Consider the following 57671-nt stretch of genomic DNA (forward strand, 5'->3'; position numbering starts at 1 on the left):
GGTGCGGCGCCACGGCGTCTTCCGGGGCGGAGGGCTCGCGATCTGGCGGGTGCTCAGGTGCAACCCTTGGAACTACGGCGGTGTCGACGACGTTCCTCCCGTGTCGGGTTCACGGGGCAAGCGGCATCACCAGCACGCTCACTGACTCTCGACCTTCCCAGCACCTCGCCCCTTCACCGCACGCTCTGGAGCCGTCTCGATGGATTCCCTGTACGACCTGCTACTGCCGATCCAATGGGTTGTCGCCTGGATCATGTACGGGTGCCACTGGCTCCTGGAGACTCTGGGGATGTCCGCCACGGGCGGCGTGACCTGGGTCCTGTCGATCGTCGGGCTCACCCTCGTCATCCGCACAGCACTGATCCCCCTGTTCTTCAAGCAGATCCACGCCTCCCGAGGGATGCAGCTGCTCGCCCCGGACATGAAGAAGCTCCAGGACAAGTACGCGAACCGGAAGGACCCCGCGTCGCGCGAGGCGATGGCCCGCGAGATGCAGGAGCTCTACAAACAGCACAAGACGACGCCGTTCTCGTCCTGCATGCCGATCCTTCTGCAGACTCCGATCTTCTTCGCTCTCTTCCGCGTCCTCAACGGGCTGCCGGCGATCGCCAGCGGCAAGACGGGTGGCATCGGCCCGATCGATCAGCAGGTCGCGGCGCAGATCGAGTCGTCGCGCTTCTTCGGCGCGCCTCTCTCTGAGACGTTCCTCAACACGCACGTCAACGAGGTCAAGATCGTCACGGCGATCCTCATCGTCGTCATGTGCATCACGCAGTTCTTCACCCAGCGCCAGCTGACGATGAAGAACATGCCGCCGTCGGCCCTCGAGGGCCCGACCGCGGCGATGCAGAAGAACATGATGTACTTCCTGCCGGTGATCTTCGCGATCTCGGGCGTGAACTTCCCGATCGGTGTGCTCGTCTACTGGACGGTCTCGAACCTGTGGTCGATGGGCCAGCAGTTCTACACGATCCGCAAGATGCCGACGCCGGGTTCCGAGGCCGCCAAGCGCCTCGAGGCACGCAAGAAGGCGAAGGGCACGCTGCCTGCCGCAGCTGACGCGGCCAGCACGACCACTGCCGTGGACGAGAAGCCTGCTGGACAGCGGCAGCAGCCCGTGTCTAAGAAGCGCAAGAAGAAGAAGTGATCGTGACCTCGGCCTCGGCCCACACACCCACAGGAGCATGACGTGACCACGACGCGTAACGAGGAGCCTCGCTCGGCGACCCAGCGGCTCGAGGACGAGGGCGAGATCGCCGCGGACTACCTCGAGGAGCTTCTCGACATCGCCGACCTCGACGGCGAGATCGACATGGACATCGACCACGGTCGCGCGACTGTGGACATCGTCACCGAGAACGACGGTTCGCTCTCGCACCTCGCCGGAAAGGACGGTGAGGTGCTGGACGCGCTGCAGGAGCTGACCCGGCTCGCGGTGCAGGCCCGCACCGGAGAGCGGTCGCGTCTGATGCTCGACATCGGCGGGTACCGCGCGAAGCGCCGCGCTGAGCTGACGGTCGTCGCCGAGAAGGCGATCGAGACGGTCCGCTCCACCGGGGAGGCTCTCGCACTCGACCCGCTCAACGCGTTCGAGCGCAAGGTCGTGCACGACGTCGTGACCGCTGCCGGTCTCACGAGCGTCTCGTACGGGGTGGACCCGGAGCGCTATATCGAGATCCAGCCTGCGGGCTGAGTCACCGCACATACGGTCAGGAGCCGCCGCACACCGAGGGTGTTCGGCGGCTCTTGGCGTTCCGGAGCGTTCCTCGCGGACGGGCGAAGCGTGCAGCGCGGTTTCACGTGAAACACTCCCGTCGCGTTCTGCCCGCGCCCCGTGCAGGTCGGTGCCCCTGATAGCAATGTTCCTGCGGGTTCGACGTCTCTGGTCGAGGTGGCGGGTGCGGCTGGATATGTGTGTTGGTCTGCGGGACTGGAACCGCTGGACGGGAACCGACGGTGGTTAGACGGGCAAGAGCTACGTCGTGGCCAGAGGCCGGCGCCCGCAACTGTGGATGTGGCCCCGTCCCTCCGAGTGCGATCGGTCGTTGGTGTGGGCGAGTGCAGTTTGTAGGTGGCCGATGTCATCACCGCTGCCCCTCGGCCGCCGACGTGGTTTCACGTGAAACTGGGTTGGGCAGCGACCTGGTCCGACTCCCACCCACCGAGCTGAGGTCCCGCAGCGGGAGCCGGCGCCGATGGCCCGCACATGTCTGCGCCGGGGTTTTGAGCCCGCGGATGGCTCGGGCTCGCTACTCGGTCCGGTGTGGCTGGGTGGTCCACTACGTGTGTGCTTGATGGCACAGTCACTGTCTCGGAGTCGCGCAATCCTCCGGCAGGAGCGTAGAGGGCTAGGGGAGAGCTAGGCGGAGCGCGGGTTCAAGGGGCGCCGGTCTGGCTGGCGTTGGATTCCGCCGGGCGGCTTGCGTGCGCCGCCCCCCTGCGTCCCGGTCGAGAGCGCGGTGCGCCCACAGGGATCGCAAGCGCCGCGCCCGCGCCGAGCAGGTGTGAGCGCAGAGGGCGGTGGTGGATTCGCGATAGCCTTGGACGGTTGTCGGGTTAGCGATGGAGGAATGCACTGTGACCGAAGATCGAGGCCCGGACGGCGTCTCCGTTTCACGTGAAACGGAGGAGCCTGACGCGACGGCTCCGGCGACGGACGTCGTGGACGCAGACCTCGACCTCGCCATGGTACGGGAGTACTTCGGCAGTGCTTATGAGCCCGTCGAGGCCTTCCACGACATGCTCGTCGCACACGGTGAGGAGCGAGGACTCATCGGCCCTCGTGAGCTCGATCGGCTGTGGACCCGTCACCTTCTCAACTCCGCTGCGGTCGTGCCCTTCCTCCCGCCGTCGGGAATGATCGTGGACCTCGGCTCAGGCGCCGGTCTGCCGGGCATCGTGGTCGCGGCGATGCTGCCAGAGGCTCAGGTCGTCTTGGTCGAGCCCATGGAGCGGCGGTGCATCTGGCTTGCCGAGGTGATCGCGAAGCTCGGGCTCACCAATGTCGAGGTCCGGCGTGGTCGGGCCGAGGAGTTCCACGGGGCCTTCGAGGCGGACGCGGTCACGGCCCGTGCTGTTGCTGCGCTCGACAAGCTAGGTCGTTGGGCTTTCCCGCTGCTGCGCCGTGACGGCGTCCTGGTGGCTCTCAAGGGGCGGTCGGCAAGCGAGGAGATCGCCGCCGCGACCAAGGTCCTCAGGCGCTATGGCGCTACTGACGCCGAGGTGCTGGCGGCCGGTACGCTTCCGGGGGTGGCCACGACGACAGTCGTGCGCGCTACCCGTACCCGGTGAAGCGAGCTCCACGCGCGAGCGGTCCGTCCGCAAGGCGACGTACGACTAGGGCAGCACGACGCTGCGAAGAGAGGACACATCCGTGACGCTCGGTGCACCAGCTCCTGGGGACGGCGAGATCGACGCGGTTTCACGTGAAACCACGCACGAAGACGTCCGACGCGCAGCCCTGCTCGACGTCGTCCCGGACTTCTCGGAGGACACGCCCCTCGCTGCTCAGCTCGCACTTGACTCACGCCGGCGGATCGAGCTGCGCGGCCGGAAGTTCGCCAAGCCTGCATCCACCAAGATCATCACCATCGCCAACCAGAAGGGTGGGGTCGGCAAGACGACGACGACCGTCAACCTGGCCGCGAGCCTCGCCCAGTCGGGGCTCAACGTCCTGGTCATCGACAACGATCCGCAGGGCAACGCGTCCACCGCACTGGGAATCGATCATCGTTCAGGCACTCCCTCTGTCTACGAGGTGCTCGTCGACGAGATGCCGATGGCGCAGGTCGTGCAGGTCAGCCCGGAGATACCGACGCTGTGGTGTGTCCCCGCAACTCTCGACCTCTCAGGCGCAGAGATCGAGCTCGTCTCTCTTGTTTCACGTGAAACCCGGCTCCGTCGCGCCCTCGATGACTATCTCGCTCACCGCGACGCGACAGGGGAGCCGCGCCTCGACTATGTGCTGGTCGACTGCCCCCCGAGCCTCGGGCTGCTCACGGTCAACGCGTTCGTCACGGGGCGCGAGGTGCTCATCCCGATCCAGTGCGAGTACTACGCGCTGGAAGGCCTGAGCCAGCTCCTCAAGACGATCGAGATGATCCAGTCGCACCTGAACCGAGGGCTGCACGTCTCGACGATCCTGCTGACGATGTACGACGGACGGACGAACCTCGCCCAGCAGGTTGCCGCCGAGGTTCGCGAACACTTCCCGGCCCAGACGTTGCGGACCAGCATCCCGCGGTCGGTCCGTGTCTCCGAGGCCCCGAGCTACGGGCAGACCGTGATGACCTACGACCCCAACTCGACAGGCGCCCTCGCCTACCTCGAGGCAGCCCGAGAGATCACCGAGCGCGTCGCGGCTGCTGACCGCGCTGCCGAGCACCACCACCAGGAGAACGCATGAGCGAGAAGCGGCGAGGTCTCGGCCGAGGGCTGGGTGCCCTGATCCCCACGACGTCGGACGCCGAGCGCCCTGTCGACGTCTTCTTCGCGGGCGGTGCAGGAACCGGGGTGGCGAGCGACGTGCTCAGCCCTCGGTCGGCTGTCGACACCTCGGATGAAGACCCGGGTTCACACGCAGCTGCTCCTGAGGCCCTTGACGGGGCTCAGGGCGCCACGGACGCTCCCAGGGGGAGTGCTGCCCCGACACGGCCGGAACGCGGCCGTACGCGCCAGCGTGGGACCGGGGAGGAGCTCGTTCCCGTCCCCGGCGCGACCTTCGCCGAGATCCCGCTCGACTCCATCCGCCCGAACTCCCGCCAGCCGCGCACGGTGTTCGCGGAAGAAGAGCTCAACGAGCTCGTCGGATCGATCACCGAGATCGGCGTCCTCCAGCCCATCGTCGTGCGTCCTGACCCGTCCGGTACGAGCGAGTACGAGCTCATCATGGGCGAGCGGCGATGGCGTGCCTCTCGGGAGGCCGGCCTCACAACGATCCCGGCGATCGTCCGTGAGACCGAGGACACCGATCTCCTTCGTGACGCCCTCCTCGAGAATCTCCACCGCGCCGCGCTCAACCCCCTCGAAGAGGCTGCTGCATACCAGCAGCTCCTCGACGACTTCGGCTGCACCCACGAGGAGCTTGCGACCCGCATCTCGCGATCGCGCCCGCAGATCTCCAACACCCTGCGTTTGCTCAAGCTCCCAGCTCTCGTGCAGCGACGTGTGGCGGCCGGCGTGCTGTCCGCAGGACACGCGCGCGCTCTCCTGGGCCTCCAGGACGCTGCCGCGATCGAGCGCCTCGCTCAGCGCATCGTCGCCGAGGGTCTCTCGGTTCGAGCGACCGAGGAGGTCGTCGCACTGGGTGGCCTCGACGGCGAGGAGCGCAAGCCCCGCAAGCCCCGCCCGGGAACGCGATCGGCCGCGATCGACGAGCTCGCGTCGCGCCTCTCCGACAGGTTCGAGACTCGCGTCAAGGTCGACCTCGGCCGGTCCAAGGGCAAGATGACGATCGAGTTCGCCTCCGTCGAGGACCTCAACCGCATCCTCGACGTGCTGGCCCCTGACGACCCCGGTCTGCTGCGCAAGAGATGACCCTAGACAGCAAAGAGGCCCGGACACCATGCGGTGTCCGGGCCTCCTTCGTCTCGGGGGATCAGGCGAGGATCGACTCGATCTCCTGCACGAGAGCGGGCTTCGGGCGCCCGCCGACGACGGACTTCACGAGCTCGCCGCCCTGGTAGAAGTTCATCGTCGGGATCGACACGATGCCGTAGCGGGCCGTGATCTGCGGGTTGGCGTCCGTGTCGAGCTTCACGACCCGGATACGTCCTTCATAGACGTCCGAGAGCTCTTCGAGGATGGGACCGACCTGCCTGCATGGACCGCACCACTCCGCCCAGAAGTCCACCAGCACGGGCACGTCGGAGCCCAGGACCTCGGCGTCGAACGTCGCGTCGGTGACGGGAGTGGTAGGCATCAGACCTCCTGAGCGATGGTGAGGGCGGCGTCGTCGAGAGCAGCGAGGTAGTGCTGCGCGTCGAGAGCGGCAGAACAACCCGTGCCCGCGGCGGTGATCGCCTGACGGTACGTGTGGTCTACGGCGTCGCCGCACGCGAAGACACCAGGCAGGTTGGTGCGGGTGCTACGACCCTCCACCTTGATGTAGCCGGCGTCGTCCAGGTCGACCTGGCCGACGAGAAGCTCGGTGCGCGGCTCGTGACCGATCGCGACGAAGAGCGCCGTCGCGTCCAGAGTCGACTCCTCGCCCGTCACGGTGTCCCGGAGGACGACGGACTCCACGCGGTTCTCGCCCACGATGCCGACCACCTCAGAGTTCCAGGCGAACGAGATCTTCGGATCGTTCAACGCCCGGTCAGCCATGATCTTCGAAGCGCGCAGCTCGTCGCGGCGGTGGACCATCGTCACCTTCGAGCCGAAGCGCGTGAGGAACGTCGCCTCCTCGACCGCCGAGTCGCCGCCACCGACGACCGCGATGTGCTGGTCCTTGAAGAAGAACCCGTCGCACGTCGCACACCAGGACACACCCCTGCCCGAGAGGCGGTCCTCGTCGGGAAGGCCGAGCCGCCGGTAGGCCGAACCTGTCGCGAGGATCACCGCGCGAGCGCGGTACGTGTCGCCGTTGCCGGTCTCGATGACCTTGACCGGACCGGTCAGGTCGACCGACGTTGCATCGTCCCACTCGACCTTGGCGCCGAACTTCTCCGCCTGCTCCTGCATGTTGGACATGAGCTCAGGGCCCATGACCCCACCGGGGAACCCGGGGAAGTTCTCGACCTCGGTGGTGTTCATGAGCGCGCCGCCCGCAGTCACGGAACCCGCGAGCACGAGCGGGGCCAGGCCAGCACGGGCGGCGTACACGGCGGCCGTGTAGCCGGCAGGGCCGGATCCGATGATGACGACGTCCAGGACGTCTCCGGTCGACTCGAGGCTCACGCAGTTCTCCAGGTGGTGTCGTTGTGATGGTGCTGCACGGTGAACGCCTCCGCGCGCGGGTCTGTTCCCGGTCCGGGAAGGGTCAGGTCAGCGAGATCTCGCGCAGCTCGACGCGGTTCTCGCCGGAGGCGGTTGCTGGCAGCTCGGTGAACCAGAGCACGATCCACTCGGTCTCGACCGGCGCGCTCAGGGTGATCTCGAGCTCCTCCTGGAGAGGGCCGCTGTAGAGCGGCTCACCCTTGTCGGGGGTATCAGGATCCACTGCACGGATCTCGACCTTGCCGCCCGTGTTGTTGGTGCTCAGGTAGACCGAGGAGACGACGGACGCCTGCTCGAGCTTGACGGCGTAGCCGACGCCACGCTTGTTCATCCCGGCGAAGACGTTGGACTTGTAGGTCCGCGTGAACCAGAACGTGGTCGGGTCGAGGTCGATCGCGCGGTCGACGGCCTCCGGGTGCTCATTGTCGTCCCCGTCCGGGTCGAGCTGGCGTGCGGAGTCGATGATGGGGGCGACCGTGCTGGGCGTGTCGGTGGGACCGCCCGCTGCGCCGGGGGAGGGGACCGCGGCGGTCGGCAGCGGGCGCTCGCCGTCGGACTGACCGAACGGGTTGGGGAAGCCCCCGCGCAGCTGGGTGACAGCAGACGTCAGCCCGATGACCACGAGCACGAAGACGAGGGACAGGCTCAGTGCTGTCGGGTTGAACCGGAAGCGCTTGAGCTCCTGCGGGTTCCGCCGGACGTCCTCGAACGAGACAGGCGTGGTGTCGTGCGCAGACGGGGCGGACGTGCGGGGAGCCGCCGTGCGGGTCGACGCCGCAGCGCTGACGGGCTGCGCACCCCCGCCCTGCCCCGGGCGAGACGAGACCCGCACAGGAGCGGCTCCCGCTGCCGCGCCGGTCGGCGTGACAGAGGGGACGGGCGCCGCCGCACCGCCAGCAGCGGGAGCGCCCGACTGCGCGGCCGCCGCTACGGCGCCCGGCACCGCCCCGGCAGCACCGGGCGCGCTGGCAGCACCGGCCGTTCCAGCCGCAGCTGCGCCTGCGGCCGCGGCACCACGGACGCTCGTTCTCCGCACGGGGATCCGCGGGGGTGCAGGCGGTGCGGCGGGCGGCGGAGTGCCCGGAGGCCGTCCGCCGGTCGAGCCAGGCACTGCGCGCACGGACTGCCGCACCGGGGGCTTCGGGGGGGTGTCAGGCGTCATGTCGGTCGAGACCTTCGTGTCGGTCGGGTCGCCTTCGGCGGCGTCGGTGAGGCCGGTCGGGGCGAACAGCTGAGGTTCGGGGACGTCGATCGCGTCCCAGGGGGCGAGGTCGCGTGCAGCCTGCTCGGGGTCGCGGATGCCGCCCGTGCGGGTCGTGAGCGTGTCACGGACCAGGAGGACGAGGTGGGGGTCGGCACCGTCGAGCGAGTCGAGGTCGGCAAGCTCTGCCTCGGGGACGGGTGGCGGCGTCGTCCACCGGCCGGTGAGCATGTACGCGAGCAGACGGGCGAGCCCGACCGCGTCGGCGCGCGGACGGGTCAGCTCGCCCACGTGAGGAACGAGAGCCCCGTCGAGCCCGAGCCCCGTGAGGTGGACGTGGTTGTCCTTCACGCGCACAGCCTCGGGGCGGAGATGCCCGTGGTGGACGCCGCGGTGCTCGGCGACCGCGAGAGCAGACGCGAGCTCGCCGATGATCGAGCGGCCCTGCTCGGGTGTGAGGGGCCCTGCGGCGAGGATGGCGGTGAGCGGCTGCCCGACGTGCGTCTCCGTGACGACGTAGCCGAGGTCGCCCACGTCGCCCACGTCGAGGACGCGGGTGAGGCGCGGATCGGCGACGAGAGAGGCGCGGCGAGCCTCGTCGAGGGCTGCGGTGCGTCGCGGGCCCGACACGAGCGACACGTGCACGAGCCTGCCCAGAATCTGGTCCTCCGCGGTCCAGCACGCGAGCTCGGCGATGTCGGACGGCACGGGGTCCTGGAGCACGTAACGCTCAGCGAGGACATCCCCGCGGGTCAGGTCGGTCACCAGGCTCCCTCCGGTCGGCACGGTCGACGAAGCGCGACGGCGCAGAACGCCTGCTCCATGCTATGCGGGATGCACGGTTCGTCCGGGGACGACGACGGGTCACGTTGGGGAGGACCTGTGCACGTCCCCATGCTCAGGTCGGCAACCGCAGGGGCAGGCCCGCCGCGTCGGGGAGCTCAGCGCCGCCGCAGGACCCGGCGCACGATCTTGGCGAGCGCGTCGACCTCCGAAACCCGCATGAGCCGCAGGCCCACGTAGTACACGACCGCCATGGCCGCACCCACGACGCAGCAGGTGAGCACCGCCTGGAGCCACCCGCTCGAGGCGCCTCCGCCGACGGCGTCGCGCACCAGGATGCCGACGACGGCGGCGACCGCCGCGGCGACGACCGCTCGCACGTGCATGCGCACGATGCGTGCGCCGTCGACCCCCCCGAGCAGACGTCGCAGCGAGCGCGAGCGGGCGAGCACGCCCGCGACGTTCGACAGCGACATCGACACGCCGATGCCGACGACCCACCACTGCCCGGGCAGGAGCCACATCGAGGCGAACGAGCCACCCACGAGCACCAGCACGACCGGCACCTGGAGCATGAAGACCGTACGACCCTGCTCGTAGGCGTAGAACACCCACTTCATCAGGACCATCGCGCCGAACGGCACGAGTCCCAGCGCCATCGCGACGAGGACGCGCCCGACCGCGCTCACCGCACCGGGCGTCATCGACGGCACGAGCGCGCGCACGAGCGGTTCCGCGAGCACGATGAGCAGGGCCGACGCGATCACGGTGAACGTGCCGACCGTGCGGACGCCGTGCGAGAGGTCGCGGCGCACCAGGTCACGCCGGCCAGCCTGCGCCGACGCGCTGATGGACGTGAACATCGCGGTGAGGATCGAGACCGTCACGAGAGAGTGCGGCAAGAGGTAGATCATGAGCGCCTGCGAGTAGGCGCTGTTGCCGGCGACGTCGGCGACCGTCCGGGCAGCGTCGTCGGCCGACGCCGCGACACGTGTCGTGAGGAACACGCCGAGCTGGTCGAGGCACAGGCCCGCGAGCGTCCACAGCGCGACCTTCCCCGACGTCCGCAGGCCGAGGCCGCGCGGCCCCCACGCGAGGCGGAACCGGAAGCCCATCCGGGCGAGCGGCCACAGCAGCACGAGCGCTTGCGCGGCGACACCGATCGTCGCCGTCCCGGCGAGCAACCCGATCTGGGGGACCGTCCACGACGACGGGTCGGACAACGTGCTCGTCGGCGTGTGCCAGCCCCACAGTGCGATGAACGCGCCGAAGCCGACGATCGACACGACGTTGTTGAGGACGGGCGCCCACATGTACGGGCCGAACCTCTCACGGGCGTTGAGCACCTGCCCGAGGAGCGTGTACACCCCGTAGAAGAACAGCTGGGGCATGCACCAGAGCGTGAACGTCACACCGAGCGCTCGCTGCGCCGGGCTCCACGCCGACCCTGAGGCGAGCGCCACGATGACCGACGAACCAGCAGTGAGCAGCAGCGTGATCCCGAGCAGGAGGACGCCCGACAAGGTCAGCAGCCGGTTGACACGGTCCTCCGCGTCGGAGTGCCGGTAGGCCTTGACGATGAGCGGCACGAGGACGACGTTGAGCGCTCCGCCCGCGATGATCGCGAACGCCATGTTCGGAAGCTTGTTGGCGAGGTCGAAGGTGTTGGCTGCCATGCCGGTCGCCCCGACCGCGCCGACGAGGAGCCAGTTCCGCACGAACCCGAGGAGTCGCGAGACGGCGGTTCCGGCCGCCATGACCGCCGAGCTGCGTCCGAGGCTCTTGCCGCTGGACGCCGCGTCGTCGCTCATCGTTCCTCCGCCTCGTCCTGCTTCTCGTCGTCCGGGTCCGCGGGGCGGATCGGCTCCATGCGGTGCGCGGAGCGTCCGCGACGGACCGTGCGCACGATACCGCCGACGAGCAGGAGGACGAGGAGCCCGCCGATGATCGCCGTGCCGACGGTCTCCCAGCCCGCGCGCACACGCACGTTCATCTCGGACGGGGCCGCGACGACCGTGCCGTCGGCGGAGCGGATCTGCACGGCGACGCGCACGTCGCCCGACCCGATCGCGCGGACGGGGACCTGGACGTCGGCCGTCTCGCCCGGCTCGATGGTCGTCTCGCGCACGTCCTCGACGCTGAGGCGGCTCTCGCGGGACACGAGCGCGACCGTGACGGTCGCAGCCTGCGGGAGATCGTTGCGGACGGTGATCGGGATCGCGCCCGAGTCGTTGATGAGGTTGACGGTGCTGCCGGGCAGGACGGAGATGCCGCCGAGGAGCGTGTCCCCCTGCGCGATCGCGTCCTCGAGGAGGCGCCGCGCGAGGCCGCTGGTCTGTGCCGCGGCGACAGACGTCGCGGCCGCCAGGTCACGTGTGTACGTCGCGGTGAGCGCGTCCGGGTCGGGCACGACACCGGCGAGTGCCGTCACGGCGTCGAGCTGGTCGGCGGCGGTGCGCAGGAGGCGCGGGGACAGGCTTGCGCGCGCGACGCCGTCGGGCAGGTCCTGGCGTACCACCTCGTCCGCCTGCGCGCCCGCGAGCGTGGCGACAGGCTGCATGGTGACGAACGGCGCTGCAGCGAGGGAGGAGAGGAGGGCCGAGGTCCCTGCGACGTCGGGGTCCCAGTCGCGGCCGGCGGTGATGAGCACGTGCGCGGAGCGCCCCGGCTGCTCCTGCGCGATCACGGCGAGCTCGGCGAGCAGGAGCTGTCGGTTCGTCGGCGTGGCGGTGGCGAAGAGCCGGTTGAGCTCGTCGTCGGGGACGAGAGCGCGGACGGTCCCGGAACCGGTGGGCACGGAGACGACGCCGCTCGCCGTCGTGGGGCCGACGGGCTCGAGCCCGCCCTCGACGACGACGAGGCTGTCCCCCGCTGCTGCGGCGCCTGCGAGCGTCTGCTGGTTCGCGGAGCCCGGGACGGGCAGGGCCAGGTCGTCACGCCACCCGCGGACCCTCGCGTCGCTCGTCGCGGACGCGCCACGCTGGAACGGGAGGACGTCGGCGGCGGCGAGCGCGGCGACGTCGGGATCGAACGGGTCGAGCGCGAAGACCTCGCGTCCCGAGGCGCCCGTGAGGAGCGTGGACGCCCAGACGCCGGCCCCGCCGACGTCGGCGGCGGCCGCGTCCACGAGTGCGGGGTCGACGACCCACGAGACCTCGCGAGCTTCGGCCGTCGCGTCGAGCACGCGAGCGAGACGGCCCGACGACGGCGCGACCGCGGCGCTCATGCTCGCCGTCCACGCCTCGGGGTCCGTCGGCGTCGCGGCCGGCCCGGTGACAGGGACGAGGATGCTCAGCCGGGCCGCCTGGACCGCCCCCTCCGGGAACCACAGGAGGAAGCTGCGGGCCGACGCGATCGTGCCCGTGCTGCGGTCACCGAGCTCGGCGACGATCCCGCGAGGCCCCGACGCCTCGGGGTAGGGCAGGAGCCGGAGCTCCTCCGCCGGGACGGAGAGGGTGACGCTGCGCGACTCGCCGGGCGCGAGAGGCTCCTCGAGGGCGGTCGTCGTCAGGCTCGTCGCCGCGGGCAGCGCCAGCTCGTCCGCGAACCACTCCCGCAGCTGGGTGCGGGACTGCAGGCGGTAGCGCACGACGGAGAGCGACGCGGTCGGTTCCGCTATCGGCTCCGTGCCCGTGTTGCGCACGGTCACGCGGACGGTGACCGTGTCCGCGGGCGTGACCGTGAGGGGGGTGATGTCCTCGATCGTGACGGCGCTCGGTTCGACGACGACCGGCGACACCGTCGACGGCTCCGGGTCGGTCGTCGCCGAGGCGAGCGGGAGGGCCGTGAGCGACGTCGCGAGCGAGAGGGCGACCGCGCCGACCGCGGCGAGGCTGCGCGCGAGCGCGGCCCGGCCCCTGAGGACCGGACCGCGACCGACCATGGCGTCGCGAGCGTTCACCGCGGTCGCGGGTCCGCGGACGGGACGAAGGGGCCGTGCGGGCCGAACGTCGCGAGGACGTCGGACGCGAGCCGACGCTCGTTGGGGTACGAGAGCCTCGCGCCGAGGTCCTCGAGCGCGATCCAGGCGACGTCTTCCGCCTCGCCGTCGGGGTCGTCCTCGACGGTGAGGTCGCCGGAGACGGCCTCGAGCAGAAAATGGTGCACGGCCTTGTGGACGCGACGGCCGTCGCCTGAGAACCAGTAGTCGATGACGCCGAGCCGCGTGCGGACCGCACCCGTGATGCCGGTCTCCTCCGCGATCTCCCGGACGGCCGCCTCCTCGGGAGTCTCGTCGCCCTCGAGGTGACCCTTGGGGAGGCACCACTCGAGACGGCCAGCACGGTTGCGTCGGGCGATGACGGCGGCGTGCGCGACGCCGTCGATCATCGACACGACGAGGCCGCCGGCCGAGGTCTCCTCGACGACAGGGAGCTGTGACTGCGCCGTCGGGACGCTCTGACGTGCACGTTCGTCAGGGTCGATGCGCAGTGCGTGCCCGCCCGGCGGCGCGGGGACGCGGTGGCGTCCCTGCGGAGCGGCTGCGGGTTTCATCACACCACTGTAACGAAGCGCACCGCTCCCAGGCGGCCCGAACCGCCCAGGCGGCCCGGCGGTCTGGCAGGCTTGGACGCCGTGAGCCCTGAAAATCCGACCCCTGCCGCGGGTCAGCCCGACGATGCCGCGCTGACCGAGCTGCGCATGCGCGCTCTCGACATCATCACCGGGCTCGCGCCCGAGGTGCTCGAGCTCGGCGACGTGTTCGCCTCCGCGGGTCACGAGCTCGCGCTCGTGGGCGGACCGGTCCGCGACGCCTTCCTCGGCCGTGCGAGCGCGGACCTCGACTTCACGACGTCGGCGCGTCCTGACGAGACGATCGCGCTCTTGAGCGCGTGGGGCGACGCGCACTGGGACATCGGCAAGGAGTTCGGCACGATCGGCGCCAAGCGGTTCGCACGTGCGGGCCGGGGGAGCGGGGCGGAGATCGTCGTCGAGGTGACGACGTACCGTGCCGACGAGTACGACCCGACGTCGCGCAAGCCCGTCGTGACGTTCGGCGACACCCTCGAGGGCGACCTGTCCCGCCGCGACTTCACGGTCAATGCGATGGCGCTGCGCCTGCCGCAGCTCGAGTTCGTGGATCCGCACGACGGCCTCGTGGACCTCGCCGCCGGTGTGCTGCGCACGCCGATCGCGCCGGAGATGTCGTTCGACGACGACCCGCTGCGCATGATGCGCGCCGCCCGCTTCGCGGCACAGCTCGGCTTCGGCATCGAGCCGGCGACGCGTCAGGCGATCGTCGACATGGCGGAGCGGATGACGATCGTCTCCGCCGAGCGCGTGCGCGCCGAGCTCGACAAGCTCCTGCTGTCGGCGCGCCCGCGGGCGGGCCTCGAGGTGCTGACCGACACGCGCCTCGCGATGTACGTGCTCCCCGAGCTGCTCCTCATGAAGGAGACGGTCGACGAGCACGGGCGTCACAAGGACGTCTACCAGCACACCCTCACCGTGCTGGAGCAGGCGATCGACCTCGAGACGGGTCCGGACGGCCCGGTCCCTGGCCCTGACCTCGTGCTGCGTCTCGCGGCGGTGCTCCACGACTGCGGTAAGCCCGCCACGCGCCGCTTCGAGCCCGGTGGGGGCGTGAGCTTCCACCACCACGAGCTCGTGGGCGCGAAGCTCGCGCGCAAGCGCCTCAGGGAGCTGCGCTACGACAAGGACACGATCAAGGACGTCGCTCGCCTCGTCGAGCTGCACCTGCGGTTCCACGGGTACGGCGACGGTGGCTGGACGGACTCGGCGGTGCGCCGTTACGTGACGGACGCCGGACCGCTGCTCGAGCGCCTGCACCGGCTCACCCGCGCGGACTGCACGACCCGCAACCGCCGTCGTGCGCAGCGCCTCTCGGACACGTACGACTCGCTCGAGGCGCGCATCGCCGATCTGGCCGAGCGGGAGGAGATCGCGTCGATCCGCCCGGACCTCGACGGTCAGCAGATCATGGCGATCCTCGGTATCTCGCCGGGCCCGGTCGTCGGGCGCGCGTACAAGCACCTGCTCGAGCTGCGCATGGAGCGCGGCCCTGTCGACGAGGAGACGGCGAAGGCGGACCTCCTCGCCTGGTGGGCCGCGCAGGAGTGAGCTGCGCGCGGTCTACGGGTGGGATGCCGCAGCCGCGCGCGGGGCGCGTGCACCCCAGGCGTGGAACACGACCGCGGCGCCTACGTAGCCGCCCGTGAGCACGACGAAGAGCGCTCGGGACGCGCCCGAGTCAGGCAGTGCGAGGGCCGCCAGGGCTGCGGCGCCGAGGAGCGCCGAGTTGTACAGCACGTCGTAGAGCGCGAAAGCCCGGCCCAGGAACGCGTCCGCGGTGTCCCGCTGCACGACCGTGTCGACCGCGATCTTGGCGCCCTGCGACGACAGTCCCAGTGCTGCGCCCGCCACGAGCATCGTCCAGGTGGTCACCTCGAGCACGAGCAGACCCTGCGCGGCGGCGCCGAGCACGAGAGAGCCCGTGATCCACGAGTGCGTCCCGGAACGCGGCGACAGCACGGGCGTGAGCACGACGGCGAGGCCGAACCCTGCGGCCGTCGCGGCCGAGACCGCCGCGAACGCGGCGAGGCCTGCTTCGGCGTCGGCCGGGTCGGCGAGCAGGTTCCGGCTGATCAGGATCGCTGCGACGAGCGTCGTGCCGAACAGGAACCGGTGCACCGCCATGACGGCGAGCGCCTGACCGGGGGTCCCGCGTGCGACGAGGTAGCGTGCGCCGTCGGCCAGCGCCCAGGCGAGCCGGGCCACGGCCCGACGCAGCGGGGGAGCAGACGCCGCGTCGTCGGGCCCGAGCTGCCCTCGGCCGAGGCGCGAGGCAGCCCAGGCCGCGGTGGCCATGAGCGCTGCGGACACGACCACCGCGGCCGCGTCCTGCGCCCGGCCGGTCGGGACCACGAGCCCCAGGCCCAACCCGACGCCAGCCCCCACCCCGGCAGAGACCGCACCGAGCGTGGGGAGCAGGGAGTTGGCTGTGAGCAGCAGCGGCCCGTCGACGACGTGCGGCAGTCCCGCCGACAGCGCTGCGAGGAGGAACCGGTTGATCGACAGGTTGACCAGGGCGAGGAGGTAGACCGCGACGCCGAGGTCGTCGTCGGGCGGGGTCGTGACCATGAGCGCCACGATGACGAGTGCGACCGCTGCCCGCAGGACGTTGCCAACGAGCAGCACCTGGCGCCGCCGCCACCGGTCCAGGAACACGCCCGCCCACGGGCCGACGATCGTGAACGGCGCCAGGAGGACGGCGAACGCGACCGCGACCTGACCGGCAGAGCTCGCCCGTTCGGGGGAGAAGAAGAAGAGAGTGGCCAGGCCGATCTGGAACATGCCGTCCGCGCACTGGCTGAGCAGGCGCACCGTGAACAGCCGCCGGAACCCCGTGCGCCGCAGGAGGACACGGAGCTCAGCTGAGACGCTCACCACGCCACCCCGTTCCCGGTCCTCTGGCCACCACGAAGACAAGAAAGTGCGCTATCTGTCGCGTCGAGCAACAGATAGCGCACTATCTCGTCAGGTACGGGCGGGGATCAGCGCTCGTTGGTGCCCGCGATGAAGGCCTCGAGAGCCGCGCGGCCCTCCTGGTCCTCCATCTGCACGGGCGGCGACTTCATGAAGTACGTCGCGGCCGAGAGGATCGGGCCACCGACGCCACGGTCCTTGGCGATCTTCGCCGCGCGGAGCGCGTCGATGATGATGCCGGCCGAGTTGGGCGAGTCCCAGACCTCGAGCTTGTACTCGAGGTTCAGGGGAACCTCGCCGAACGCGCGACCCTCGAGGCGGACATAGGCCCACTTGCGGTCGTCGAGCCAGGCGACGTAGTCCGACGGACCGATGTGGACGTTGCGGTCCTCCTTCTTGCCCGCGAGGGGGCCGTCGTGGAGGTTCGACGTCACGGCCTGCGTCTTCGACAGCTTCTTGGACTCCAGGCGCTCACGCTCGAGCATGTTCTTGAAGTCCATGTTGCCGCCGACGTTCAGCTGGTACGTGCGGTCCAGGATGACGCCACGGTCCTCGAAGAGACGGGCGAGCACGCGGTGCGTGATCGTCGCGCCGACCTGCGACTTGATGTCGTCGCCGACGATCGGGACGCCAGCGTCCTCGAACTTCTTCGCCCACTCGGGGTCGGACGCGATGAAGACGGGGAGAGCGTTGACGAACGCGACGTTCGCGTCGATCGCGCACTGCGCGTAGTACTTGGCCGCGACCTCAGAGCCGACGGGCAGGTAGCAGATGAGGACGTCGACCTTCGCGTCCTTGAGCGCCTGGACGACGTCGACGGGCTCGGCCGTCGACTCCTCGATCGTCTCGGAGTAGTACTTGCCGAGACCGTCGTTCGTGACACCACGCTGGACGGTCACGCCGAGCGGCGGGACGTCAGCGATCTTGATGGTGTTGTTCTCGGACGCGAGGATCGCCTCGGACAGGTCGAAGCCGACCTTCTTCGCGTCGACGTCGAACGCCGCCACGAACTCGATGTCCGAGATGTGGTAGTCACCCAGCTGAACGTGCATGAGGCCGGGCACGGTCGAGTCAGCGGGGGTGTTGCGGTAGTAGTGCACACCCTGGACCAGCGACGCGGCACAGTTGCCGACGCCGACGATCCCGACGCGGATGGAGGTCATCCTCGCTCCTTGTAGTCAGTGCCGGGACGCTTCTCGTCCTCGGCGGTTGTTTCGTTGGTGGCGGCGACGGTGCGCGGTGCGCGCCCCGGGGCCGTCGAACCGGCACGGGCGCGGCCACGGCCACGCTCGGTGTCGATGAGCTCGTCGAGCCAGCGAACCTCGTGCTCGACCTGCTCGAGACCGTGCCGCTGAAGCTCGAGCGTGTACTCGTCGAGCCTCTCGCGGGTGCGAGCCGCACCCTCCCGGACGTTCTCGAGCCTCTCGGCGAGGCGGGTACGCCGCCCCTCGAGGATGCGCAGGCGAGTCTCGGCGTCGGTCTGCCCGAAGAAGGCGAACCGGACGTCGAAGCTCTCGTCCTCCCAGGCCGAGGGCCCGGACGACGAGAGGACGGTCTGGAGGCGTTCCTTGCCCTCCGCCGTGAGCTCGTACGCGATACGTGCCCGCTTGCCGGAGAGCGCGTGCGGCGGTGCGCCCGAACCCTCCGTGCCTGCGATCAGACCACGTGCCTGCATCGACTTCAGGCACGGGTACAGGGACCCGTACGACAGCGCCCGGAAGGAGCCGAGCAGGACGTTGAGCCGCTTGCGCAGCTCGTACCCGTGCATCGGTGCCTCGTTGAGGATGCCGAGGATGGCGGTCTCGAGGACCTCGGAACGTGCGCGCACGACCTGCCCCCATCCCGCTCATGTCTGATGTCGATGTATCGGATCGATACATCGACAGGCTAGGTCCGTGGACCCAGACATGCAAGCACCACGCACGCCGACCACACCGGGCAACTGTGAAGTTTCCGCACAGGCCTCGGGTCCGGGGAGCGAAAACACTGGGCTGAACCATGCTGGGTCCTCGGATGACGCCGATGAGCGGCATAGGGTTCAAGTCGTCGTTCAGTCAGCAGAAGGGTGTGTCGTGGGTTCAACCACGAAGCGCAGCACCGCGAAGGGCCGCACCACGGCCCGTCCGGGCAAGCGCAAGTTCGTCAACTATCCGCGTGCGGGCAAGGGGCCCGTGCGCCGCTGGCTGCCGTCCTGGCGCTTCCTCCTCGGCGGCTTCCTCTTCGCCGTCGCCGTCGTCGTCGGGGTCGTCGTGACCGCCTACGCGACGACGACCATCCCCGAGCCCGCGAGCATCGCGATCAGCCAGACGACGACCGTCTACTACTCCGACGGCAAGACCGTCATGGGCCGCTTCGTCGACGAGGCGAACCGTGAGCTCATCCCGGCCGAGGAGATCCCGCAGGTCGTGCGCGACGCGATCGTCGCCGCCGAGGACCGCTCCTTCTACGAGAACGCAGGCATCTCGGTGCCTGGCATGGCGCGCGCGTTCTGGACCAACCTGCGGCACGGCACGCGCCAGGGTGGCTCCACGATCACCCAGCAGTACGCCGAGCGCTACTACACGTCCGGGACCACCTCCGACTACGTGGGCAAGTTCAAGGAGGCGCTGCTCGCCGTCAAGCTCGCGCAGGAGGAGGACAAGGACGAGATCCTCGCGAACTACATCAACACCATCTACTTCGGCCGCGGCACGAACGGCATCCAGACCGCTGCACGCGCCTACTTCGGCGTCGACGCGAAGGACCTGACGCTCTCGCAGGCCGCGCTCATCGCTGGCATCATCCCGAGCCCCACCAAGTGGGACCCGCGCTTCGACCCGGACAAGGCGAAGGAGCGCTGGAACTACGTCCTCGACGGGATGGTGCTCCTCGGCACCCTCGACCCGACCGAGCGCACGACCCTCGAGTTCCCCGAGACCAAGGAGTTCAAGCAGAGCAACACGCTGTCGGGGCCCAAGGGCTACATCCTCGACGAGGTCCGCAAGGAGATCGTCAAGAAGACCCCCTTCACCACGGAGGAGCTCGATACCGCCGGGTTCAAGGTCGTCACGACGATCGACGTCGACGACCAGAAGGCCGTCCAGGCGACGATGAAGGACAAGGCGCTCTTCGAGGGTTCCTCGAAGAACATGCAGACCGCCGTGGTCTCGATCGATCCGTCGACAGGCGCGATCCGCGCGATGTACGGCGGCAAGGACTACGTCAAGGTCCAGCGCAACCGCGTCACGCAGGACAAGGCGCAGGCAGGCTCGACCTTCAAGCCCTTCACGCTCGTCGCCGCCCTCGAGGCCGGCAAGACGCTCGACGACCGCCTCAACGGCTCGAACCTCCGCAAGTTCGACGGCATCAAGGACCCGGTCCGCAACTTCGCGAACGGCAACTGGGGCTGGGTCTCGCTCCTCAAGGCGACCGAGCAGTCGATCAACACCGCGTTCGTCGACCTCAACCTCGAGGTCACGCCCGCAGCGACCCGCGACGTCGCTGTCCGCGCAGGCATCCCCGAGGACACCGACAGCCTCGACGTCGCCGCCAACGTCCTCGGCGTCTCGTCCGTGCGGGCGCTCGACATGGCCGCCGCCTACTCGACCTTCGCCAACGAGGGCATGCGCACCGAGCCGTACCTCGTCCAGTCGATCGCCGAGCTGAACGGCAACGCCGTCTACGAGGGCGGCAGCGTCCCGAAGCGGGCCTTCGAGGCCGAGATCATGGCGGACACGACGTACGCGCTCACGCAGGTCGTCGAGAAGGGCTCCGGCCAGACGGCGAAGGCGCTCAACCGACCCGTCGCCGGCAAGACCGGGACGTCGAACTCCAACAAGTCCGCGTGGTTCGTCGGCTACACGCCGCAGCTCGTCACCGCGGTCTCGATGTACCAGATCGGGAAGGACGGCATCAAGGCAGACCCGATCTCGCCGTTCCGCGGCTACGAGGAGATCACCGGTGGCTCCGCCCCGCTCGACGTGTGGACCAGCTACATGACCGCCGCGCTCGAGGGTGAGCCGGTGCTCGAGTTCCCGGAACGGACCAAGCCGGTCGTCAAGACTCCGCCGACGCCCACGGAGACCAAGTCGGAGAAGCCGACCGAGGAGCCGACGGAGAAGCCGACCGAGGAGCCCACGCAAGAGCCGGACAGCGCGACCGTGCCCGGCGGGCTCATCGGCACCGACGAGAAGTCGGCGCGCGACGCCTTGCGCGCCGCCGGGCTCGAGCCCGTCGTCAGCTACCAGGAGAGCGACAAGCCCAAGGGGTCCGTCATCGCGGTCCAACCGGGCGAGGGCACCCAGGTGCCGACCAAGTCGAGCATCGTGCTCGTCGTCTCGAGCGGCCCCCCGCCGGCACCCGACCCGACGACCCCGCCCCCGAGCGAGCCCGAACCGCCCGCGACGCCCCCGGCCACGCCGGCCCAGGAGACCGCTCGCGAGGACTGAGACCACGACGGCGGCGCACCTGCAGGACGCAGGTGCGCCGCCGTCGTCGTGCGCCGGCTGTGACCTCCGTCCACAGGCTTGGTCCCCGGCCCCCCGAGCCGGTACGCTGGCATCTTGCTGTGCCCTGGCGACGCTCGCCATCGAGACGAGACCCGGGACCAACGCAGCGACGCACAACCCTCCTGTCACGGAAGTCCCGTGGCCGCACTGAGTCCATAGGAGGTGGGTATGAGCATGCGTCTGTACGAGCTGATGATCATCCTTGACCCCGAGATCGAGGAGCGCACCGTCGCCCCGTCGCTCGACAAGTACCTGAAGGTCGTCACGACCGAGGGTGGGTCCGTCGACAAGGTCGACATCTGGGGCCGCCGTCGTCTTGCCTACGACATCAACAAGAAGTCCGAGGGCATCTACGCGGTGATCGACTTCACCGCTACCCCGGCCACCGCCAAGGAGCTTGACCGCCAGCTCGGCCTCAACGAGGTCGTCCTGCGCACGAAGGTCATGCGCCGCGAGGAGTCCAAGGTCGCGGCTGCCGCCGCTGCCGACGAGGCTCCGGCCGAGGTTGCTGCCGACGCTTCCTGACGTCGACACCTCACCCCGCGCCGTCGGGCGATCGCTTGACGGACAGATACGAAACTCGAAGGAGCAGGCATGGCTGGCGAGACCATCATCACCGTGATCGGCAACCTCACGGCTGACCCGGAGCTGCGTTTTACGCCCTCCGGAGCGGCGGTGGCCAACTTCACGGTCGCGTCGACCCCCCGCACCTTCGACCGCCAGAAGAACGAGTTCGTGGATGGCGACACGCTGTTCATGCGCTGCTCGATCTGGCGAGAGGCCGCCGAGAACGTCGCCGAGTCCCTCACCAAGGGCACCCGCGTGATCGTCCAGGGCCGCCTCGTGCAGCGTTCGTACGAGACCCGCGAGGGTGAGAAGCGCACCGTCGTCGAGCTGCAGGTGGACGAGATCGGTCCTTCCCTGCGCTACGCCTCCGCCAAGGTCACCCGAGCCCAGCGCTCGGGTGGCGGTGGCGGCGGCTTCAGCGGCGGCGGTGCCCCCTCCGGTGGCGGATACCAGCAGAACGACCCCTGGGCCTCATCCGGCCCTGCGGCCGGCTCCGGCGGCTTTGCCGACGAGCCCCCGTTCTGATCCGCACCGGAAACTAGACAAGACGAGCCCCGTCCTCCCTCGCGGGAGGCGAGCGGGGCAGAGCACCTGACAAGGAGCACACGATGGCCAAGGCCGTTGTTCGCAAGCCCAAGAAGAAGTCCAACCCGCTGAAGACCGCGAAGATCGAGGTCGTCGACTACAAGGACACCGCGCTGCTGCGCAAGTTCATCTCCGACCGCGGAAAGATCCGTGCGCGTCGCGTCACCGGCGTCTCCGTCCAGGAGCAGCGTCAGATCGCCCGTGCCGTCAAGAACGCGCGCGAGATGGCCCTGCTGCCCTACTCCTCCTCGGCTCGCTGAGCGCGCTGAGACAGAAAGGCAGAAGAACATGGCAAAGCTGATCCTCACCCACGAGGTCACCGGTCTCGGTGAGCCTGGCGACGTCGTCACCGTCAAGGACGGTTACGCGCGCAACTACCTGGTTCCCCGCGGCCTGGCCACGGCCTGGTCCAAGGGTGCCGAGTCCGAGGTCAACGCGATCCGCAAGGCCCGCAAGGCCCGCGAGATCGCGTCGCTCGAGGACGCCCGTGCGATCCGCGACTCGCTGCAGTCGAAGGCCGTCGTCGTCAAGGCGAAGGCTGGCAACGGCGGTCGTCTGTTCGGCGCCGTGACGACCGCGGACATCGCCGCGGCCGTCGAGGCGTCCGTCGCGCAGAAGATCGACCGTCGCAAGGTCGAGATCGGTCAGCCGATCAAGTCGACCGGCGACTTCACGGTCTCGATCCGCCTGCACCCTGAGGTGTCGGCGAACATCAAGCTGAAGGTCGTCGCCGCCTGACGGTGTCGTCCTGATGAGGCCCGGTTCCCCAGCGGGGGAGCCGGGCCTCGTGCTTTCCCCACCCCTCGGACGGATCGCCTCGGCGCGCACCTGGGGTGCACGGAGGCGATCGGCGTCAGGCGCCCGTGACCATCCACGCCGTCGTACGGGCGCGCAGGCCGGTGGTCAGCGCGCGGGCGAGCATGAACACTCCCGCGAACCCCACCCACAGCCAGACGAGGCCCGCGGACCCGCCCGGCGCGAACGCGCGCACCGCGAGGGCGTACGGCGCGTAGACGACGAGCGTCAGGATGCCGGCCCAGGCGAGGTACCGGCCGTCGCCCGCGCCGATGAGGACGCCGTCGAGCACGAACACCCAGCCGCCGAGCGGCATGAGGACGCCCGCGACGATCAACCCGGCGACGACGGCGTCCTGCACCGCGACGTCGGACGTGAAGAGGGGCGCGACGAGCGGCCCGCCGGCCGCGACGGTGACGCCGAGCGCCGCGCCGCCGAGGACGCCCCACCGCAGGCAGCGCCGCAGGACGTCGCGCGTGCGGGCGACGTCGCCTGCCCCCAGCGCGGTGCCGACGAGCGCCTGGGCGGCGATCGCGAGGGCGTCGAGCGCGAACGCCGTCAGGCCCCACATCGCGCTGACGACCTGGTGGCCCGCGAGCGTCAGGGCGCCCAAGCCTGTCGCCACGAAGACGGTCAGGAGGATCGCGAGGCGCAGGGACAAGGTGCGCACGAAGAGGGGGAGTCCCTGGCGCGCCTGCGCCCAGATGCCCGCGCGGTGCGGCCGCAGCGATGCGTCGGCGCGACGTGCGCCACGGACGACGACGATGCCGAGGACCACGGCCATGGCGAGCTGGGCGATGGTCGTACCGAGGCCGGAACCGGCGATGCCCATACCGACCACGTGCACGAGGGTGACCGAGAGGATCGCGTTGAGCAGTGCGCCGCCCGCGGCGACCCACAGGGGAGTGCGCGTGTCCCGCAGGCCGCGCAGCACGCCTGTCGCGGCGAGGACGAGCAGCATGCCCGGCAGGCCGGGAGCGGACCAGCGCAGGTAGGAGACGGCGTTCGTCGCGACGGCGCCGTCGGCGCCGAGCCGGGCGACCGCCCACGGCGCGGCGAGGACGAGGGCGGCCGCAAGGACGAGACCGAGCGCGAGGGCGAGCCACAGTCCGTCGATGCCGGCCTGGAGCGCCTCGGCGCGCCGGCCAGCGCCCGTGCGGCGCGCGACGGCGGCAGTCGTGGCGTACGCGAGGAAGATGCACAGCCCGACGATGGTCATCAGGAGCGTCGAGGCGACCGACAGGCCGGCGAGCTCCGAGGTGCCCAGGCGGCCGACGACGGCCGAGTCCACGAGGACGAAGAGCGGCTCGGCGACGAGTGCGCCAAGAGCCGGGAGCGCGAGCGCGACGATCTGCCGGTCCAGGGACTGATCCTTCGGTGACTCACCCTGTGGACGCATGGAAACCAATCTTCTGTCCACAGGTCTGATCGTTGGAATCCTGCGGAAAACTCGCCAGTGTTAACGCTCGCCACCATGTTATCCCCGGCTCTGTCCACAGTCTGTGCACGGCCTGTCCTGCGATTCCCACAGTACTGTCCAGGGCTGTGGATAACTCGGTGCACGGGGCATTCGACCCCGCACTCCCCGGAGCGTACGCTGCGCTGGACCCCACCCTCTTCTCGACGGCCGCCCACCGCGCGGCGCATGTCAGAGGTGGGAGGTAGAAAGTCCGTGGGCGGGCAGGGCAGAGCCCCCACGGCGCGGCGAGCACGATGATTGAGGAGTCCCATGTCGGTCGAAGAGCTCGAGCAGTTCGGACGTCCGTCCTCGGGCGGTTTCGACCGGACCCCGCCGCAGGACGTCGCGGCCGAGCAGTCCGTCCTCGGCGGCATGCTCATCTCGAAGGACGCGATCGCTGACGTCATCGAGCAGCTGCGCAGCAACGACTTCTACCGTCCCGCCCACGAGACGATCTACGACGCGATCCTCGACCTCTATGGCCGCGGCGAGCCCGCCGACGCGATCACCGTCCTCGGCGAGCTCACGAAGCGCGGCGAGGCCGGACGCATCGGTGGTGCCCCCTACCTCCACGAGCTCATCTCGTCCGTCCCGACGGCCGCGAACGCCGGGTACTACGCCCGCATCGTGCGCGAGCGTGCGATCCTGCGCCGCCTCGTCGAGGCTGGTACACGCATCGTCCAGCTCGGCTACGCCGCCGACGGCGGCGACGTCGACGAGATCGTCAACAACGCCCAGGCCGAGGTCTACTCCGTCACGGAGACGCGCGCGAGCGAGGACTACGTCGTGCTCGGCGAGGTCCTCGGCGGGACCGTCGACGAGATCGAGGCTGCCGGGCACCGCGGCGAGGGCATGGTCGGCGTGCCCACCGGCTTCGCGGACCTCGACCGCCTCACGAACGGCCTGCACCCGGGGCAGATGATCGTCATCGCGGCAAGGCCGGCAATGGGGAAATCAACTTTTGCCATAGATATTGCGCGTTCTGCCGCAATTAGGAATAATGCAACAACGTGCGTGTTCTCCCTCGAGATGGGGCGCAACGAGATCACGATGCGTCTGCTCGCTGCGGAGGCGCGCATCCACCTGCAGAAGCTGCGCAACGGCTCCCTCGGGGACGACGACTGGCAGAAGCTCGCCAACACGATGGGCAAGATCTCCGAGGCGCCGCTGTTCATCGACGACTCGCCGAACATGTCCCTCATGGAGATCCGCGCGAAGTGCCGCCGGCTCAAGCAGCGTCACGACCTCAAGCTCGTCGTCATCGACTACCTGCAGCTCATGAGCTCCGGCAAGCGTGTCGAGTCGCGTCAGCAAGAGGTCTCGGAGTTCTCGCGTGCGCTCAAGCTGCTCGCCAAGGAGCTCGAGGTGCCGGTCATCGCGCTCTCGCAGCTGAACCGTGGCCCGGAGCAGCGCACCGACAAGAAGCCCGCGATGAGCGACCTTCGTGAATCCGGCTCGATCGAGCAGGACGCCGACATGGTCATCCTGCTGCACCGCGAGGACGCCTACGAGAAGGAGTCCCCGCGCGCGGGCGAGGCCGACGTGATCGTCGCCAAGCACCGTAACGGCCCCACCGACACGATCACCGTCGCGTTCCAGGGCCACTACTCACGCTTCGTCGACATGCAGGCGTGAGCGGGCCGGCGAGGCGCTGTCGAGTCTTCGCAAGAGCGCAGTTGCGCATCGGCGACTGCAGTTCCGCGCAGTACCTGCTAGACGCTCTCTATCATAACTGTGGTGAGCCGGGTCGGTGAGTCGGAGAAGCGCCGAGTGGCTACGTCACATCTAGAATCCTGACTCATCTCTCCCGCGGGTCGCACGGGTCGTGTCAGACGCGTACGACATGATGACTTGCGTGGTGCTCCCTGTTCGAACTGTCCCGATAGCTCCTGACGACACCCCCGATGTACGCAAGGCGCGGGGGGCGTACTTCACGCCTGACGAGATCTCCTCGTTCATCGCTGAGTGGGCGATCGCGTCCGCTGACGACAGCGTGATGGAGCCGTCTGCTGGTGATGCAGCCTTCCTTGTCGCAGCCGTCAACCGACTCCGGAAGCTCTCACCTGACCCTGACTTCATTCCTGAGGTCGACGGCGTAGAAATCCACGAGTACTCGGCCCGCGGCGGTCGCGAGCGCGTACGAGACGCGGGCGGGCAGGCCCACGTGCGCGTACGCGACTTCTTCGACGTTGTCCCAAGGCCCACGTACGACGCCGTAATCGGAAACCCGCCGTACGTGCGCTATCAGGGATGGACAGGCGAGGCGCGCACAAAGTCCCGCGAGGCCGCGCTGCGAGCCGGCGTCCCCCTGACCGGCCTGGCGTCATCCTGGGCTGCGTTCACCGTGCATAGTGCCCAGTTCCTCAAGGATGGTGGCCGACTGGGTCTCGTCCTCCCTGCGGAGCTCCTCAGCGTGAACTACGCGGCACCCGTGCGCCGCTTCCTCTTTGAGCACTTCGCCACGATCGAGCTTGTCCTGTTCGACGAGCAAGTCTTCCCCGAAGCCGAAGCGGATGTCGTGCTCCTCCTCGCATCGGGCTATCGTCGGGGCCCAACAAACCACGCCATGATCCGGCAAGCACGCAACGCCGCTGACCTCGCAAGGCTCGCCGCAGGGCAGCCTTGGGTGCCGCACGACCCAGCCGGGAAATGGACGGGATCCTTGGTCGCGTCGGAGGCCACTGCGCCATTGCGCGCGCTTCTCGCGTCGGGCGCCTTCACAAACCTACAGGCATGGGGCGAGACGACCCTGGGGATCGTGACGGGCGGCAATCACTACTTTGCACTCTCCCCGGCGCGTGTCGCCGAGCTTGGCCTCTCACGGAGTGAGCTGGTACGGCTCTCCCCGCCTGGGAGTTCGCACCTGCGGGGCCTGGTCCTGTCGTCGCGCATGCTCACGAGCCTGGGGAGACTTGGCAAGGCCACGTACCTGTTCCACCCCGGCGACAACCCGTCGCCAGCCGCAATGGCCTACATTGAGGCTGGCGAGAGGACCGGTGTTAACGAGGCGTACAAGTGCCGAATGAGGAAGCCATGGCATCGGGTGCCTCTCGTGGAGCCCGCCGATCTGCTGCTGACGTGCATGAACGCCGACACGCCTCGCCTAACGACCAACCGTGCACGCGCGCACCACCTCAACTCGGTCCATGGGGTCTACCTCGCTCATGAACACCGCGAGCTCGGACTGGACCTCCTCCCGCTCGCGAGCCTGAACTCACTCACGCTGCTCAACGCTGAGATGGTCGGACGCGCGTACGGCGGCGGAGTACTGAAAATCGAGCCGCGCGAGGCGGACGTTTGGGCAATGCCTTCGCCGACGCTCGTCGCCGCGCGTGCTGAGGCCCTGCGAGCCGTTCGCGGGGCGGTCGGTCGTAGGCTCCAGGCCGGTCGGCTCCTTGAGGCCGTCGCCATGGTCGACGGAGCCCTCCTCGTCGACGAAGGCCGGGTGAGCCAAAGTGAGCTTGCCGACGTCCGGGCGGCCCGCGCTGAGATGGCCCGCAGACGCGAGGTAAGGTCCCAACGTGGCCGATGAGAAGTCGTCAAGGAAGCCCTCTGCCAAGGCTCTTGCGTGGCCGCTCTTCGACCGGATCGTTGCCGATGGACTGAATGAATGGGGCACGTACACCAACCCGTGGATCAGGCATGAGGACGGATCCCTCCATTACCAGCCGGACTATCCGACGCTCCAGCGGCTCCTCGGCGTGCCCCTGCACCTCAGGGCAGAGACGACCACCGGAGTACCCGCCCTTGCGATCGACGTATGGATTGCGTACGAATTGCGTCGCGCTGGCTTCGCACCGGACGTGGTCTGGCCGCGCGCCACGCACCCGCGGATCATGCCCTCCGCAATCACCGCACTGCTTGATGCCTTGCCAAAGGGTCAGGCCGCGGACCTCCGCGAGCGGTTGGCCAAGGAAGGCCACGTCCGGGGCGTTTCGCAGGCGAGCGCCAGCATCCTGGGTAAGAACTACCGCAAGCAGGTAGACGTCATCATCGCCGACTGGTCGACGGGACCCGAACTTCTGATCTCGACCAAGCGTATGGACTCCTCCTATGGGAAGAACGCGCCGAACCGCGTAGAGGAGTCGTACGGCGATGCTAAGAACCTACGTCTCAGGCACCCGCTCGCCGCACTGGGTTTCGCGTTCGGGCTTCGCAATGACGTGTTCGATAGGGAGCCGCTCGCCGCGGAGTGGCTCCTTGACCTTCTTGGCAAGATGGGCCGCGAGGACGACGCCTACCACGCGACCTGCGTGATCCTGATGGAGTACGGCAAGGATGTGCCTGCTCTTCCGGACACTGGCGGCGACGAAGAACGCCGCGCGGCCGCCGCGGGCCTGGAGGGTCCTCCACCCGACGACGAGCCCGTCGAGGTAACGGAGTCGGAGATGGACCGCACATTGGCGCAGCTTCCGTGGGTCCGCATTGACCACAACCGCACACCGCAGAACCTCTCGCCTGCTACGTTCCTGGCAGCCATGGCGAACCACGTGCTAGAGACAACGCCCATCAACATGCATGTTGCTGCGCGTCGGACGCGGTTCGAAGCTGCCGCATCCGATGAAGCCAACGCACTGCCAGGCGCACACCGACACAACGGAGATACGCGTTGAAACTAGAGAAGTCCGACCTCCAGCTCGAGACGATCGTCACACGCATCCGTGCCGGCGAACTGGATCTTCAGCCGAACTTTCAGCGAGGTGAGATCTGGGACACTAAACGCCGCCAACGGCTTATCGACACGATTCTGCGTGAGTGGTACGTGCCAGCGGTGCACATCGTCCTGGACTCCAACGGGGAAGAAGTCGTGCTTGACGGGCAACAACGCCTAGCTGCAATCAGGGACTTCTTCGACGATCGGGTGAAGATCGACGGCAGGATTGAACCCCATGACGAGTCGATCGCCAACCTGGACGGCTTGAACTATTCGACGCTGCCTGCTGCCACCCGGAAGCTGGTCAACCGGTTTGTCCTGCCAATCATCACGTTGAGCCATTACGGAGCGCAAGAACCCAACGAGCTCTTCTTCCGGCTCAATCAGGCCTACAATCTGACGCCTCCAGAAAAGAGAAATGCTCTTCATGGACCCGCCCGTGACCAGGTGAAGCGCCTCGTCACGACCCTCATGGATGAGGGCTTGCTCGACATCTCAACTATCGGGTTCTCTAACGGGCGCCTCGCATACGATGACATTATCGCGCGCACGTGCGTCGCCCTCGAGGTCGGAACGCTGCAACGGCATATCAACAACAACGTCGTCGAAGAGTTCTACCGCGGTGAGCCGTTTACCGATGCAACAATCAACGGGGTTCTGCTTGCTGGGCGCGAACTGCTGGCACAGATTCAGAGGGTTCCAACCCGGGTTCGATTCAACAAGGGAACCCTTCAGACCTGGCTGGTCTACTGTCACTGGGCCCCAGTATTCACGGGGCCGCTTCACGAGACCATTCTGGCAGACTTCGAGGCGGACCGCTCATCTGTCAAGGCTGGAGACCTGCCAGTGCAGAGCACAGACGCGCAGGTGCTCGCGGAAGTGCTCCGACAGTACGACGACCGCGCGTCATATCGCGTGACTGATGTGTCATCCGTGCGAATTCGCGACCTAGCTATCCACATCTACTCGCAGATTCGCTACCACACGGCGGGTAGATATGGGTCCAATGAACTCCTGGAACGACTCCGTCTGGAGCCCGATTCCACACAGTCAACTATTGCCGGATTCGTCGATTCCTCGTCCTGGGGAGCGTCGCTCGGACAGGCGGAGATGGACTGTTGAGAAGTGCTGAGGAGGCAAGGCTTTGGCCGTCTCTGAGGAGGGCTGGCGGCACGAGACCGCGAGGAGTGTTCTCCTTCGAGGGTGCGAAGATCGATCTAGGGGATCCCTGCATAGTTCTCGGTGGGCTCAACGGATCGGGAAAATCTCGGGCGCTCCGGGCGTTGGCGGATTCGCTCGGAGATAAAGGGCTGCTTGTCAATTTGCACGAGTTGTGCGAGCGGGTCTTGACTGTCTTGCGTTCGCGAGATGATTTCGTGGATATGAAGAATGAGTTCGGGCGAGTCGGTCCGGATGATAAGCGGCGAAGTGACGTAGAGCGAGCTGTCGGGCGCGAGTATGAAAGCGTCGACTGGTATGCACTCGAGATCGAGTCGAGTGACTCCTCGTACAGCGACGGGTTTGGCGGTGCTGAAGTCGAGTTGCTTCCGTACTTTGATGTCGGATACCGTGGCGTTCGATACACATCCCGCGACATGGGTCTTGGCGAGCTCTCGGTTCACCTATTGTTCTGGATCCTCGAGCAACATCGGGAGAGATCCGACATAACATTGATTCTGGATGAGCCGGATGCATACCTCCCTCCGGTCGGATCCTCGGCCCTGTTGACGCGCCTTCTGCGAGTGTGCCTCGACCGAGGCTGGCGGATTGTGGTTGCGAGCCACGCGTCGACCATGATCTCGGAGGCTCTCGCGCAGGAGGCGTTCGTCTTGCTCCGTGTGGATGAGTCGGGTAGGACGATGGCTGTTCATTCGCGTGACGACGCCTCGCTTGCGGACCTGCTAGTGGGGGATCCGGTCGTTCGAAGAGTTCTGTTTGTTGAGGACGAGTCCGCGTTTACCCTGACGAGGGTCCTTGTTGAGGTGATGGGTCAGCGGGCATCGAGAGAGACGGCGATTGTCTGGGGCGATGGATCTGGGTACATGGTAGAGCTGCAGCGCCATTTGCCGAAACCTCCCGAATCGGCGGTCCGGTTTGCCTATGTGTTTGACGGTGACAAGCGCTCTGAGGTATTTGAGTCGAAGAGTCGTCGCTGGCCAGCATTGTTTCTGCCTACAGATCTTGACCCCGATGAACTCTTCAAGTCGCTTCGGCTTGAATATGCCGAGTTAGCGCACCGTCTACGTGTCCCCGTGAGCGAGCTTCAGGCGCGGATGGATCTCCTCGAGGGCAAGGACTCCCACGATTGGGTGAACGACTTGGCAACTGCATATGGGCGCACGCGCGTTCTGAGGAGTCTTGCAGAGTTGTGGGTTGACAAGAACAGTGACCAGGCATCCGCGTTTGTCGACGATCTCCGGAGAGTGCTGTAGTTGATTTGCTCCCTGATTGCCTGCTCGCTGGGGCGGGGGCCAAGGACCACGCGACTGCACTCGACTACCCTCGAAGTCGGGAGCAGCGGCCGAGGACCGCGGCTCACATTGCCGTTATGGATCATGCCCTGATGACGCGCGGGCGGTCGTGAGGAAGAGGAAGGTGTCGACCTGCAGGATGGAGGTACCCGTGCACCCGCCTGATTGAGGGACCAACCTCTCATAATCCACGTTTGCGCCCCTCCGATCCCTGCCGGAAGATCGCGCCTCGTGCAGCGCTGCCAAAACCGTCGATCGCTCACATCGCCGCGAATGCAGGTTTGGCGCGGGCGACGGTGACGAAGCAGCTGCGACGTCACGAGGCCCTCATGGAGGGGGCTGGGGGAGACCGTTCTTTGCGTGGCGCGCCCGAGTCCCACGCAGACCACGACTTACGTGGCCACTCGCATCGTAAACCTGTGCCGAACCCACAAGCTGACCGCCCGGCAGCTCTACCTCTAGTTGCCCCGCGAGAGCCACCAGATCGCACCCGCGGCGGTCGCGCGGAGGCTGCGCCGGCTGGGCATTTTCTCGCGCCGGGACATCGACCCCACGGGCGCTACCATTCGCACCATCGCTGTGATCGCGGCTCGCTATCCGGGGCGCATGTCTGACCTGGGTGTCAAGGAGGTGGGGCGCATCTCCGACGTCGGTGGTTGGCGCGCCCACAGCCGCGGCTTCGACCAGGTGGAGCCCGTCGACCTTGGGAGGCGCAAAGGTGCTCGGGCAGAGTGTGTCCACCTGCACTCGGCCCTCCACGCCCCTTCCGCTTCGCTCCACCGAATCCCGATCCGACGCGAAGGTCAACCTGATGATCGGTTTCTGTGCCCGCGCCAGGGCGTTTTGCCGTGTGTGGCATCAGCCGGACCGAGCGGCTGGTGAATGACAACGGCTCAAACGGCCGGGCGAACGCCTTCCGCCGCGCCGTGCTCCCCCGACTCGCCGTCACCGGCGCATCCGCCCGCACACCCAAGAACAAAGGCAAGGTTGATCGCTACAACCGCACCGAGGCCGCAGCGCAGTCGGGATCCGGCCCTCGGCTTCATCTCCGACCGTGCGCCATCAACCGCATGACACAGAGTTTTTAGCGATGGAGGGCCGTAAAATAGTGGCCCTATTAGGATTGCCAATCGACGCGTCAGACGCGAACGCTGGACATTCGATTGAGCCCGGGTGTTGCCGACCTCTCACACGATGCCCCGGCATCACTTCGTGCAGCTGTGACTCGTCTAGAATCGCGCGAACTACGGTGGCGTACAGATGACGACTCCGCTTCGCGGCAACGATGCAGAGAGGCGCTGACCTACATCCAGCGGTTGCGGCGGAAGAGCAGCCACAGGCTCACGCCGAGCGCGACCATGAGCCCCAGAGCCATGGGATACCCGAGAGCCCAGTGCAGCTCGGGCATGTGGTCGAAGTTCATGCCGTAGATCGCGCCGACGAGAGTCGGCGCGAACAGGATGGCGGCCCACCCCGAGATCTTCTTCATGTTCTCGTTCTGACGCTGGTTGACGAGGGTCGCGTTCACGTTGAGGATCTGCGTGAGCGCCTCTCGCAGCTCGGCGATCGCACCAGTGACCCGCGTCAGGTTGTCGAGAACGTCCTGCAGGTACGCGTGCAGACCCGGGTGGATCTCGTGGTGGTCGGACCCTGCCTGCAAGGCTTCGACGACGTCCATCAGGGGAACGGCCGCGTGCTGCAGGTCGATGATCTCGCGCGTCAGGCGGTAGATGCGCTCGGCGACCGCGTCATCGCCGTCGAAGACCTGCCGTTCGATCGCCTCCCGGTCCGCCTCGAGGTCCGCCACGACCTGGACATAACCGCCGACGGCGGTGTTCAGGAAAGAATGGACGATCGACTCTGCGCCCAGGCGGAGCACGGCGGGGTCGCGCGTCAGCCGGTGGACATCCCCCAACGACTCGCCGTCGCGCGCCTGGCACAGGATGACGACGATGTTGGCGCGCAGCAGCAGGTGGAACTCGGTGACCCGCACATCCTCGGTGGGGTCGTCGTACGACGCGAGGCGCGCCACCACGAACAGCACGTCCCCGTAGCGCTCGAGCTTGGGTCGCTGACCTGCCTTGAGCAGGTCCTCCACGACCAGCGGGTGCAGGTCCCACGCCTGACCGAGGAGAGCGACCTGCTCCGCCGTCGGCATGTCGTACTCCAGGACCACCAACGTGTCCGGGTCAGTCGCCGCCGCAGCGAACGCTGCATCAGCCGCGTCGTCGGACGCCTCGACGCCGACCGTCTGGGACTCCAGCACCTGACCGTCGCGCAACCGGGACACGCGCAACGCTGGGAGGCGCGGTTCGTCAGGGACTACGTCGTGTCGTGCCACGAGGTCGAGGAGACGCCGCGAACGGTCGTGACGGCTGGATCTCGTAGGCATGAGCTCTCCTCGGGAGGTGGTCCCCTCGAGCCTAGCCAGCCGTTGCCCGGATCAGCCGCGGCGTCGCAGCCGGACCACCGGGATGAGGCGGTCCGTCTTCTCCTCGTACTTCGTGAACCGCGGCACCTCGCGCGTGATCAGGTCCCATGCAGCCGCGCGTTCGTCGCCGTGCAGCTCCTCGGCGTCGACCGGGAACCGCTGACCGTCCAGCTCCACGCTCACCCGGTCTGGGTGGGCGGCCATGTTCAGGTACCAGGCAGGATTCTCCACGGCGCCGTTCGCGGAGGCGACGACGTACCAGCCGCCGTCGGGCGCGCTGAACCTTGCGACCGGCGTCGTGCGCTCCTCGCCGCTCTTCCGGCCTACCGTGTGCAGCACGAGCAGGTCCATGCCCATCGCCTGCCCACCCGTCCGGCGCACGCGGCGCGTCGCAAGCTTGTTGACCAGGCGCATGACGGGTCCGCGCGGCATCGCGCCGCCACGGGTCCCGCTCGGGTGACTGAAGCTCATGGCTCTCCTCCGGCTCGTCGTGCCTCGACCTCCACTATCGCCCCGGCCCGGTGGCGCGACCACCCCGCGGGGCGACCCGCGGAGCCTCGGGATCTGGTGAGGTGCGGCGACGTCAGGCGGTCGCGCGCGTGGCCTCGGGCCGCCGGTGCTGGTCGACGACGGCGTTGAGCCGCTGCGACATGACCAGACCCAGCACGGCGAGCGCCGTGAGGAAGACGGGGAACGTCCACGTGCCGACGCCGCTCGAGAGCAGGCCGAACAGCGGCGGGGCGAGGGTCGACCCGACATACGCGGCAGCCATCTGGACGCCGATGATCGCCTGGGAGTTCTCCCGGCCGAAGTTCGCGGGCGTCGAGTGGATGATCGCCGGGTAGATCGGTGCGCAGCCGAGGCCCGCGATGACGAGCCCGGCCAGCGCGACGACGTCGGTCCCGAGAGGGAGCAACACCATGACCGTGCCGAGCCCGACCGTCGTGAAGCCCCAGCGGATGAGGAGCCGGTCCCCGATGCGGTCGGCGACGAAGCCGGCGAGGAACCGTCCGCCGGTCACGCCGAGCAGGAAGAGCGACGCGAACGCAGCGGCGGTCGCGGGCTCGACGGCGCGCTCCGTCACGAGGTACGTCGACGCCCACACCATCGCCGTCGTCTCGAGCGCGCAGTACGCGAAGAACGCGACGAGCACCGGCGCAACCCCGGGGATGCGCAGCGCACGGGCGAGGGAGAGCGGCGCAGCGTCGTCGGCTGCGGGCTCGGGCGTGGCGTCCGCGGCGTCGGGCGCGCGCAGCGCGTTGACCCTCCGCCAGAGCGGGAGCGTCGCGACGAGCGCGACCGTGAGGACGACCTGGATCAGGCCGACCGTGCGGTAGGCCCCCGACCATCCCTGCCCGGACGTGAGCGCGTAGCTCATGATGAACGGGCTGATCGACGCGCCGACGCCCCAGAAGCTGTGGAGCCAGTTCATGTGACGCGCCGCGTAGTGCAGGGCCACGTAGTTGTTGAGCGCCGCGTCGACCGCCCCGGCGCCCAGGCCGTAGGGGATCGCCCACAGGCAGATCATCCAGAACTGGTCGGACAGCGAGAACCCGATGAGTGCAGCAGCCGTCATGCCCACGCTCGTCGCGGTCACCAGGCCCGCACCGAACCGGCGGGTCAGACGGTCGGACGCGAGGCTCGAGAGGATCGTGCCGCTCGCGATGACCATCGTGACGATGCCCGCGAAAGCGAGCGGCACCCCGAGGTCCTTGTGCATGACGGGCCAGCCGGCACCGACGAGCGAGTCGGGGAGACCGAGGCTCACGAAGGCGACGTAGATGATCGAGAGGAGAGCCGCGTACATGGCGGGTCCTGCCTTTCGTGCGGGTTGCGGGGAGCCGCACCTGGCGGCCACGTGCGGTCCGAGCCTAGCGACTGTCGACGCCACGGTCGAAACGTTACGACCGCGGCGTCGGGAGAGGCCCGGCGGGCCCGGCGTGCGTCGACAGGACCGGGCGCCGACCCGGGGTGCCGCCGCCATGTCCGAATCCCGCCAGACGCAGGTGGCGGGAGGTGGTGGACTGTCCCCATGACGACGACGGCCCGCACCGACAGCGCAGCGCACCCCGCGACGGTCGCGCCCTCGCGCCCCGACGACGGCGCCGCCCCGACCGTCGCCGCCCCGACCGTCGCGGACCGAACCTTCGCCGAGCGTTACCGCGCGATCGACGCCCGCGACGCCCGCTTCGACGGCCAGTTCTTCACCGCCGTCACCTCGACCGGCATCTACTGCCGACCCTCCTGCCCCGCGCGCACACCTCGCCAGGAGAACGTCCGCTTCTACCTGACGTCGGCCGCAGCCCAGGACGCCGGCTTCCGCGCGTGCAAGCGCTGCCTGCCCGAGGCCACGCCCGGCACCCCCGAGTGGGACCTGCGCCGCGACCTCGCCGCACGCGCGATGCGGCTCGTCGCGGACGGCGTCGTCGACCGCGAAGGCGTCGACGGCCTCGCCGCCCGCCTCGGATACACGCCGCGGCACGTGCAGCGCGTGCTCACGAGCGAGCTCGGCGCCGGGCCGCTGCCCCTCGCCCGCGCCCGGCGGGCGCAGTCCGCGCGAGCGCTCCTCGTCGGCACAGACCTCCCGCTCACGCAGGTCGCGTTCGCCGCCGGCTTCGGCTCGGTGCGCCAGTTCAACGACACGGTCCGCGCGGTGTTCGACGTCAGCCCGACCGAGCTGCGCGCCCGCACGCGCCGCCCGGTCACACCCCACGCCCCGGGGAGCGCGGACCCCCACGTGCGCCTCGACGTCGAGCTGCCCGTCCGCGAGCCGTTCGACGCCGTCGGCACCTTCCGCTTCCTCGCAGCGCGTGCGGTCACGGGCGTCGAGACGGCGGACGTCGCCGACGACGACGCCCTCACCTACGCACGCACCCTCACCCTCCCGCACGGCCCCGGCGCGGTCGAGGTCCGCGCCGTGCGCGGACGCACCGGGTGGCGCCTGGCCGCACGGCTCGAACTGACCGCGCTCGCGGACGTCGCCCCCGCCGTCGCACGCGTGCGCCGCATGCTCGACCTCGACGCCGACCCGGTCGCCGTCGACACCGCGCTCGGCGCAGACCCCGACCTCGCCCCGCTCGTCGCGGCGACTCCCGGGATCCGCGTGCCCGGCGCCGTCGACCCGCACGAGCTCATCGTCCGCGCGATCGTCGGCCAGCAGATCTCCGTCGCCGCCGCACGCACCCACCTCGGCAGGCTTGCCGCCGCCGTCGGCACCCCGTACGCGTCGAGCATCGACGGCCTCACGACGCTCTTCCCTACCGCCGCCCAGATCGTCGCGAGCGTCCCCGAGCCCGTCCCGGGCGAAGCCCTCGACCCCGACCGCCCGCTGCGCCTGCCCGCCGACGCGGTCCGAGCCGTCCTCGCGACCGCCCGCGCGCTCGCGGACGGCGAGCTCGCCGTCCACGTCGGCGCCGACGCCGAGACCCTGCGCACCGAACTGCTCGCGCGGTCGCGCATCGGCGACTGGACGGCGTCGTACATCGTCATGCGCGTCCTCGGCGACCCCGACGTGTGGCTCCCGCGGGACGTCGCGCTCGTCGCCGGGGCACGCACCGCCGGCATCCTCGACAGCGACGTCAGCGTCGCCGCCGCGCACCGTGCGCTCGTCGAGCGCAGCGAACCGTGGGCGCCGTGGCGCTCGTACGCCGTCGTGCACCTCTGGCGCGCTGCCACGCAGCACGCCGCGACCACGAGCTCCGCAACCAGGAAGGACCAGTCATGACCGCCACCACCGCGCCCGCCAGCGGCACCGCCGCTGCCACCGCCGCCACGCTCGCCACCCCTGACGGGCCGTTCACCGCGCTCGTGCGCGACGGCGCGGTCCTCGCCTCAGGCTGGACCGACGAGATCGCTGACCTCGTCGCGCTCGTCCACCCGACCCTGCGGCCGGCCGTCGTCGAGACCGTCCCGACGACGGCCGGCCGCGTCGCCGACGTCGTCGCGGCAGTCACCGCCTACTACGAGGGCGACCTCGACGCGCCTGCACGCGTGCCCGTGCACCAGGCGTCCGGCGAGTTCCTGATGCACGCGTGGGACGCGCTGCGCGCCGTCGCGCCGGGTGAGGCGATCACGTACACGCAGTACGCCGCGCGCGCCGGACGCCCACTCGCCGTGCGCGCCGCCGCAGGCGCCTGCGCGATGAACGCCGCCGCACTGTTCGTGCCCTGCCACCGCATCGTGCGCACCGACGGCAGCCTCGGCGGCTTCCGGTACGGCCTGCCGATCAAGCGCAGCCTGCTCGACCGCGAGGCGCGGGGTGCCGGAGCCGTCGCAGAACGTAGTCCCGAGCAGGTGCTTGCGGCTACTTCGTCGGCTTCACGGTGACGGTCTTCGAGACCGCCCCGGGGAGGCGCTTCGAACCCTCGTAGACCGCGCGCACCTTGATCCTCCCCGTCGGCTTCACCGGTAGGGTGACGGTGGTCCGGCCGTTGTCGGACGCCTTCAGCCTCGCCGTCGCGACCGAGCGACCGTTGACGTAGAACCGCACCGTCCCGGTGACGGGGATCGCCGTCGTCGCGTGCGGCACCGAGACCGTCACCTTCGGTCGAGCGCCCTTGGCGAACGGCCGGACCTTGACGGTAGGGCGACCCGACAGCTTCGTCGTGACGACGTTGACGTGCACAGGCTTCGCCACGGCGCCCTTGTCATACTCGCTGGCGACTCGGCGGACGCTGATCGTGTGGCGGCCGGGCTTCCCGAGGACGTGCAGCTTGACCCGGTAAGTCTTCGGGCCGCGCTTCTGTTCGACGTGGCGCACAGACCCGAGCCACACGGTGGGGGCGTACTCCCCGTCGACACGGATCTCCAGTTCCCCGGTCAGGGGTCCCGTGACGGTGATGAGCGCCGTCGCGTTGTCGTACCGCTCGATGGTCGTCTGTTCGAGGCGGACCTTCACGGTCGAGGCGCGGCGCGTGACCGAGACCCGCTTCGAGAGCGGCGACGACACGGTGTGGTGGTACTCGTCGCCCTGGAGGCGGAACCGGTAGGGGCCGTAGGTGCCGATGTCCGTCACTTCGATCGCGCAGAGCTTCGAATCTGAGACCCACATGGCGGGGCCGAGCACCTTGCCCGAGCGATCGAGCACCTCGGCCCGGGCCGTAGCGTGAGCCCCCAGCCGAGCGCCGCTGACCTGGGCGCACATCATCGCGTACCCGTCCCAGTCCCACTCGCGAGTCGTGAAGCCGGCTGTCGGGCGTGAGATCGTCGGGCGAAGCTTCCTCTCGCTGTACGACACGACGGCGTGCCTGCCGAGGTCGACGTCCTCACCTGCGCGCACGGTCGTCCCGGCAGTGATCGTCTGTGGGTGGAACCATCCGCCGACGTGGATCCGGTACGTCCCCGGAGCGAGCGCGTCGACCGTCACGCGCCACCCACCCGAGACGCGCTCGTCCTGCCTGCCGTGGTGGGCAGTTCGCCACTTGCCGTCGACGAGCTGCTCGACGCCGTAGTCCACCGTGCGCGTGTCGGCGACCGCGCTCATGGCCGTGAACGAGATCGAGGCTGGAGACCATGCCGTGAGCCGCACGATCGGGTTGAGCCCGGGAGCGACGAGGACTAGCTTCTCGACGGAGGCCGGGCCGTTGAACAGATCGACGGTGTACAGGCCCGCGGCCGGAACCGTGAACGTCGCCTCGCCGGCAGGGTTCGTCTCGGCCTCCCGGACGTCCCAGCCCGTGGAGTAGGTCGTCCGTATCGAGACGTTGGCACGCTCCACCGGGATCCCACGGCTCGTCTCGACGATCACGGTCACCGTGAGGGGGGCCGCGCTCGCGGGGGGCGCCGTGCTCAGCCCGGAGAGGAGAAGCATGACGACGGCGAGCATCGCGGTCGCAGAGCGACGGGCTGTCGCGTCGTGTCGCATGGGGTTCCTCTGGGCGTGGCTGGCGGGTCGGCGACCACGGTATCGGTCAGAGGGATAGCAGGGAAAGGCTGGTCAGAGCGTTGCTCGGGAAGGAGCCGACCCATCGGGGCCTGTGGGCCGGACATGCCTCGGACCTAGACTCGCCACTAAGGTCGTGACCCGGCGTGCCGGGCGATCCGCGACCCGCCCTTCCCACTGCAGGAGAGCGCTGATGCTGCCCTGGACCTCGCGCACGACCCACCTCGCGTGGCTCGACCAGCACACCCGTGACCTCCTCGACTTCGGCCGCGGTGGCCTCGTCGCACCGGGTGGCGGGGCCGCCTACCTCGACGACGACGGCCGTCCCGACCCGAGCCAGGGCGTCCAGGCGTGGATCACGTGCCGCACCGTGCACGTGTACTCGCTCGGTGCGATGCTCGGCGTGCCTGGCTGCGCCCCCGTCGCGGCAGGCGCGCTCGCGGGCCTCACGGGGGTGCTTCACGACGACGAGCACGGCGGCTGGTTCCACGCCGTCGACGCGGCGGGCGTCCCGGACCGCGCGTCGGGAAAGTCCTGCTACGACCATGCGTTCGTGCTGCTCGCGGCGTCGAGCGCCTTGCTCGCCGGGCTGCACCGCGCGCGCGAGCTGCTCGACGAGGCGTGCGCCGTCTACCTCGACCGGTTCTGGGACGACGACGCCGGACGCGCCGTCGACACGTGGGACGTGACGTTTACCGAGCTCGACGGCTACCGCGGCATCAACGCGAACATGCACTCGGTCGAGGCGATGCTCGCCGTCGCCGACGCGACCGGAGACCCGGCGTGGCGCGAGCGCGCCGCCCGCATCGCCGCGTTCGTCGTCGAGCTCGCGGGCGCGCACGACGGCCGCCTGCCTGAGCACTTCGACGCCGCGTGGACCGCGGACCTCGAGCTCAACGCCGACCGCCCCGGCGACCAGTTCAAGCCTTACGGCGCGACGATCGGGCACGGCCTCGAGTGGTCCCGGCTGCTCCTGCACGTCGAGGGCGCGCTCGGCGACGACGCGCCGGCGGAGCTGCTGCCCACAGCGGTGGCGCTTTTCGAGCGTGCCGTCGCCGACGGCTGGGCCGCCGACGGCGCCGAGGGTTTCGTCTACACGACCGGCTGGGACGGCACGCCCGTCGTGCGCGACCGCATGCACTGGGTCGCCGCCGAGGCGACCGCCGCCGCCGACGCGCTCCACCGCCGCACCGGCGAGCAGCGCTACGCCGAGCTCTACGCCACGTGGTGGGACCACGTCGTCACCCACGTCGTCGACCACGAGCGCGGCTCGTGGCACCACGAGCTCGACCCGACGCTCGCACCCGCGGGCACCGTGTGGCCGGGCAAGCCGGACCTCTACCACGCGGTCCAGGCAACCCTCCTGCCGCGGCTCCCGCTCGGCCCGTCGATCGCCCGCGCCGTCGCGGACGGACAGGTGGCCGGTCTGGGGCTCGGGAGCTAGGCGCGTCCGCGGTCTACCGTGATCCCGTGGCAGCTCGACCCGGTGACGAGACGGACGCCGTCGTGCTGCGGTGGGCGCCCGTCGGCGAGGGCGGCCGCGTCGCGCGCCGGACGTCCTGGTGGTGGGAGGTCGCCCGCGCCCGCGTCCAGGGACGCGCGCCGCAGCGCTTGTTCCACGCGAGCCTGCAGGTCACGGCGGCGGGCCTCCGGCACGACGTCGAGCTCGTCCCCGCCTGGGGGACGAGCGAGCGGGACCGCGGCGCCGTCGCGCAGGGGCCCGTGGGGGCGCGCTGGCTCGGGCGCTCGCGGTTCTTCCGCTACGAGGTCCGCACCTGGCCCGACCGGCCGGCGCGTCCCGGCACGTTCCACGAGCTCAGCCGGGATCCCGACGTCGTCGCGCAGGTCCTCGTGACGGCACCGCAGGTGCCGCTGCTCGTGTGGGGGCGTGCCGCCGGACCCTCGGGCGACATGTGGAGCTCGAACTCGTTCGTGTCGTGGCTGCTGGCCGTCGTCGGCCTGCCGACCGACGTGCCGCCGCCCGACGGCGGCTCCGCACCTGGCTGGACCGCGGGCGTCGAGGTCGCGCACCTCGGGTCCGGCTGACACCCGGCCAGCCCGCCGCGGACGCGCGATGATGGACCAGGCCGGGCGTGCGCCCGACCGCCCGCAGACCTGAGGAGACGACGTGCGAGCAACGATCATGTACGGCGCTGGAGACGTCCGCGTGGAGGAGGTGCCGGACCCGACGATCGTCGAGCCGACCGACGCCGTCGTGCGCGTCGTGCGCGCGTGCGTGTGCGGCTCTGACCTGCACCCCTACCGCTCGATGCCCGCGGGGCGCGGACGGCCCATGGGGCACGAGATGATCGGCGTCGTCGACGCCGTCGGCGGCGACGTGACGACCGTCGCCCCCGGCGACTTCGTCATCGCGCCGTTCACGTACTCGGACAACACGTGCACGTTCTGCCGCGAGGGCGTCCACACGTCGTGCAAGCACGGCGGCTACTACGGCTCGAACGGCGTCGGCGGCGCGCAGGCCGAGGCCATGCGCATCCCGCAGGCGGACGGCACGCTCGTCAAGGCGGGCATCGCCCTCGAGGACGCCGACGACGCGCTCCTCGCCTCCCTGCTGACGCTCTCCGACGTGTACCTCACCGGGTATCACGCCGCGCACATGGGCCGCGTGCGGCCCGGACAGATCGTCACGGTCGTGGGCGACGGCGCGGTCGGGCTCAGTGCCGTCCTCGCCGCGCACGAGCTGGGCGCCGAGCGCATCATCCTCATGGGCCGCCACCTGGCCCGCACGGACCTCGGGCGGGAGTTCGGCGCGACCGACGTCGTCGCTGAGCGCGGCGACGAGGGCGTCGCGCGCGTCATGGACCTGACCGACGGCGAAGGCGCGCACGTCGTGCTCGAAGCCGTGGGGCACATGCCCGCGTACGAGCAGTCGTACCGGGTCGTGCGGCCCGGCGGCGTCATCTCCCGCGTGGGGGTCCCGCAGTACGAGGAGGCGCCGGTCGGCTTCCCGTCGCTGTTCGGCCAGAACGTCACTCTCACCGGCGGCGTCGCGCCCGTCCGGGCCTACCTGGATGACGCCGTCGGCCGCGTGCTGTCCGGGGCGATCAACCCGGGCCGCGTGTTCGACCGGACGGTCACCCTCGACGACGTCGCCGAGGGCTACCGGCTCATGGACTCGCGCGAGGCGCTCAAGGTGATGGTCAAGCCCTGAGCCCGGTCGCGCTCCGAGCCCGGTCGCGCCCCGCGCCCGGTCGCGCTGTGAGGTAGGGCGTTGCACCCGAGGTAGGTGCCTGCACGCGAGATCAGCCCCTCCAGGGGCCTACCTCGCGTGCAGGCACCTACCTCAGCGCGGCTCCGGCCGTGCGCCCCGACCGTGGACGGCCTGGAGAGCGCCTGTCGACCACAGTGCCCACGCGACGAGCACAGGCTGGAAGAACAGCCGGCCGAACCGTTTCTCGTCGGTGTCCAGCCCGAAGCCGTCCTTGTGCTCGACCCACTGCGCGATGTTGCCGGGGAAGATCACGACGAAGAACGCCGCCACGACGAGCCCGACGGCGACCCGCCAACGGGACAGCACGACGAGCGACGAGCCGAGCGCGATCTCGACCGCCCCCGACGCGAGCACGGTGAAGTCCTTCGCGGGGAACCAGCTCGGCACCTGGGCCTGGAACTCGTCCCGAGCGAACGACAGGTGGCTGATCCCCGCGAACAGGAGCGCGAGTCCGAGGCCGACGCGGGCGAGCCGGCGGGGCATCGTGTCGGCGGGCGGAGCGGCGGTGAGCAGTGTGCGCATGCCTCCATCGTGCGGGTCGGCGCGGTCTCGCGCGAGCAGGGACGGGCCCGCTCCGACTGGGCGGAGACCGGCTCGCCCGTAGCGGCCGTCTCGCGAGGTGACGCGCCCGTTGCGCAGGTCATCCCACCTCCGCTACCTTTCCGTGAGGTAAGGCTTGCCTAATGGGTGGATGACGATCTGCCCCACGTCACCCTCCCCGCAGACCGGAGCACCCCCATGCGTCCCACCAGGATCCTCGCCGCCCTCGCGGCCTCGACCCTCGCCCTCGCGCTCGCCGCGTGCGGCTCGACGACCGAGCCCTCCACCCCCAGCGCCGCCCCGACGGGCGTCGCCCCGTCGACGACGGCTCCCGCCGCGACCTTCCCCGTCAGCATCGAGCACGCTCTCGGCACGACGACGATCGACGAGAAGCCCGAACGCGTCGCGACCGTCAACTGGGCGAACCACGAGGTGCCGCTCGCCCTCGGCGTCGTCCCCGTCGGTATGGCTGCCGCCAACTTCGGCGACGACGACGGCAACGGCACCCTGCCGTGGGTCGAGGAGAAGCTCACCGAGCTCGGCGCGCAGACCCCGGTGCTGTTCGACGAGACGGACGGCATCGACTTCGAGGCTGTCGCCGAGACCGAGCCTGACGTCATCCTCGCCGCCTACTCCGGCCTCACGCAGGAGGACTACGACACGCTCAGCGAGATCGCCCCCGTCGTCGCGTACCCCGAGGGGCCGTGGGTCACGTCGTGGCGCGACATGATCCGCCTCAACGCGAAGGCCCTGGGCCTCGCAGCCGAGGGGGACGCTCTCGTCGCCGACCTGGAGGCGCAGATGACCGCAGCGGTGGCCAAGCACGAGGGCCTCGCCGGCACGTCGACGATGTTCCTCACCCACGTCGACACCGCTGACCTCAGCCAGGTGTCGTTCTATACGCCGAAGGACACGCGCGCCGCGTTCTTCGAGGACCTCGGACTGACCACCCCCGCGTCCGTGACGGCGGCGAGCAAGGACCCCGAGGCGTTCTCCGGCACCGTCTCCGCTGAGCAGGTCGACACGTTCGACGACGTCGAGCTCATCGTGACGTACGGCGGCGACGAGATCGTCGCGGCCCTCGAGAAGGACCCGCTGCTGTCGCAGATGCCCGCCGTCAAGGCTGGCGCGATCGTCTCGCTGCCCGGCTCCGACCCGATCGGCACGGCGGCGAACCCCACGCCGCTCGCCATCTCGTGGGTCCTCGACGAGTACGTGACGATGCTCGCCGACGCCGCCGCCAAGGTGAAGTGACCGCGACCGCCACCCCCGCGCCGACCGTCGCCCTCGTGCGACGGTCGGCGCGCGTGCGCCTCCTGTGGCTCGCCGTGCTCGTCGCGCTGCTCGTCGCCGCAGGGGTCACGTCCCTCGCCGTCGGCTCGCGCCAGGTCGCGTGGCACGACGTCGTCGCCGCCCTCGGTGGCGCACGTGACGGGCTCGACCACGCCGCTGTCGCCGTGCGCGTGCCGCGCACCGTCCTCGCGGCGCTCGTCGGGGCGGCGCTCGGCCTCGCAGGCGCCGTCATGCAGGGCGTGACGCGTAACCCGCTCGCCGACCCGGGGATCCTCGGCGTGACGACCGGAGCGTCGCTCGCCGTCGTCGTCGGCATCGCCTGGTTCGGGCTGACCACCGCGACGAGCAAGGTGTGGGTGGCGATCGTCGGCGCCGGGGTGACCGCAGTCTTCGTGTACGTCATCGGGTCGCTCGGCCGCGGCGGTGCTACCCCGCTGAAGCTAGCGCTCGCAGGCGCCGCGACGTCTGCGGCCCTCTCGTCCTTCATCGCGGGAGTCGTGCTCGGCCGCAACGACATCTCCGGGACGGTCCGCTCGTGGCAGGTCGGCGGCGTCGGCGGAGCGACCTTCGCGACCATGACTCCCGTGCTGCCGTTCCTCGCGGCAGGTCTCGTCGTGTGCCTCGCGTGCGCGCGGAGCCTCGACTCCCTCGCCCTCGGGGACGACGTCGCAGCCGGCCTCGGTGAGAACGTCGCCGTCGCGCGCGGCGTCGCGTCCCTCGGCGCGATCGTCCTGTGCGGCGCCGCGACCTCGGTCGCCGGCCCGATCGCATTCGTCGGGCTCGTCGTCCCGCATGCGTGCCGCCTGATCGTCGGACCCGCGCACCGGTGGCTCCTGCCGTTCTCCGCGCTCGCAGGCGCATGCCTCCTGCTGTTGGGCGACGTCGTCGGACGCGTCGTCGCGCGGCCGGAGGAGATCGCGGTCGGCATCATCACCGCGATCGTGGGTGCACCGTTCTTCATCGCGATCGTGCGGCGCAGGAAGGTGCGCGAGCTGTGACCGGGACCGTCGCCCCGCCTGCGCTCGCGGGTGCCACGCTCGTCGGGAAGGTCGCAGCCGAGCGCCGTCGGCGCGCCCGGCGGCGCACCGGCGTGACCCTCGCGCTCGTCGCCGCGATCGTCGTCGTCTGGGCGCTGAGCCTCATGATCGGCAAGACGTTCTACGGGCCCGGCGTCGTCCTCGACGTCCTGCTGGGGCGCGACGCCGACGGCGCCACGTTCGCCGTCGGCCGCCTGCGCCTCCCGCGCGCGACCCTCGGGCTGCTCGCCGGAGCGTGCTTCGGCCTCGCCGGCGTGACGTTCCAGACGATGCTCCGCAACCCGCTCGCCAGCCCCGACATCATCGGCATCAGCTCGGGTGCGAGCGTCGCCGCGACGTTCGCGATCGTCGTGCTCGGCCTCGACGGCGCGCAGGTGTCGCTCTTCGCGATCGTCGCCGGGCTCGGCGTCGCCCTGCTCATCTACGTGCTGTCCATGAAGGACGGCGTCGCGGGCACGCGGCTCGTTCTCGTGGGGATCGGCGTCACCGCCATGCTCGAGGCTGTCACGACGTACCTGCTGCAGCGGGCCTCCGAGTGGGACGTCAACGAGGCCATGCGGTGGCTCACCGGGTCCCTCAACGGGTCGCGCTGGAGCGAGGTCGTGCCCGTGGCCGTCGCGCTCGCGGTGCTCGGACCCGTGCTCGCAGCGCTCGCACGCGACCTCGAGACGCTGCGCCTGGGCGACGACGCGGCGTCGGCCCTCGGGACGCGCGTCGGCCGGACCCGCCTCGGCGTCGTGGTCGCGGCTGTCGGGCTCATCGGCTTCGCGACGGCCGCGACCGGACCGATCGCGTTCGTCGCGTTCCTCGCCGGCCCCATCGCGGCGCGGCTCGTCGGACCGAACGGCTCGCTGCTCCTGCCGGCCGCGCTGACGGGCTCGCTCCTCGTGCTGCTCGCCGACCTGGTCGGCCAGCACGGTGTGGGCACACGCTTCCCCGTCGGCGTCGTCACGGGGGTGCTCGGCGCGCCGTTCCTCGTCTACCTGATCATCCGTTCCCACCGTGCAGGAGGGTCGATATGACCGCCGCTCACACGCTCGCCGCGACGAGCCTGACCGTCGGCTACCGCGACCGGGTCGTCATCGAGGATCTTGACCTCGCCGTGCCGCCCGGCGCCGTGACCGCGATCGTCGGCGCGAACGCGTGCGGCAAGTCGACGCTGCTCCGGTCGATGTCCCGGTTGCTCGCCCCGCAGCAGGGGCACGTGCTGCTCGACGGCCGCGCCGTCCACGCGACGCCCGCCCGGCAGCTGGCCCGCACCCTCGGGCTGCTCCCGCAGTCGCCCGTCGCGCCCGACGGCATCACCGTGGGCGACCTGGTCGGGCGCGGGCGCCACCCGCACCACGGCCTCATGTCGCGATGGACGACGGCCGACGACGTCGCCGTCGCCCAGGCCCTCGAGGCGACCGGCACGGCCGACCTGATCGACCGGCCGGTCGACGAGCTCTCCGGCGGGCAGCGGCAGCGGGTCTGGATCGCGATGGCGCTCGCGCAGCAGACGGACCTGCTGCTGCTCGACGAGCCGACGACGTTCCTCGACGTCGCGCACCAGGTCGAGGTGCTCGACCTGCTGACCGACCTCAACCGCGCTCGCGGCACGACGGTCATCATGGTGCTGCACGACCTCAACCTCGCAGCCCGCTACGCCGACCACCTCGTCGCGATGGTCGACGGCGCGGTGCACGCGGCCGGCGCCCCGGGCGACGTGCTGACCGAGGACACGGTGCGGACCGTGTTCGGGCTCGAGAGCCGGGTGATCGAGGACCCGACGTCCGGCCGACCGATGATGCTGCCGCTCGGGCGGCATCGCGTGGCGCCGACCGGCGTGGGCGGTGCGCCGGTGCGCTGAGCAGCGGTTCGAGAGGGATGTTCACGCAGTGTATACATCGGGTGTAGTCTCCTGGCCATGACAGTTCCGATGGCAATCCTCGCCTTCCTGGACAGCGGCCCGACGCACGGGTTCGTCCTCAAGCGTCGGTACGACGAACTGCTCGGTCACGGCAGGGAGCTCAAGTACGGGCAGGTGTACTCGACGCTCGCCCGGCTCGAGCGCGACGGGCTCGCAGGCGGTGTCGGCCTCGAGCACGGTGACGGCGCCGACCGGAAGGTCTACGCGATCACCCCCGCAGGGGCGAGCGAGCTCGACACGTGGCTCGGCTCGCCGCACGTCCCTTCCGGCCGACCGTCGGAGCTCTTCACGAAGGTCGTCCTCGCGCTCGTCGCCGGCCGATCCGCCGACTCTGTCCTCGACATCCAGCGCCGCGCCTACCTTGCGCGCATGCGCGAACTCACCGCCGCACGGCGTGACGGCGACGTAGTCGACCGCCTCGCCGCCGACTACGAGATCGCCCATCTCGAGGCTGACCTGCGCTGGATCGAGCTCGCGGGCACACGACTCGAGACGCTCGCCCAGGAGGTCCGCGGCAGCGCCGCTACTACGAACGACGGCGAGGAGCCCCGATGACCGCCCCCGTCCTCACAGGCACCAGGCTCGCCAAGTCCTTCGGCGCGACGTCGGCGCTCGTCGACGCGAGCATCGATGTCGCGCCCGGCGAGATCGTCGCCGTCATGGGCCCCTCCGGCTCGGGCAAGTCGACGCTCCTCCACCTCCTGGCCGGCCTGCTCCGGCCCGACGCCGGCACCGTCGAGATCGCAGGCGTACGGATCGACACGATGTCGGAGCGGCAGCGCTCCGACGTCCGGCTGCGGCAGCTCGGCTTCGTCTTCCAGCACGGCGAGCTCGTCCCGGAGCTCACCGTCGTCGAGAACGTCGAGCTGCCGTTGCGCCTCACGGGCGTGAGCGCGCGACCAGCCCGGGACCGCGCGCTCGAGGCACTCGACCGGCTCGGGGTCGCCGGTGAGGCTGACCGTCGTCTCTCCGAGGTGTCGGGGGGACAGGCCCAGCGGGCGGCGGTCGCCCGCGCGCTCGTGCACGCACCGCCTGTGGTCCTCGCCGACGAGCCGACCGGCGCGCTCGACACGCTCACGGGTGAGCTCGTGCTCGAAGCGTTCGTCGATGCGGCGCGCGACCAGGGCACCGCCGTCGTCCTCGTCACGCACGACCTGCGCGTCGCGTCGTACGCGAGCCGTGACGTCCTCGTGCGAGACGGTCGCAGCGTCGACCAGGCCGCATACATCGGCGACCCGCGATGACGTCCCTCGTCGACCTCGCCTGGCGGCTGGCCCGGGCGGGAGGGCGGCTGCGGGTAGGCGCGCAGCTCGGCGCGAACGTCCTGGGTGGGTTCGTGCTCGCGCTCGCCGCGGCCCTGCAGGGCGCCGTCCTGACCGACACCACCTCCGGTTCCGCGCGCCTCGTGCTCGCCGCCGGGACGGGTGTCGTGCTCCTCCCCCTTGTCATCCTGCTCGTCACGGTCGGCCGGTTGTCTGCCGCGACGCGTGACCGGCGGCTCGCCTCTCTGCGGGTCCTCGGGCTCACTCCCGCGCGAACGCGCACCGTCGGCGCGCTCGAAGCCGGCCTGCTGGCTGCGGCGGGTGCGGTCGTGGGCGTGCTCCTCGCGATCCCCGTGGCACCTCTGAGTGCAGGGTGGCGGTACACGGTCGCTGGCACCTATCACGGGTTGCCCGAGCCGTTCCGTGTCACTCCATCAGTCGCCGCAGGGGTCGTTGTCGTGCTCGTTGCGACCGCGGGCCTCGCGTCTGTGGCCGGGACGTGGCGGCTCGCGTCCTCCCCTCTTGCTCGGCGGGCCGCGAGCACGCGTCGTCTGCCGTTGCCGTGGGCGCTCGCGCCGCTCGGCGCGGGACTCGCGCTCACCGCGTGGCTCGCGGCGGGCATGCCCGGGACCGTCAAGACGCTGGAGCCTGATGGCGCCGTTGTGGGGGGAGCGGTACGTCTCGCCCAGATCCAGGAGTCGGACGTCCCGGTCGGGTTCGTGATCGCTGTCTGCGTGGTACTGCTCGGCGTGGGCTCCGCCTATGTGCCGTCGCTCGTCGCGTCGTGGTGCGCGGGGATCCTCGTGGGCACCCGCCGCACGGCCGCGGTCCTTGCAGGTCGGGGGATGCAGACGGAGCCGACGTCGGTCTCGCGCGTCGTGGCGAGCGTGTCGGTGGTCGTGCTGTTGACGACATGTGCGGCGGGCTACCTCGGAGCGCTGACGTACGACGAGCAGTACCGGCTCGAGGAGCTCGCGGCGGACGGTGGGCCGATCAGTCTCCTGCTCGAGGTGGACGGTGCGGTCGAGGATGACGAGAGCGCGGCCGTCTCGGAGGTCGGGCGTCCGCACGGCCTGACGGCGGGGGACGTCAGGGCTGCGACGGCGTTGCCGCGGGTCCTGGCTGTCGCGCCGTCCTACATGCGGCTGGATGACGACGGGCTGCCCGTCCAGGGCAGCGAGGTGTTCGTCGGCACGTGCGAGCAGCTCGCTCGCCTCGTCGTGGTGACGGGGTGCCGGGATGACCGGGCGGCGCACATCGTCGGGCGGGGCCACGAGAGGGCTGCCGACACATCGGTCACGCTCATGAGCCACGTGAGCATCGAGGATCAGGGCGCCATCACCGTCGACGTCTCCGACGACCCGATCGTGGCTGACGCCGACGCGACGGGCGAGCTGTGGGAGGGTGTCATCGGCGGTGGGGGGAGCATCGGTCCCGTGCCGTTCGGCCTCTTCGTGCCGACCGCGCTACTGGGGGCGGATCCACCGCCCGTCATGATGGCCACGTTGTTCGCGCACGGCGGCCCCGAGGCAGCGCAGGAGGTCGCGGACGAGCTCGCGACGCTCGGTGTCGCCGCACACCTGCCCGACCTCGAGACGTACGCGTCCGTGCAGGCGCAGCGATCGCTGCTGCTCACGTTCGTCGCGTGGTTCGTCGGCCTCGGGTGCCTGGGGATCGCGCTCGCGGCAGTCGACCGTCAGCAGGAGCGTCGTCGCACGGTGGCCAGGCTCGTCGCCGTCGGTGTGCCGCCGCGGACCCTCCTCGCCGCGCAGGCCGTGCAGGTGCTCCTGCCGCTGGGGGCCGGGATCGTCCTCGCTGCCGGCTGCGGCTTGATCCTCGTGGGGGCGGTCGCCTGGTCGACCGGCACGGGGCTTGGTGTGATCGGCGCGGGGGTGCCGCTCTTCCTCGGCGTCGTCGCCGGTGTCGTCACCCTCGTGCCGCTCCTCACGCTTCCTGCCGCGACCACCCGGCTCACCCCAGAGCTCCTCCGCGAGGAGTGAGGCGCGTTGTCGTGCCGGTGCAGGGGGCCGGCACGACACGCGGAGGAAGGGCTACCCGGCAGAGCCTGGGACCCGGCTCAGTGCTCGACGCACCACCGCATGGTCTCCCGGATGGCGGCGACGACGTCGTCGGGCTCGATGCCCAGCTCGGACGCCGTCGGCTCGATGGGGCTCGTCGCCGCGCGGTCCTGGAACCGCATCGAGTCGACGACGTGGATGCCGTGCTCGGTGCCCTCGGCGGCGCACGCGGCGTCCGCCTGCTCGCCGTACGGCAGCATGGCGTCGAGCGGCACGACGACGACGTCCTCGGGGTCTCGTCCGATCGCTTCACAGGCGAGGCGGCTGAGCTCCGCGTAGGTCAGGTCGTAGCCGTTGATGGGGTAGCGGGCGGCGTGCCGGCCCTTCTCCATCGCGCCGACGGCGGCCTGGGCGACCTGGCGGACGGTGACCGACGACGTCGACCCGCCGAGGACCGCGACAGGACCGGGGCGACGCGCGCCGTCGACGATGAACTGCCACAGCGGCCGGCGCTGGCCCACGATGCCGAAGATGTACGGGAGGCGCAGCACCATGACGTCCATCGCACCTGCGCCCTCGAAGATCGCCAGCTCCTCCTGCGCGAGGCGGGCACGCGGGTAGCCCTGCTGCTCGCGGTAGCCCAGGTCGGGGAAGCGGTCCGCGAACTCGGCCGTGTAGGAGCCGAAGAGCACGAAGCGGCTGACGCCGGCCCCGCGGGCGAGGCGGGCGAGGCGCTGCGTCGGCAGGACGTTGGCCTCGTAGAAGAAGCGACCCGACGGCGCGGCGGGCACCACGCGCTCGTCCGCCCCGGCGGCGTACATGACGGCGTCCGTGCCTTCGAGCAGCGAGGCCAGCTCGGCGTCGGTCATGGCGTTGACGTCGTGCCACAGGGTGGTCACACCGGCGGGGAACTCGACGTCGACCTGGTCCATGGGCAGGGACAGCGAGGTGACGTCGTGGCCGCGGGTGACGAGCTCGAGGATCGAGTGGAAGCCGAGGAGGCCCGAGCCTCCGACGACGAGGACCTTGCTCATGGGGGATCTCCTCCGGGTGTGCGGTGAAACGGGCATCGGTGCCCGTTTCTTGGTTCCAGTATTCGAGAGTGTGAGGCCCCTCGTGTGGGAAGAACGTCCCCCCGACCTTGGTCGTCCGGGCCCTCCTACACTCAGGTGTGCCCACCGAGAGACGCGACGTCGTCCGCAACCGTGCCGCTCTCGTCGCCGCCGCAGCCCGCGTCTTCTCCGAGCGCGGCGCCGCAGCGCCGCTCGCAGAGGTTGCGAGCGAGGCCGGGGTCGGACGCGCGACCCTCCATCGACACTTCCCGGAACGGCACCTCCTCGCGGCCGCCGTCTACCACCAGCACATCGACGACGTCGTGGCGTTCGTTGCCGCGAACGGCGGGGACGACTGCCCGCTCGAGCTCGTCGTGCGACGCATCGTCGCAGGCCAGAGCCGGCTGGCCGGACTCTTCCCGCTGTTGCGCTCGACGCCCGAGGCTGCCGACGCCCTGCTCGCGCTCGGCGCGCGCTTCGCGGCACTCCTCGCGGCGCCGCTCGCCGCCGCGCAGCGCCGCGGCGAGGTCGACCCGTCCGTGACGGTCGACGACGTCCAGCTCGTCCTGACGATGATCGAGGGCGTCCTCGCGTCCTACGACGGGGGCGAGCTGACGATCGCCATCGACCGCGCCGTGACGATCGCCCTCGCGGGACTGCGCCGTGGTGCACTGGCTGTCGACTACCCGGCCTCGCCGTCCTAGGTGCTCGGGCGTCGCGCGGGAGAATCGGTCCATGCCTCCGAAGCGCGACGTCGTCGCCCCGCACCTCAGTCCTCTCACCCTTGGCCACCTCGAGCCCGGAGGTGCGGGGGACCTGCTGAGCGGGGATGACATCGAGGCGCTCGAGATCGAGGGTGTGACCGTCGAGAGCCTCGACCTCAGCGGGGTGACGATCCGCGAGTCCCGCGTCGTCGCGCTCGCGGCAGGGGAGGCGGAGCTGCGCGCCGCGCGGCTCCTCGAGACGCGCATCGAGCGGCCCAACATCCCCGTGCTGCGGGGCGCTCGCGGCTCTTGGCACGACGTCGTCCTCGAGGGCGGGCGCCTCGGCGCGTCCGAGCTCTACGACAGCTCGTGGCGCTCCGTCCACGTGGTCGGCTGCAAGCTCGGCTTCGTCAACCTGCGCGGGGCGCACCTGCGCGACGTAATGTTCACCGACTGCACGATCGACGAGCTCGACCTCGTGCAGGCGAAGCTCGATCGGGTCGCGTTCGCCGACACGACGGTCGGCCGGCTCGACGTGCGGGACGCGACGCTCACCGACGTCGACCTGCGTGGGGCGGAGCTCGACGGTATCGACGGCGTCGCGTCCCTGCGCGGAGCGACGATCGACGGGCACCAGCTCGTCCGCCTCGCACCGCTGCTCGCACGCGAGATCGGCCTGCGCGTCGTGTGACGCGGCGCCCAGCCTTCCATCGAGGTAGGTGCGCGCACGCGAGGCAGGGGAGTGTGCTCGAGGTGGGGCCCTGGACGGCCCTACCTCGAGCGAGGAGGCCTACCTCGCGCGCCCGGACCTACCTCGGTAAACCCCGATCGGGCCGGTGACGGCGATCTGTCAGTAGGCGACCGTGAAGCGGGCGCGGCGGTGGGCCGGGCGCTCGATCTCGTCGACGACCGCGATCGCGAAGTCCTCGCCCGAGATGAAGGACGTGCCGTCGTCGTCGGTGAGCAGGACGTCACCACCGACGCGGTACGCCCCCGTGCGCTCGCCGGGCGCGTAGGAGCCGTAGCCGGCGGCCGGGCTGACCATGAACCAGTCGAGGTCCTCGGCCGAGTCGCGCAGGGCGTCGAGGACGCCCACCATGCTCCGCGCCTCGGCGCGGAACGCCTCCGGGAACTCGGGGCCGTCGACGAGCAGGGGCCCGCCCTCGACGACGTGCAGCGAACCGGCGCCGCCGATGATCCCGAAGCGGGCGCCGGCCTGCGCGGTGGCCGCCGCGGCGGCGAGGACCACGTCCTGGAAGGTGTCCGTGAGCGGGCCGCGGGGGGCGAGGGAGTGCACGACGACGTCGGCCCCGTCAGCGACGTGCGCGAGGGTGTCGGCGTCGAGCGCGTCGCCCGTGCGGTACGTGACGCCGTCGATCTGGTCCTCGGGGAGGGTGCGGCTGATGGACGTCACCTGGTGACCGCGGGCGACGGCCTCGCGGACGATGTTGCCGCCGGTGTAGCCGGTTCCGCCGAGCACGGTGATGCGGGTCATGGGTCCTCCTGGGGTCTGGTGGGCGCTGCGCGCCGGGGTTATCCTCACCATAGGAGAGTCACTCTCCACGCGAAAGTACGCACTTTCCGGTAACCGAGGAGCGACCATGACCCAGCCCTGGGACCCCTACGCGCGGGACTGCCCGTCGCGCGTCGTCCTCGACCGCATCGGCGACCGCTGGACCGTCCTCCTCGTCGGCGCGCTCGCGGACGGGCCGCGCCGGTTCGGCGAGCTCGCGCGCGACGTCGACGGCATCTCGCAGAAGATGCTCACCCAGACGCTCCGCTCCCTCGAGCGCGACGGCCTCGTGCGACGCACGGTCCACGCCGTCGTCCCGCCGCGTGTCGACTACGAGCTGACCGACGCCGGGCGCTCCCTCCTCGGCCCGCTCAGCGCGCTCACCGCATGGGCGGTCGACCACATGGACCAGATCGTCGTCGCCCGCGAGCAGTTCGACGCGGTGACGTAGGTGGACAACCGGCTGGCGTCGACGACCCGGAACGTGCGGTCGATGCCGTTTGCCGCGATCGCGGTCATGCTCCTGGTCGGCGTCGTCGTCGATCCAACCCTCACCGATACCCCATGGTGGGGCACCACGGACGCAGCAAGCATCGCTGGCGCGCTGGCGTTCCCCGTGGGCGCGTGGCTCGTCCTCGCTGCGGCGATCGTCTGGACGCCGATCCTCACCCGCCGCCACTCGTCCACGCGCGCAACCTGGATCCAGTCGCTGCTGATCGCGGCGACGTCAGGTGTGGCGTGGGTGCCGACGGCACTGATCCTCGACGACGCGCTCGGCCCGTCGCACGGACGGGGGATCGCGTTCCCGCTGGCGGTCGCGGCCGGTGTCGCGGTGGTCGTGGTGGCGTTCTGGCCGCGCCGACCCAGGCGTGAGGTCGGCTAGCGGGCGTCCTGACGGCGGACCATCTCGTCGATCCAGATCGGCGCGAACGGTGAGGTGCAACCCGGCGGCGTCGGGTAGTCCTTGAGCACCTCGAGACGTTCCCCGATCGCGACGGCACGCTCGCGGAGGTCGGGGTGGTGGATGCCGATCATCGCGAGACACTCGTTCATCGCCCACTGCAGCCGTTCCGGGGCGTCTTTCATGTGCGCCTCGACAAGGTCGAGCAGCCCCGGCAGGTCGAGACCCTCGGGCTTCTTGGCGACGCGCGCCGACGTGAGCGCCCAGCCCGCGCTCGCGACCACCGGGTCCGCGTCGTCGAACCACGCGACGCGCAGCTCCTCGGCGTGCGGGCTCTTCTTGACGACATAGCTGAGCAACCAGTCGAGCACCTTCGGAACCCGGGCCTCGCGGAGCATCGCGTCGAGCTCGGTTGCGGAGAACGTCCGCGGGCGGCACACGAGGAGAGCAACCAGCCGGCTCGCAGCGTCACCGGTCGCCCACAGCTCGCGCGCGAGCTCGTGCTGCGTCTTGAGCCGTGTCGCGATGCTACGCAGCCTCGTGAGATTCACGCCGTGCTCGTCACCGTGGCGCTCGTTGACCGCACGGACCTTCGGGTCCTCGAGCGCGGCGAGCTCAGCCTGGACCTCGGCGACGGTCGTGGTGAGGGGGGCGTGCGGCGTCATGCGTCGATCCTCGCCCCGCTCCCGCGCTGGCGCGAGCATTGCCCGACGCCGACGCCGACGCCGACGCCGACGCCGACGCCGTCCGATGCGGACGCCGACCCCGGCGCCGAGGTAGGGGCGTGCACGTGAGACAGGGCCTTCCAAGGGCCTACCTCGCGCGGTACCCCCTACCTCGCGGGGGAGGCCCTACCTCGCGGGAAGGGGCGGCTCCCGCAGGCCCTACCTCGCGCGGTACCCCCTACCTCGCGGGAAACGGGCTACCTCGGGGGGCCTCACGGCGTCGCCCCCCACCCCGCGCGCAGGATGCCCGCCTCGGCGCACCCTCGGGAGCGCGCGCCGAGGCGGGAGCCGGTGTCAGGCGACCGTGAACGCCGCCGTGAGCAGGTCCTCAGTACGAGAGCTCGGGCCGACGCGCAGCTCGAAGTCGCCCGGCTCGACGACGCGGTCGCCCGCGGCGTTGACGATCGTGCACTCCGCGACAGGCAGCTCGACGTCGACGACGCGCGTCTCCCCGGGCGCAAGCTCGACGACGCGGTACGTCTTGAGCTCCTGGTCCGCCCAGCTCGCGGACGTGACGACGTCGCTCATGTAGACCTGCACGACCTCGCGCGCCGGGCGCGTGCCCGTGTTCGTGAGGCGGACGGTGCCGCGGATCGTGCCGTCCGCGCTGAGCTCGGACTCGGCGAGCGCGAGGTCCGCGTACTCGACGGTCGTGTACGTCAGGCCCTCGCCGAACGCGAACGCCGTGCGCTGCGTGAGGTCGGCGTACCGCGAGCCGTGCTGGCCGCGCAGCTGGTTGTAGTACGTCGGCTGCTGGCCGACGTGCACCGCGAACGAGATCGGCAGGCGACCCGACGGCTCGGTGATGCCGAGCAGGATCTCGGCGAGCGCCCGCCCGCCCTGCATGCCGGGGTTGGCCGCCCAGACGAACGCGGCGGCGTCGAGCACGACCTGCGGCAGCACGTGCGGCTTCGACGCGAGGAGCACGACGACCAACGGCTTGCCGGTCGCGGCGAGCGCCTCGAGCATGGCGACCTGCCCGCCGAGCAGCTCGAGCGTCGCAGTCGACTTGCACTCACCGACGAGCTCGATGCGGTCACCGACGACGGCGACGACGTAGTCCGCGTCCTGCGCGGCCGCGACGGCCTCGGCGATGAGCGCCTCGTCCGGCCCGGTCGGCGCGGCGACCTTGGGTCGCGGCTGCCCGTCGGGGAAGAACGCGCCGTCCGGGTCGTCGGCGAGTGTGATGATGTCCGCGCCGCGCGAGTAGGTGACCTCCCAGTCGGCGGGCACGTGGTTGCGCAGCCCGTCGAGGACGGTCGTGACCATCTCGCGTGGGTGCCCGTCCATGAGCCAGGGCGCCTGGCCGGACGCGCCGGCCCAGTCGCCGAGCGTCGTGTGCGGGTCGTCGGCGTTGGGGCCGACGACGGCGATGCGGCGCGGTGTCGCGTCGCCCCCGGTCGCGCGGGCGTCGGGCCCGGCGGTGAAGCCGCCTGCGAACGGCAGCACGCCGTCGTTCGTCAGCAGCGTGATCGAGCGGCGCGCGACGTCGAGGTTCGCGGCCGTGTGCTCGGCCGTGCCGATGACCGCCTGCTGGCGGGCGTCGTCGGGCTTGCGCGGGTCCTCGAAGAGGCCGAGCTCGAACTTGAGCGTGAGGATGCGCGCGGCTGCGGCGTCGACGAGCGCCTCGTCGAGCATGCCGCGGGCGACGGCGTCCTGCGCGCCCTCGAAGAAACCGGGCGTCGTCATGATCATGTCGTTGCCGGCCTTCACGGCCGCCGCGGCGGCGTGCGTGTGGTCGGGCATGAGGTGCTGCTCCCAGATGAGGCGGCCCACGTTGTCCCAGTCC

52 protein-coding genes (2 of these 52 only partly in view) are annotated in these 57671 nt (G+C 70.1%); 33 read left to right on the forward strand and 19 right to left on the reverse strand.

All coding sequences use genetic code 11. The features are described from left to right. The 6 genes from yidD to HF995_RS05790 all read left to right on the forward strand — a co-directional run. Positions 1 to 145, forward strand: partial view of a membrane protein insertion efficiency factor YidD gene (gene yidD, locus HF995_RS05765; RefSeq protein ID WP_168446779.1) — the end only. The gene continues 179 nt to the left of window position 1, outside the view; only the last 145 of its 324 coding nucleotides appear in the window; its start codon lies off the left edge, out of view; the stop codon is at positions 143 to 145. 54 nt (positions 146 to 199) lie between these two features. Then, on the forward strand, positions 200 to 1147 hold the full coding sequence (gene yidC / locus HF995_RS05770; protein WP_168446780.1) for a membrane protein insertase YidC: 948 nt from the start codon (positions 200 to 202) through the stop codon (positions 1145 to 1147). A gap of 42 nt (positions 1148 to 1189) precedes the next feature. Continuing rightward, positions 1190 to 1693, forward strand: coding sequence for a Jag family protein (locus HF995_RS05775; protein WP_168446781.1), 504 nt, complete (start codon positions 1190 to 1192; stop codon positions 1691 to 1693). Between the two features lie 884 nt (positions 1694 to 2577). Next, positions 2578 to 3291, forward strand: a complete 714-nt coding sequence (gene rsmG / locus HF995_RS05780) for a 16S rRNA (guanine(527)-N(7))-methyltransferase RsmG (protein WP_350308750.1) — start codon at positions 2578 to 2580, stop codon at positions 3289 to 3291. Positions 3292 to 3373: 82 nt separating this feature from the next. Continuing rightward, positions 3374 to 4405 carry a ParA family protein gene (locus tag HF995_RS05785; RefSeq protein WP_350308751.1) on the forward strand — a complete coding sequence of 344 codons (1032 nt, stop codon included), beginning with the start codon at positions 3374 to 3376 and terminating at the stop codon, positions 4403 to 4405. Continuing rightward, the gene (locus tag HF995_RS05790) at positions 4402 to 5535 is read left to right on the forward strand and encodes a ParB/RepB/Spo0J family partition protein (protein WP_168446782.1); all 1134 of its coding nucleotides are present in this window, start codon (positions 4402 to 4404) and stop codon (positions 5533 to 5535) included. Before HF995_RS05785 ends, HF995_RS05790 begins: the two co-directional genes overlap by 4 nt. A 61-nt stretch (positions 5536 to 5596) precedes the next feature. Here HF995_RS05790 and trxA read toward each other — a convergent pair whose 3' ends face one another. From trxA to HF995_RS05820, 6 genes are all read right to left on the reverse strand, one after another. Then, on the reverse strand, positions 5597 to 5920 hold the full coding sequence (gene trxA / locus HF995_RS05795; RefSeq protein WP_168446783.1) for a thioredoxin: 324 nt from the start codon (positions 5918 to 5920) through the stop codon (positions 5597 to 5599). Further along, a complete protein-coding gene (trxB, locus tag HF995_RS05800) occupies positions 5920 to 6897 on the reverse strand; it encodes a thioredoxin-disulfide reductase (RefSeq protein ID WP_168446784.1) in 978 nt (325 codons plus the stop codon). Before trxB ends, trxA begins: the two co-directional genes overlap by 1 nt. A gap of 82 nt (positions 6898 to 6979) precedes the next feature. Beyond that, the gene (locus HF995_RS05805; protein WP_168446785.1) at positions 6980 to 8902 is read right to left on the reverse strand and encodes a protein kinase family protein; all 1923 of its coding nucleotides are present in this window, start codon (positions 8900 to 8902) and stop codon (positions 6980 to 6982) included. Between the two features lie 176 nt (positions 8903 to 9078). Further along, entirely contained in the window at positions 9079 to 10731 is a 1653-nt protein-coding gene (gene murJ / locus HF995_RS05810; protein ID WP_168446786.1) for a murein biosynthesis integral membrane protein MurJ, read from the reverse strand. Further along, positions 10728 to 12821 carry a DUF6049 family protein gene (locus HF995_RS05815; RefSeq protein WP_168446787.1) on the reverse strand — a complete coding sequence of 698 codons (2094 nt, stop codon included), beginning with the start codon at positions 12819 to 12821 and terminating at the stop codon, positions 10728 to 10730. Before HF995_RS05815 ends, murJ begins: the two co-directional genes overlap by 4 nt. Continuing rightward, positions 12818 to 13414 (reverse strand): NUDIX hydrolase, encoded by a 597-nt coding sequence (locus tag HF995_RS05820; RefSeq protein ID WP_168446788.1) that lies wholly within the window; start codon positions 13412 to 13414, stop codon positions 12818 to 12820. The genes HF995_RS05815 and HF995_RS05820 overlap by 4 nt, the downstream gene beginning before the upstream one ends. Before the next feature lie 147 nt (positions 13415 to 13561). Here HF995_RS05820 and HF995_RS05825 point away from each other — a divergent pair, with 147 nt between their 5' ends. Next, a complete protein-coding gene (locus HF995_RS05825; protein WP_168447015.1) occupies positions 13562 to 15001 on the forward strand; it encodes a CCA tRNA nucleotidyltransferase in 1440 nt (479 codons plus the stop codon). Between the two features lie 12 nt (positions 15002 to 15013). Here HF995_RS05825 and HF995_RS05830 read toward each other — a convergent pair whose 3' ends face one another. From HF995_RS05830 to HF995_RS05840, 3 genes are all read right to left on the reverse strand, one after another. Continuing rightward, on the reverse strand, positions 15014 to 16327 hold the full coding sequence (locus tag HF995_RS05830) for an MFS transporter (RefSeq protein ID WP_168446789.1): 1314 nt from the start codon (positions 16325 to 16327) through the stop codon (positions 15014 to 15016). A gap of 107 nt (positions 16328 to 16434) precedes the next feature. Next, entirely contained in the window at positions 16435 to 17529 is a 1095-nt protein-coding gene (locus HF995_RS05835) for an inositol-3-phosphate synthase (RefSeq protein WP_168446790.1), read from the reverse strand. Continuing rightward, positions 17526 to 18194 (reverse strand): PadR family transcriptional regulator, encoded by a 669-nt coding sequence (locus tag HF995_RS05840; RefSeq protein WP_168446791.1) that lies wholly within the window; start codon positions 18192 to 18194, stop codon positions 17526 to 17528. Before HF995_RS05840 ends, HF995_RS05835 begins: the two co-directional genes overlap by 4 nt. Positions 18195 to 18438: 244 nt before the next feature. On the opposite strand from HF995_RS05840, the gene HF995_RS05845 reads away from it, so the two are divergent. The 5 genes from HF995_RS05845 to rplI all read left to right on the forward strand — a co-directional run bounded on the left by HF995_RS05845 (position 18439) and on the right by rplI (position 22743). After that, the gene (locus HF995_RS05845; RefSeq protein WP_168446792.1) at positions 18439 to 20793 is read left to right on the forward strand and encodes a transglycosylase domain-containing protein; all 2355 of its coding nucleotides are present in this window, start codon (positions 18439 to 18441) and stop codon (positions 20791 to 20793) included. Positions 20794 to 21021: 228 nt separating this feature from the next. Continuing rightward, positions 21022 to 21378 (forward strand): 30S ribosomal protein S6, encoded by a 357-nt coding sequence (gene rpsF, locus HF995_RS05850; RefSeq protein WP_168446793.1) that lies wholly within the window; start codon positions 21022 to 21024, stop codon positions 21376 to 21378. Positions 21379 to 21447: 69 nt separating this feature from the next. Next, positions 21448 to 21945, forward strand: coding sequence for a single-stranded DNA-binding protein (locus tag HF995_RS05855; RefSeq protein WP_168446794.1), 498 nt, complete (start codon positions 21448 to 21450; stop codon positions 21943 to 21945). Positions 21946 to 22028: 83 nt separating this feature from the next. Beyond that, positions 22029 to 22265 (forward strand): 30S ribosomal protein S18, encoded by a 237-nt coding sequence (gene rpsR, locus HF995_RS05860; protein WP_098458044.1) that lies wholly within the window; start codon positions 22029 to 22031, stop codon positions 22263 to 22265. A gap of 28 nt (positions 22266 to 22293) precedes the next feature. Continuing rightward, positions 22294 to 22743, forward strand: coding sequence for a 50S ribosomal protein L9 (gene rplI, locus HF995_RS05865; RefSeq protein WP_168446795.1), 450 nt, complete (start codon positions 22294 to 22296; stop codon positions 22741 to 22743). Positions 22744 to 22858: 115 nt separating this feature from the next. On the opposite strand, the gene HF995_RS05870 is transcribed toward rplI, so the two are convergent. Further along, the gene (locus HF995_RS05870) at positions 22859 to 24199 is read right to left on the reverse strand and encodes an MATE family efflux transporter (protein WP_168446796.1); all 1341 of its coding nucleotides are present in this window, start codon (positions 24197 to 24199) and stop codon (positions 22859 to 22861) included. Positions 24200 to 24529: 330 nt separating this feature from the next. Here HF995_RS05870 and dnaB point away from each other — a divergent pair, with 330 nt between their 5' ends. The 5 genes from dnaB to HF995_RS05895 all read left to right on the forward strand — a co-directional run bounded on the left by dnaB (position 24530) and on the right by HF995_RS05895 (position 31345). Further along, on the forward strand, positions 24530 to 25894 hold the full coding sequence (gene dnaB / locus HF995_RS05875) for a replicative DNA helicase (protein WP_168446797.1): 1365 nt from the start codon (positions 24530 to 24532) through the stop codon (positions 25892 to 25894). A gap of 220 nt (positions 25895 to 26114) precedes the next feature. Continuing rightward, positions 26115 to 27791, forward strand: coding sequence for an HsdM family class I SAM-dependent methyltransferase (locus HF995_RS05880; protein ID WP_350308752.1), 1677 nt, complete (start codon positions 26115 to 26117; stop codon positions 27789 to 27791). Next, entirely contained in the window at positions 27781 to 28872 is a 1092-nt protein-coding gene (locus HF995_RS05885) for a hypothetical protein (RefSeq protein ID WP_168446798.1), read from the forward strand. Before HF995_RS05880 ends, HF995_RS05885 begins: the two co-directional genes overlap by 11 nt. Next, on the forward strand, positions 28869 to 30035 hold the full coding sequence (locus HF995_RS05890; protein ID WP_168446799.1) for a DUF262 domain-containing protein: 1167 nt from the start codon (positions 28869 to 28871) through the stop codon (positions 30033 to 30035). Before HF995_RS05885 ends, HF995_RS05890 begins: the two co-directional genes overlap by 4 nt. A gap of 65 nt (positions 30036 to 30100) precedes the next feature. Then, positions 30101 to 31345, forward strand: coding sequence for a hypothetical protein (locus HF995_RS05895; RefSeq protein WP_168446800.1), 1245 nt, complete (start codon positions 30101 to 30103; stop codon positions 31343 to 31345). Positions 31346 to 32687: 1342 nt separating this feature from the next. Here the strand turns inward: HF995_RS05895 and HF995_RS05900 are convergent. The 3 genes from HF995_RS05900 to HF995_RS05910 all read right to left on the reverse strand — a co-directional run bounded on the left by HF995_RS05900 (position 32688) and on the right by HF995_RS05910 (position 35622). Further along, a complete protein-coding gene (locus tag HF995_RS05900) occupies positions 32688 to 33674 on the reverse strand; it encodes a magnesium and cobalt transport protein CorA (protein WP_210727079.1) in 987 nt (328 codons plus the stop codon). A 153-nt stretch (positions 33675 to 33827) separates the two neighbouring features. Then, positions 33828 to 34286, reverse strand: coding sequence for a nitroreductase/quinone reductase family protein (locus HF995_RS05905; protein WP_168446802.1), 459 nt, complete (start codon positions 34284 to 34286; stop codon positions 33828 to 33830). 112 nt (positions 34287 to 34398) lie between these two features. Continuing rightward, positions 34399 to 35622 (reverse strand): MFS transporter, encoded by a 1224-nt coding sequence (locus tag HF995_RS05910; protein WP_168446803.1) that lies wholly within the window; start codon positions 35620 to 35622, stop codon positions 34399 to 34401. Between the two features lie 225 nt (positions 35623 to 35847). On the opposite strand from HF995_RS05910, the gene HF995_RS05915 reads away from it, so the two are divergent. Together HF995_RS05915 and HF995_RS05920 are read left to right on the forward strand one after the other, a co-directional pair. Next, positions 35848 to 37539 carry an AlkA N-terminal domain-containing protein gene (locus tag HF995_RS05915; RefSeq protein WP_168446804.1) on the forward strand — a complete coding sequence of 564 codons (1692 nt, stop codon included), beginning with the start codon at positions 35848 to 35850 and terminating at the stop codon, positions 37537 to 37539. Beyond that, positions 37536 to 38141 (forward strand): methylated-DNA--[protein]-cysteine S-methyltransferase, encoded by a 606-nt coding sequence (locus HF995_RS05920; RefSeq protein WP_168446805.1) that lies wholly within the window; start codon positions 37536 to 37538, stop codon positions 38139 to 38141. Before HF995_RS05915 ends, HF995_RS05920 begins: the two co-directional genes overlap by 4 nt. On the opposite strand, the gene HF995_RS05925 is transcribed toward HF995_RS05920, so the two are convergent. Further along, a complete protein-coding gene (locus HF995_RS05925; RefSeq protein ID WP_168446806.1) occupies positions 38119 to 39678 on the reverse strand; it encodes an Ig-like domain-containing protein in 1560 nt (519 codons plus the stop codon). The genes HF995_RS05920 and HF995_RS05925 overlap by 23 nt on opposite strands. A 211-nt stretch (positions 39679 to 39889) precedes the next feature. Here HF995_RS05925 and HF995_RS05930 point away from each other — a divergent pair, with 211 nt between their 5' ends. The 3 genes from HF995_RS05930 (at position 39890) to HF995_RS05940 (ending at position 42868) form a co-directional block, all read left to right on the forward strand. Next, positions 39890 to 41140 carry an AGE family epimerase/isomerase gene (locus HF995_RS05930; RefSeq protein WP_168446807.1) on the forward strand — a complete coding sequence of 417 codons (1251 nt, stop codon included), beginning with the start codon at positions 39890 to 39892 and terminating at the stop codon, positions 41138 to 41140. Positions 41141 to 41166: 26 nt separating this feature from the next. After that, entirely contained in the window at positions 41167 to 41742 is a 576-nt protein-coding gene (locus HF995_RS05935; protein WP_168446808.1) for a hypothetical protein, read from the forward strand. Between the two features lie 82 nt (positions 41743 to 41824). After that, entirely contained in the window at positions 41825 to 42868 is a 1044-nt protein-coding gene (locus tag HF995_RS05940; RefSeq protein ID WP_350308753.1) for a zinc-binding dehydrogenase, read from the forward strand. A 132-nt stretch (positions 42869 to 43000) separates the two neighbouring features. Here HF995_RS05940 and HF995_RS05945 read toward each other — a convergent pair whose 3' ends face one another. Next, complete coding sequence (locus HF995_RS05945) at positions 43001 to 43450, reverse strand: DoxX family protein (RefSeq protein WP_168446809.1); 450 nt, start codon at positions 43448 to 43450, stop codon at positions 43001 to 43003. A 216-nt stretch (positions 43451 to 43666) separates the two neighbouring features. Here HF995_RS05945 and HF995_RS05950 point away from each other — a divergent pair, with 216 nt between their 5' ends. Genes HF995_RS05950 through HF995_RS05980 form a run of 7 tightly spaced genes read left to right on the forward strand, consistent with a single transcriptional unit; the run spans position 43667 to position 50969 of the window. Next, positions 43667 to 44722, forward strand: a complete 1056-nt coding sequence (locus HF995_RS05950; RefSeq protein ID WP_168446810.1) for an iron-siderophore ABC transporter substrate-binding protein — start codon at positions 43667 to 43669, stop codon at positions 44720 to 44722. Continuing rightward, the gene (locus HF995_RS05955; protein WP_168446811.1) at positions 44719 to 45759 is read left to right on the forward strand and encodes a FecCD family ABC transporter permease; all 1041 of its coding nucleotides are present in this window, start codon (positions 44719 to 44721) and stop codon (positions 45757 to 45759) included. Before HF995_RS05950 ends, HF995_RS05955 begins: the two co-directional genes overlap by 4 nt. Then, positions 45756 to 46820 (forward strand): FecCD family ABC transporter permease, encoded by a 1065-nt coding sequence (locus HF995_RS05960; RefSeq protein ID WP_168446812.1) that lies wholly within the window; start codon positions 45756 to 45758, stop codon positions 46818 to 46820. Before HF995_RS05955 ends, HF995_RS05960 begins: the two co-directional genes overlap by 4 nt. Next, positions 46817 to 47647 (forward strand): ABC transporter ATP-binding protein, encoded by an 831-nt coding sequence (locus HF995_RS05965; protein ID WP_168446813.1) that lies wholly within the window; start codon positions 46817 to 46819, stop codon positions 47645 to 47647. The genes HF995_RS05960 and HF995_RS05965 overlap by 4 nt, the downstream gene beginning before the upstream one ends. Positions 47648 to 47704: 57 nt before the next feature. Then, positions 47705 to 48262 (forward strand): PadR family transcriptional regulator, encoded by a 558-nt coding sequence (locus HF995_RS05970; protein ID WP_168446814.1) that lies wholly within the window; start codon positions 47705 to 47707, stop codon positions 48260 to 48262. Beyond that, the gene (locus HF995_RS05975; protein WP_168446815.1) at positions 48259 to 48951 is read left to right on the forward strand and encodes an ABC transporter ATP-binding protein; all 693 of its coding nucleotides are present in this window, start codon (positions 48259 to 48261) and stop codon (positions 48949 to 48951) included. Before HF995_RS05970 ends, HF995_RS05975 begins: the two co-directional genes overlap by 4 nt. Then, on the forward strand, positions 48948 to 50969 hold the full coding sequence (locus HF995_RS05980) for an FtsX-like permease family protein (RefSeq protein WP_168446816.1): 2022 nt from the start codon (positions 48948 to 48950) through the stop codon (positions 50967 to 50969). Before HF995_RS05975 ends, HF995_RS05980 begins: the two co-directional genes overlap by 4 nt. Positions 50970 to 51046: 77 nt before the next feature. On the opposite strand, the gene HF995_RS05985 is transcribed toward HF995_RS05980, so the two are convergent. Further along, complete coding sequence (locus HF995_RS05985) at positions 51047 to 52021, reverse strand: NAD-dependent epimerase/dehydratase family protein (protein ID WP_168446817.1); 975 nt, start codon at positions 52019 to 52021, stop codon at positions 51047 to 51049. Positions 52022 to 52158: 137 nt separating this feature from the next. Here HF995_RS05985 and HF995_RS05990 point away from each other — a divergent pair, with 137 nt between their 5' ends. Together HF995_RS05990 and HF995_RS05995 are read left to right on the forward strand one after the other, a co-directional pair. Further along, positions 52159 to 52743 (forward strand): TetR/AcrR family transcriptional regulator, encoded by a 585-nt coding sequence (locus HF995_RS05990; RefSeq protein ID WP_168446818.1) that lies wholly within the window; start codon positions 52159 to 52161, stop codon positions 52741 to 52743. A 31-nt stretch (positions 52744 to 52774) separates the two neighbouring features. Continuing rightward, on the forward strand, positions 52775 to 53434 hold the full coding sequence (locus tag HF995_RS05995; protein WP_168446819.1) for a pentapeptide repeat-containing protein: 660 nt from the start codon (positions 52775 to 52777) through the stop codon (positions 53432 to 53434). Between the two features lie 159 nt (positions 53435 to 53593). Here the strand turns inward: HF995_RS05995 and HF995_RS06000 are convergent, their stop codons facing one another. After that, complete coding sequence (locus HF995_RS06000) at positions 53594 to 54238, reverse strand: NAD(P)-dependent oxidoreductase (RefSeq protein WP_168446820.1); 645 nt, start codon at positions 54236 to 54238, stop codon at positions 53594 to 53596. A gap of 106 nt (positions 54239 to 54344) precedes the next feature. On the opposite strand from HF995_RS06000, the gene HF995_RS06005 reads away from it, so the two are divergent. Together HF995_RS06005 and HF995_RS06010 are read left to right on the forward strand one after the other, a co-directional pair. Continuing rightward, entirely contained in the window at positions 54345 to 54707 is a 363-nt protein-coding gene (locus HF995_RS06005; protein ID WP_168446821.1) for a winged helix-turn-helix transcriptional regulator, read from the forward strand. Next, the gene (locus HF995_RS06010; RefSeq protein ID WP_168446822.1) at positions 54708 to 55139 is read left to right on the forward strand and encodes a hypothetical protein; all 432 of its coding nucleotides are present in this window, start codon (positions 54708 to 54710) and stop codon (positions 55137 to 55139) included. On the opposite strand, the gene HF995_RS06015 is transcribed toward HF995_RS06010, so the two are convergent. Together HF995_RS06015 and HF995_RS06020 are read right to left on the reverse strand one after the other, a co-directional pair. Beyond that, positions 55136 to 55822, reverse strand: a complete 687-nt coding sequence (locus tag HF995_RS06015; RefSeq protein WP_168446823.1) for a DNA alkylation repair protein — start codon at positions 55820 to 55822, stop codon at positions 55136 to 55138. The two genes, HF995_RS06010 and HF995_RS06015, sit on opposite strands and share 4 nt — an antisense overlap. A gap of 354 nt (positions 55823 to 56176) precedes the next feature. Beyond that, positions 56177 to 57671 carry the 3' portion of an exo-beta-d-1,3/1,6-glucosidase gene (locus HF995_RS06020; protein WP_350308754.1) on the reverse strand. It continues 785 nt past the right edge of the window, so 1495 of the gene's 2280 nt are visible here — the last part of the coding sequence; its start codon lies beyond the right edge, outside the window — the gene reads right to left on this strand; the stop codon is at positions 56177 to 56179.

This window comes from Sanguibacter hominis ATCC BAA-789, from assembly GCF_012396185.1.
Classification (GTDB): domain Bacteria; phylum Actinomycetota; class Actinomycetes; order Actinomycetales; family Cellulomonadaceae; genus Flavimobilis; species Flavimobilis hominis.

Excerpts from the sequence above, each read along its gene's own strand:
- yidC (WP_168446780.1), top strand. The coding sequence starts at position 200 with ATGGATTCCCTGTACGACCTGCTACTGCCGATCCAATGGGTTGTCGCC.
- HF995_RS05790 (WP_168446782.1), top strand. The coding sequence starts at position 4,402 with ATGAGCGAGAAGCGGCGAGGTCTCGGCCGAGGGCTGGGTGCCCTGATC.
- trxA (WP_168446783.1), bottom strand. The coding sequence starts at position 5,920 with ATGCCTACCACTCCCGTCACCGACGCGACGTTCGACGCCGAGGTCCTG.
- murJ (WP_168446786.1), bottom strand. The coding sequence starts at position 10,731 with ATGAGCGACGACGCGGCGTCCAGCGGCAAGAGCCTCGGACGCAGCTCG.
- HF995_RS05820 (WP_168446788.1), bottom strand. The coding sequence starts at position 13,414 with ATGAAACCCGCAGCCGCTCCGCAGGGACGCCACCGCGTCCCCGCGCCG.
- HF995_RS05825 (WP_168447015.1), top strand. The coding sequence starts at position 13,562 with ATGCGCGCTCTCGACATCATCACCGGGCTCGCGCCCGAGGTGCTCGAG.
- HF995_RS05835 (WP_168446790.1), bottom strand. The coding sequence starts at position 17,529 with ATGACCTCCATCCGCGTCGGGATCGTCGGCGTCGGCAACTGTGCCGCG.
- rpsF (WP_168446793.1), top strand. The coding sequence starts at position 21,022 with ATGAGCATGCGTCTGTACGAGCTGATGATCATCCTTGACCCCGAGATC.
- HF995_RS05855 (WP_168446794.1), top strand. The coding sequence starts at position 21,448 with ATGGCTGGCGAGACCATCATCACCGTGATCGGCAACCTCACGGCTGAC.
- rpsR (WP_098458044.1), top strand. The coding sequence starts at position 22,029 with ATGGCCAAGGCCGTTGTTCGCAAGCCCAAGAAGAAGTCCAACCCGCTG.
- rplI (WP_168446795.1), top strand. The coding sequence starts at position 22,294 with ATGGCAAAGCTGATCCTCACCCACGAGGTCACCGGTCTCGGTGAGCCT.
- HF995_RS05870 (WP_168446796.1), bottom strand. The coding sequence starts at position 24,199 with ATGCGTCCACAGGGTGAGTCACCGAAGGATCAGTCCCTGGACCGGCAG.
- dnaB (WP_168446797.1), top strand. The coding sequence starts at position 24,530 with ATGTCGGTCGAAGAGCTCGAGCAGTTCGGACGTCCGTCCTCGGGCGGT.
- HF995_RS05905 (WP_168446802.1), bottom strand. The coding sequence starts at position 34,286 with ATGAGCTTCAGTCACCCGAGCGGGACCCGTGGCGGCGCGATGCCGCGC.
- HF995_RS05910 (WP_168446803.1), bottom strand. The coding sequence starts at position 35,622 with ATGTACGCGGCTCTCCTCTCGATCATCTACGTCGCCTTCGTGAGCCTC.
- HF995_RS05915 (WP_168446804.1), top strand. The coding sequence starts at position 35,848 with ATGACGACGACGGCCCGCACCGACAGCGCAGCGCACCCCGCGACGGTC.
- HF995_RS05920 (WP_168446805.1), top strand. The coding sequence starts at position 37,536 with ATGACCGCCACCACCGCGCCCGCCAGCGGCACCGCCGCTGCCACCGCC.
- HF995_RS05925 (WP_168446806.1), bottom strand. The coding sequence starts at position 39,678 with ATGCGACACGACGCGACAGCCCGTCGCTCTGCGACCGCGATGCTCGCC.
- HF995_RS05930 (WP_168446807.1), top strand. The coding sequence starts at position 39,890 with ATGCTGCCCTGGACCTCGCGCACGACCCACCTCGCGTGGCTCGACCAG.
- HF995_RS05945 (WP_168446809.1), bottom strand. The coding sequence starts at position 43,450 with ATGCGCACACTGCTCACCGCCGCTCCGCCCGCCGACACGATGCCCCGC.
- HF995_RS05950 (WP_168446810.1), top strand. The coding sequence starts at position 43,667 with ATGCGTCCCACCAGGATCCTCGCCGCCCTCGCGGCCTCGACCCTCGCC.
- HF995_RS05965 (WP_168446813.1), top strand. The coding sequence starts at position 46,817 with ATGACCGCCGCTCACACGCTCGCCGCGACGAGCCTGACCGTCGGCTAC.
- HF995_RS05970 (WP_168446814.1), top strand. The coding sequence starts at position 47,705 with ATGACAGTTCCGATGGCAATCCTCGCCTTCCTGGACAGCGGCCCGACG.
- HF995_RS05975 (WP_168446815.1), top strand. The coding sequence starts at position 48,259 with ATGACCGCCCCCGTCCTCACAGGCACCAGGCTCGCCAAGTCCTTCGGC.
- HF995_RS05980 (WP_168446816.1), top strand. The coding sequence starts at position 48,948 with ATGACGTCCCTCGTCGACCTCGCCTGGCGGCTGGCCCGGGCGGGAGGG.
- HF995_RS05985 (WP_168446817.1), bottom strand. The coding sequence starts at position 52,021 with ATGAGCAAGGTCCTCGTCGTCGGAGGCTCGGGCCTCCTCGGCTTCCAC.
- HF995_RS05995 (WP_168446819.1), top strand. The coding sequence starts at position 52,775 with ATGCCTCCGAAGCGCGACGTCGTCGCCCCGCACCTCAGTCCTCTCACC.
- HF995_RS06000 (WP_168446820.1), bottom strand. The coding sequence starts at position 54,238 with ATGACCCGCATCACCGTGCTCGGCGGAACCGGCTACACCGGCGGCAAC.
- HF995_RS06005 (WP_168446821.1), top strand. The coding sequence starts at position 54,345 with ATGACCCAGCCCTGGGACCCCTACGCGCGGGACTGCCCGTCGCGCGTC.
- HF995_RS06015 (WP_168446823.1), bottom strand. The coding sequence starts at position 55,822 with ATGACGCCGCACGCCCCCCTCACCACGACCGTCGCCGAGGTCCAGGCT.